The 55224-nt window shown below is 62.5% G+C and carries 57 protein-coding genes (2 of these 57 cut by a window edge); 26 read left to right on the top strand and 31 right to left on the bottom strand.

Going from position 1 to position 55224, the window contains the following annotated elements; all coding sequences use genetic code 11:
• From ACF8FB_RS02195 to ACF8FB_RS02145, 11 genes are all read right to left on the bottom strand, one after another.
• On the bottom strand, window positions 1-970 hold the start of the coding sequence (locus ACF8FB_RS02195; RefSeq protein WP_350298266.1) for a multidrug efflux RND transporter permease subunit. Its footprint begins 2075 nt before the window's first position; 970 of the gene's 3045 nt are visible here — the first part of the coding sequence; it begins with the start codon at window positions 968-970; its stop codon lies off the left edge, out of view.
• Between the two features lies 1 nt (window position 971).
• Window positions 972-2129: an efflux RND transporter periplasmic adaptor subunit gene (locus ACF8FB_RS02190; RefSeq protein WP_392510964.1), complete on the bottom strand. Its 1158-nt coding sequence runs from the start codon at window positions 2127-2129 to the stop codon at window positions 972-974.
• 218 nt (window positions 2130-2347) lie between these two features.
• The gene (locus tag ACF8FB_RS02185; protein ID WP_392510963.1) at window positions 2348-3445 is read right to left on the bottom strand and encodes a DUF1513 domain-containing protein; all 1098 of its coding nucleotides are present in this window, start codon (window positions 3443-3445) and stop codon (window positions 2348-2350) included.
• A gap of 2 nt (window positions 3446-3447) precedes the next feature.
• Window positions 3448-4512, bottom strand: coding sequence for an imelysin family protein (locus ACF8FB_RS02180; RefSeq protein WP_143999585.1), 1065 nt, complete (start codon window positions 4510-4512; stop codon window positions 3448-3450).
• A 19-nt stretch (window positions 4513-4531) separates the two neighbouring features.
• Window positions 4532-5959 carry a di-heme oxidoredictase family protein gene (locus ACF8FB_RS02175; protein ID WP_392510962.1) on the bottom strand — a complete coding sequence of 476 codons (1428 nt, stop codon included), beginning with the start codon at window positions 5957-5959 and terminating at the stop codon, window positions 4532-4534.
• Window positions 5960-6068: 109 nt separating this feature from the next.
• Window positions 6069-6455, bottom strand: a complete 387-nt coding sequence (locus ACF8FB_RS02170) for a hypothetical protein (RefSeq protein WP_010952115.1) — start codon at window positions 6453-6455, stop codon at window positions 6069-6071.
• Window positions 6456-6469: 14 nt separating this feature from the next.
• The gene (locus ACF8FB_RS02165) at window positions 6470-6952 is read right to left on the bottom strand and encodes a hypothetical protein (RefSeq protein ID WP_392509182.1); all 483 of its coding nucleotides are present in this window, start codon (window positions 6950-6952) and stop codon (window positions 6470-6472) included.
• A 141-nt stretch (window positions 6953-7093) separates the two neighbouring features.
• Entirely contained in the window at window positions 7094-8428 is a 1335-nt protein-coding gene (locus ACF8FB_RS02160) for an imelysin family protein (RefSeq protein ID WP_003255194.1), read from the bottom strand.
• 159 nt (window positions 8429-8587) lie between these two features.
• Window positions 8588-10639 (bottom strand): bifunctional diguanylate cyclase/phosphodiesterase, encoded by a 2052-nt coding sequence (locus ACF8FB_RS02155; RefSeq protein ID WP_003255193.1) that lies wholly within the window; start codon window positions 10637-10639, stop codon window positions 8588-8590.
• 249 nt (window positions 10640-10888) lie between these two features.
• Window positions 10889-11485: a superoxide dismutase gene (locus ACF8FB_RS02150; RefSeq protein ID WP_003255187.1), complete on the bottom strand. Its 597-nt coding sequence runs from the start codon at window positions 11483-11485 to the stop codon at window positions 10889-10891.
• Between the two features lie 271 nt (window positions 11486-11756).
• Entirely contained in the window at window positions 11757-12356 is a 600-nt protein-coding gene (locus ACF8FB_RS02145) for a LysE/ArgO family amino acid transporter (RefSeq protein ID WP_003255185.1), read from the bottom strand.
• A 101-nt stretch (window positions 12357-12457) separates the two neighbouring features.
• Between ACF8FB_RS02145 and ACF8FB_RS02140 the strand changes: the two genes are divergently transcribed.
• The 3 genes from ACF8FB_RS02140 to ACF8FB_RS02130 all read left to right on the top strand — a co-directional run bounded on the left by ACF8FB_RS02140 (window position 12458) and on the right by ACF8FB_RS02130 (window position 15333).
• The gene (locus tag ACF8FB_RS02140) at window positions 12458-13348 is read left to right on the top strand and encodes a LysR family transcriptional regulator ArgP (RefSeq protein ID WP_003255184.1); all 891 of its coding nucleotides are present in this window, start codon (window positions 12458-12460) and stop codon (window positions 13346-13348) included.
• A 49-nt stretch (window positions 13349-13397) separates the two neighbouring features.
• On the top strand, window positions 13398-14390 hold the full coding sequence (locus ACF8FB_RS02135) for an NAD(P)-dependent oxidoreductase (protein ID WP_003255182.1): 993 nt from the start codon (window positions 13398-13400) through the stop codon (window positions 14388-14390).
• A 73-nt stretch (window positions 14391-14463) separates the two neighbouring features.
• Window positions 14464-15333: an ATPase gene (locus ACF8FB_RS02130; protein WP_161774069.1), complete on the top strand. Its 870-nt coding sequence runs from the start codon at window positions 14464-14466 to the stop codon at window positions 15331-15333.
• A 109-nt stretch (window positions 15334-15442) separates the two neighbouring features.
• Here the strand turns inward: ACF8FB_RS02130 and ACF8FB_RS02125 are convergent, their stop codons facing one another.
• Window positions 15443-16492 carry an alkene reductase gene (locus ACF8FB_RS02125; protein ID WP_121782901.1) on the bottom strand — a complete coding sequence of 350 codons (1050 nt, stop codon included), beginning with the start codon at window positions 16490-16492 and terminating at the stop codon, window positions 15443-15445.
• A 17-nt stretch (window positions 16493-16509) separates the two neighbouring features.
• A complete protein-coding gene (locus tag ACF8FB_RS02120) occupies window positions 16510-16812 on the bottom strand; it encodes a helix-turn-helix transcriptional regulator (protein ID WP_003255178.1) in 303 nt (100 codons plus the stop codon).
• A gap of 150 nt (window positions 16813-16962) precedes the next feature.
• On the opposite strand from ACF8FB_RS02120, the gene ACF8FB_RS02115 reads away from it, so the two are divergent.
• On the top strand, window positions 16963-17547 hold the full coding sequence (locus ACF8FB_RS02115) for an ACP phosphodiesterase (RefSeq protein ID WP_010952124.1): 585 nt from the start codon (window positions 16963-16965) through the stop codon (window positions 17545-17547).
• A 112-nt stretch (window positions 17548-17659) separates the two neighbouring features.
• Here ACF8FB_RS02115 and ACF8FB_RS02110 read toward each other — a convergent pair whose 3' ends face one another.
• Window positions 17660-18448: a lysophospholipid acyltransferase family protein gene (locus tag ACF8FB_RS02110; RefSeq protein ID WP_392510961.1), complete on the bottom strand. Its 789-nt coding sequence runs from the start codon at window positions 18446-18448 to the stop codon at window positions 17660-17662.
• Entirely contained in the window at window positions 18448-19203 is a 756-nt protein-coding gene (gene olsB / locus ACF8FB_RS02105) for an L-ornithine N(alpha)-acyltransferase (protein WP_003255175.1), read from the bottom strand. The genes ACF8FB_RS02110 and olsB overlap by 1 nt, the downstream gene beginning before the upstream one ends.
• 160 nt (window positions 19204-19363) lie before the next feature.
• Between olsB and ACF8FB_RS02100 the strand changes: the two genes are divergently transcribed.
• The 3 genes from ACF8FB_RS02100 (at window position 19364) to ACF8FB_RS02090 (ending at window position 22804) form a co-directional block, all read left to right on the top strand.
• On the top strand, window positions 19364-20251 hold the full coding sequence (locus ACF8FB_RS02100; protein ID WP_010952126.1) for a hypothetical protein: 888 nt from the start codon (window positions 19364-19366) through the stop codon (window positions 20249-20251).
• 193 nt (window positions 20252-20444) lie between these two features.
• Window positions 20445-21386: an AEC family transporter gene (locus ACF8FB_RS02095; RefSeq protein ID WP_049586457.1), complete on the top strand. Its 942-nt coding sequence runs from the start codon at window positions 20445-20447 to the stop codon at window positions 21384-21386.
• A gap of 56 nt (window positions 21387-21442) precedes the next feature.
• A complete protein-coding gene (locus ACF8FB_RS02090) occupies window positions 21443-22804 on the top strand; it encodes an amino acid permease (RefSeq protein WP_003255172.1) in 1362 nt (453 codons plus the stop codon).
• A gap of 143 nt (window positions 22805-22947) precedes the next feature.
• Here the strand turns inward: ACF8FB_RS02090 and ACF8FB_RS02085 are convergent, their stop codons facing one another.
• The 5 genes from ACF8FB_RS02085 to gatC form a co-directional block, all read right to left on the bottom strand.
• Entirely contained in the window at window positions 22948-23991 is a 1044-nt protein-coding gene (locus ACF8FB_RS02085; RefSeq protein ID WP_392510960.1) for a calcium/sodium antiporter, read from the bottom strand.
• 60 nt (window positions 23992-24051) lie between these two features.
• Entirely contained in the window at window positions 24052-24426 is a 375-nt protein-coding gene (locus tag ACF8FB_RS02080; RefSeq protein WP_010952129.1) for a septal ring lytic transglycosylase RlpA family protein, read from the bottom strand.
• A 126-nt stretch (window positions 24427-24552) separates the two neighbouring features.
• Window positions 24553-25998 carry an Asp-tRNA(Asn)/Glu-tRNA(Gln) amidotransferase subunit GatB gene (gene gatB, locus ACF8FB_RS02075; RefSeq protein WP_010952130.1) on the bottom strand — a complete coding sequence of 482 codons (1446 nt, stop codon included), beginning with the start codon at window positions 25996-25998 and terminating at the stop codon, window positions 24553-24555.
• A gap of 11 nt (window positions 25999-26009) precedes the next feature.
• Entirely contained in the window at window positions 26010-27461 is a 1452-nt protein-coding gene (gene gatA, locus ACF8FB_RS02070; protein WP_392510959.1) for an Asp-tRNA(Asn)/Glu-tRNA(Gln) amidotransferase subunit GatA, read from the bottom strand.
• Window positions 27462-27476: 15 nt separating this feature from the next.
• Complete coding sequence (gene gatC, locus ACF8FB_RS02065; protein ID WP_003255165.1) at window positions 27477-27764, bottom strand: Asp-tRNA(Asn)/Glu-tRNA(Gln) amidotransferase subunit GatC; 288 nt, start codon at window positions 27762-27764, stop codon at window positions 27477-27479.
• A gap of 205 nt (window positions 27765-27969) precedes the next feature.
• Here gatC and mreB point away from each other — a divergent pair, with 205 nt between their 5' ends.
• From mreB to tldD, 8 genes are all read left to right on the top strand, one after another.
• Window positions 27970-29007, top strand: coding sequence for a rod shape-determining protein MreB (mreB, locus tag ACF8FB_RS02060; protein WP_003255163.1), 1038 nt, complete (start codon window positions 27970-27972; stop codon window positions 29005-29007).
• Between the two features lie 166 nt (window positions 29008-29173).
• Window positions 29174-30226, top strand: a complete 1053-nt coding sequence (gene mreC, locus ACF8FB_RS02055; RefSeq protein WP_079732573.1) for a rod shape-determining protein MreC — start codon at window positions 29174-29176, stop codon at window positions 30224-30226.
• Window positions 30226-30714 carry a rod shape-determining protein MreD gene (mreD, locus tag ACF8FB_RS02050; RefSeq protein ID WP_003255161.1) on the top strand — a complete coding sequence of 163 codons (489 nt, stop codon included), beginning with the start codon at window positions 30226-30228 and terminating at the stop codon, window positions 30712-30714. Before mreC ends, mreD begins: the two co-directional genes overlap by 1 nt.
• Before the next feature lie 32 nt (window positions 30715-30746).
• On the top strand, window positions 30747-31358 hold the full coding sequence (locus tag ACF8FB_RS02045; protein WP_010952134.1) for a nucleoside triphosphate pyrophosphatase: 612 nt from the start codon (window positions 30747-30749) through the stop codon (window positions 31356-31358).
• 53 nt (window positions 31359-31411) lie between these two features.
• Window positions 31412-32869: a ribonuclease G gene (rng, locus tag ACF8FB_RS02040; protein ID WP_010952135.1), complete on the top strand. Its 1458-nt coding sequence runs from the start codon at window positions 31412-31414 to the stop codon at window positions 32867-32869.
• A gap of 82 nt (window positions 32870-32951) precedes the next feature.
• On the top strand, window positions 32952-36773 hold the full coding sequence (locus ACF8FB_RS02035; RefSeq protein ID WP_392509180.1) for a YhdP family protein: 3822 nt from the start codon (window positions 32952-32954) through the stop codon (window positions 36771-36773).
• 8 nt (window positions 36774-36781) lie between these two features.
• On the top strand, window positions 36782-37633 hold the full coding sequence (locus ACF8FB_RS02030; protein WP_010952137.1) for a carbon-nitrogen hydrolase family protein: 852 nt from the start codon (window positions 36782-36784) through the stop codon (window positions 37631-37633).
• A 2-nt stretch (window positions 37634-37635) separates the two neighbouring features.
• Window positions 37636-39075 carry a metalloprotease TldD gene (tldD, locus tag ACF8FB_RS02025; protein ID WP_010952138.1) on the top strand — a complete coding sequence of 480 codons (1440 nt, stop codon included), beginning with the start codon at window positions 37636-37638 and terminating at the stop codon, window positions 39073-39075.
• A 57-nt stretch (window positions 39076-39132) separates the two neighbouring features.
• Here the strand turns inward: tldD and yjgA are convergent, their stop codons facing one another.
• Complete coding sequence (gene yjgA / locus ACF8FB_RS02020) at window positions 39133-39654, bottom strand: ribosome biogenesis factor YjgA (RefSeq protein WP_003255152.1); 522 nt, start codon at window positions 39652-39654, stop codon at window positions 39133-39135.
• Window positions 39655-39763: 109 nt separating this feature from the next.
• Between yjgA and pmbA the strand changes: the two genes are divergently transcribed.
• From pmbA to ACF8FB_RS01990, 6 genes are all read left to right on the top strand, one after another.
• Entirely contained in the window at window positions 39764-41110 is a 1347-nt protein-coding gene (gene pmbA, locus ACF8FB_RS02015) for a metalloprotease PmbA (protein WP_014861686.1), read from the top strand.
• A gap of 244 nt (window positions 41111-41354) precedes the next feature.
• The gene (locus ACF8FB_RS02010; RefSeq protein WP_012051310.1) at window positions 41355-41756 is read left to right on the top strand and encodes a hypothetical protein; all 402 of its coding nucleotides are present in this window, start codon (window positions 41355-41357) and stop codon (window positions 41754-41756) included.
• The gene (locus ACF8FB_RS02005) at window positions 41749-43125 is read left to right on the top strand and encodes a class II fumarate hydratase (protein WP_392510957.1); all 1377 of its coding nucleotides are present in this window, start codon (window positions 41749-41751) and stop codon (window positions 43123-43125) included. Before ACF8FB_RS02010 ends, ACF8FB_RS02005 begins: the two co-directional genes overlap by 8 nt.
• A gap of 27 nt (window positions 43126-43152) precedes the next feature.
• Window positions 43153-43614 (top strand): hypothetical protein, encoded by a 462-nt coding sequence (locus ACF8FB_RS02000; RefSeq protein ID WP_010952141.1) that lies wholly within the window; start codon window positions 43153-43155, stop codon window positions 43612-43614.
• A gap of 1 nt (window position 43615) precedes the next feature.
• A complete protein-coding gene (locus ACF8FB_RS01995; protein WP_014589823.1) occupies window positions 43616-44227 on the top strand; it encodes a superoxide dismutase in 612 nt (203 codons plus the stop codon).
• 11 nt (window positions 44228-44238) lie between these two features.
• Window positions 44239-45132, top strand: a complete 894-nt coding sequence (locus tag ACF8FB_RS01990; RefSeq protein WP_392510970.1) for a ZIP family metal transporter — start codon at window positions 44239-44241, stop codon at window positions 45130-45132.
• Between the two features lie 27 nt (window positions 45133-45159).
• Here the strand turns inward: ACF8FB_RS01990 and ACF8FB_RS01985 are convergent, their stop codons facing one another.
• The 10 genes from ACF8FB_RS01985 to ACF8FB_RS01940 form a co-directional block, all read right to left on the bottom strand.
• Window positions 45160-45432, bottom strand: a complete 273-nt coding sequence (locus tag ACF8FB_RS01985) for an HPr family phosphocarrier protein (protein WP_010952144.1) — start codon at window positions 45430-45432, stop codon at window positions 45160-45162.
• An 18-nt stretch (window positions 45433-45450) separates the two neighbouring features.
• A complete protein-coding gene (rapZ, locus tag ACF8FB_RS01980; RefSeq protein WP_003255139.1) occupies window positions 45451-46305 on the bottom strand; it encodes an RNase adapter RapZ in 855 nt (284 codons plus the stop codon).
• 2 nt (window positions 46306-46307) lie between these two features.
• Window positions 46308-46772, bottom strand: coding sequence for a PTS IIA-like nitrogen regulatory protein PtsN (ptsN, locus tag ACF8FB_RS01975; protein WP_003255137.1), 465 nt, complete (start codon window positions 46770-46772; stop codon window positions 46308-46310).
• 12 nt (window positions 46773-46784) lie between these two features.
• Complete coding sequence (gene hpf / locus ACF8FB_RS01970; RefSeq protein WP_003255135.1) at window positions 46785-47093, bottom strand: ribosome hibernation-promoting factor, HPF/YfiA family; 309 nt, start codon at window positions 47091-47093, stop codon at window positions 46785-46787.
• Window positions 47094-47172: 79 nt separating this feature from the next.
• Window positions 47173-48666 (bottom strand): RNA polymerase factor sigma-54, encoded by a 1494-nt coding sequence (locus ACF8FB_RS01965; RefSeq protein WP_003255133.1) that lies wholly within the window; start codon window positions 48664-48666, stop codon window positions 47173-47175.
• A 175-nt stretch (window positions 48667-48841) separates the two neighbouring features.
• The gene (gene lptB / locus ACF8FB_RS01960) at window positions 48842-49567 is read right to left on the bottom strand and encodes an LPS export ABC transporter ATP-binding protein (protein WP_010952146.1); all 726 of its coding nucleotides are present in this window, start codon (window positions 49565-49567) and stop codon (window positions 48842-48844) included.
• Window positions 49568-50092: a lipopolysaccharide transport periplasmic protein LptA gene (lptA, locus tag ACF8FB_RS01955; RefSeq protein ID WP_003255131.1), complete on the bottom strand. Its 525-nt coding sequence runs from the start codon at window positions 50090-50092 to the stop codon at window positions 49568-49570.
• Entirely contained in the window at window positions 50079-50651 is a 573-nt protein-coding gene (gene lptC / locus ACF8FB_RS01950) for an LPS export ABC transporter periplasmic protein LptC (protein WP_392510955.1), read from the bottom strand. The genes lptA and lptC overlap by 14 nt, the downstream gene beginning before the upstream one ends.
• 8 nt (window positions 50652-50659) lie before the next feature.
• Window positions 50660-51184 carry an HAD family hydrolase gene (locus tag ACF8FB_RS01945; RefSeq protein WP_014589828.1) on the bottom strand — a complete coding sequence of 175 codons (525 nt, stop codon included), beginning with the start codon at window positions 51182-51184 and terminating at the stop codon, window positions 50660-50662.
• A gap of 12 nt (window positions 51185-51196) precedes the next feature.
• A complete protein-coding gene (locus ACF8FB_RS01940) occupies window positions 51197-52171 on the bottom strand; it encodes an SIS domain-containing protein (RefSeq protein ID WP_010952149.1) in 975 nt (324 codons plus the stop codon).
• Between the two features lie 248 nt (window positions 52172-52419).
• Here ACF8FB_RS01940 and ACF8FB_RS01935 point away from each other — a divergent pair, with 248 nt between their 5' ends.
• The 5 genes in view from ACF8FB_RS01935 to ACF8FB_RS01915 are tightly spaced (at most 9 nt apart) and all read left to right on the top strand, a layout consistent with a single transcriptional unit that may run on beyond the window.
• The gene (locus ACF8FB_RS01935; protein WP_010952150.1) at window positions 52420-53229 is read left to right on the top strand and encodes an ATP-binding cassette domain-containing protein; all 810 of its coding nucleotides are present in this window, start codon (window positions 52420-52422) and stop codon (window positions 53227-53229) included.
• Window positions 53229-54026: a lipid asymmetry maintenance ABC transporter permease subunit MlaE gene (gene mlaE / locus ACF8FB_RS01930; protein ID WP_020192840.1), complete on the top strand. Its 798-nt coding sequence runs from the start codon at window positions 53229-53231 to the stop codon at window positions 54024-54026. The genes ACF8FB_RS01935 and mlaE overlap by 1 nt, the downstream gene beginning before the upstream one ends.
• The gene (mlaD, locus tag ACF8FB_RS01925; RefSeq protein ID WP_010952152.1) at window positions 54026-54511 is read left to right on the top strand and encodes an outer membrane lipid asymmetry maintenance protein MlaD; all 486 of its coding nucleotides are present in this window, start codon (window positions 54026-54028) and stop codon (window positions 54509-54511) included. The genes mlaE and mlaD overlap by 1 nt, the downstream gene beginning before the upstream one ends.
• A gap of 9 nt (window positions 54512-54520) precedes the next feature.
• Window positions 54521-55168, top strand: coding sequence for a phospholipid-binding protein MlaC (locus tag ACF8FB_RS01920; RefSeq protein WP_010952153.1), 648 nt, complete (start codon window positions 54521-54523; stop codon window positions 55166-55168).
• Window positions 55165-55224: the beginning of a lipid asymmetry maintenance protein MlaB gene (locus tag ACF8FB_RS01915; RefSeq protein WP_010952154.1), read on the top strand. It continues 243 nt past the right edge of the window; the window shows 60 of its 303 coding nt (coding positions 1-60); it begins with the start codon at window positions 55165-55167; its stop codon lies beyond the right edge, outside the window. The genes ACF8FB_RS01920 and ACF8FB_RS01915 overlap by 4 nt, the downstream gene beginning before the upstream one ends.

Raw genomic sequence — 55224 nt, 5'->3', positions numbered from 1 at the left:
GCGTGGCGTCGTAGGCAATCGATACGTTCAGTGCCGAGGGCAGCTGGCTTTCCAGCTCAGGCATGATGCGCCGCACTTCCTTGATGACATCCAGCGGGTTGGCGGCCGGGGTGGCCTTGATGCCGATATAGACCGACGGGGTGCCGTCGAACGAGCTGACCGTGTCGTAGTTTTCTGCGCCCATCTCGACCCGCGCCACATCGCCCAGCAGCACGCGGCTGTCACCGCTGGTCTTGAGCGGCAGGGCGGCGAACGCCTCGGCCGACTTCAGCTCGGTGCTGGCGTTGACGCTGGTGACCACGTATTCGCCTTTCACCTCGCCAGCGGCGGAAAGGAAGTTGTAGCGGCGTACGGCATTGGTCACGTCGGTAGCCGAAAGGCCGAAACCGGCCAGCTTCACCGGGTCCAGCCACAGGCGCATGGCGAACACCTGGTTGCCGAGGATCTCCGCCTCGGCCATGCCCGGCAGAGTGGCCAGCTTGGGCTGGATAACCCGTGACAGGTAGTCGGTGATCTGCGGGTTGCTCATTTCCTTGCTGTAGAAGCTGACGTACATCAGCGCCGAGGCGTCGGCAGCTTCCTTGCTCAGTACCGGGTCTTCGGAGTCCTGGGGTAGCTTGTTTCGCACCTCATTGGCCTTGGCCAGCAGCTCGGTGAACAGCCGGTCGCTGTCGGCGCCAATGCGCGCGTAAATGGAAATGATCGAGAAATTCTGCCGGCTCACCGAGGTCATGTAGTCGATGCCTTCGGCGCTGGCCAGGCTTTGCTGCAATGGCTGGGTGATATAGCCCTGAATGGTTTCGGCGTTGGCCCCGGGGTAGGCGGTGGTGACCGTGATCAGGGCGTTTTCCATTTGCGGGTACTGGCGGATCTGCAGCTTGTTCCAGGCCTGGAAGCCGAGCAGCAGAATCAGCAGGCTGACCACGCTGGCCAGCACCGGGCGGCGGATGAACGGGTCGGTGAACGCCATGTCAGCCTCCTGAGTCCTTGGCCGCTGCGCCCGGTTCGGGCTTGAGGGCGTTGTCCTGGCCTATGCGTATTGCGGCACCGGGTGTGAGTTTCAGCTGCCCGGCGGTGACCACCTGTTCCCCGGCCTGCAGGCCTTCGCTGACTACAACCACGCCGTCTCGGCGCTCGCCAGTCTTTACCGTGCGCTGTTCGGCGACCAGCTGGGGTTGGCCCTTGTCGTCGTACACCGGTTTGCCATCCTTGTCCTTTTTCGGTGAGGCGACATACACCGAGTTGCCATACAGGGTGTAGGTAATGGCGCTTTCCGGCACCACCACTTGCGGCTGCGGGTTGGGCAGCAGAATCAACAGGCTGGCGAACATGCCTGGCAGCAGTTTGCCGTCGGGGTTGGCCATGGTGGCGCGTACCAGCAGGTTGCGCGTGGTTTCCTCGACCTTGGGGTTGATGGCGCTGAGGCTGCCGGGGAAGCGCTGACCCGGGTAGGCGGCCACTTGCACCAGCACCTGCTGGCCCAGGCTCAGGTGTGGCAGTGCCTGTTCCGGCACGTTGAAGTCTACGTACAGGCTGGAGGTGTCTTGCAGGGTGGCGATCACAGTGCCGGCGGCCAGGTACTGGCCGATGTCCACCTGGCGGATGCCGATGGTGCCGCTGAAAGGTGCATTGATGCGTTTCTTGATCTTCTGCGCCTTAAGCTGCTCGACCACCGCCTGGTTGCGCCGGTACTGGGAGGAAAGGCGGTCGAACTCGCCGCGGGAGATGGCCGAATCGCCCACCAGCTGGCTGCCACGGCCGAAGTCGACCTTGGCCAGGCCCAGGTCGGCCAGGGCGGTACCGAGCAGGGCTGTTTCCTGATCGTCGTTGAGCTGCAAGAGCAGTTGCCCGGCCTTGACCTGTTGGCCTGAGTCGAAGTGAAGGGATTTGACGATGCCTTCCACCTCCAGGCTCAGATCAACGCCCTGCAGCGCCTTGAGGCTGCCGACAGCGGGCAGGCGCTCTTGCCACGGGCGCTGTTCGGCCATGGCAGCCGCCACGGTGATGGGGGGCTTGGGGGCAGTGAACATCTGGATCTGCTGGTAGATCGAGAAGGCTTTGTAACCCCCCAGGGCCAGCACGATCAGCAGAACCACGGCCAACATGATGAGCATGCGGCGGCGCAGCATAGGTCCGGTTCCTTGGATGCAGTTGTTATTCGCTTCTACACGACAACGGGCGATCCTGCCCACGTGCGGATGGGGGAAGTATTGACTGTTTTTCCGGAGGTGGGGCGTGAAATGCCTGTGCCGGCCTTTTCGCGGCTAAAGCCGCTCCTACAGGGACTGTTTAGAACCCTGTGGGATCGGCTTTAGCTGGGAGAAGGCCAGTGAATGCAACAGAAAAATCAGACGAGATGCAGGTGGTTGTCCCAGAAGCCGGACGGCAGGTTCATCGGCTGCCCGACCAGTTCGGCCTTGCGGCAATCGTAGAACCGGCAGCGGCCCTGCCCGGAGGTGACGACAAAACCGTCCTTCACCGCGCCAACGCCTGCGCAGTCGGGCATCGGGGCATCCAGCCGCACCGCGCCGCTGTCCAGGTCCCAGACGAACAAGCGGTTGGCCCGCGGTGCCGTCAGCGCCACCAGCCGCAGCTCGCTGTGGATGGCAACGCTTGCGGTGTATTGGGCCATGGCTTGCAGTTGCCGCTCCGGTACCGGGAAGGCCTTGAATGGCTCGCCCGGGCGCTTGATCGCCAGCAGCTCGGCAGTTTCATCGGCATCGCCCATGAACTGCTGGCAGGCGGCGATGGTGCCATCGCTGGCCACTGCCAGGTGTCGCACGCTGTTCATCTGCTGGGCCAGGGTTTCCTTGCTCAGCAGGGTGCCGTCGCGCTGCATCAGCACCAGGCTCGGTTGCATGGCGTCGAGGTTCATCTCGACACGGCTTTCGGCCTCGGTACGGATACCGCCGTTGGCCACGACCAGCGTTTCACCGTCAGGCAGCCAGGCAACCTCGTGCGGGCCGATACCGTGGGTCGGAATTTCACCGGTGTGCACCAGGCGTTCGCCTTCGAAACGGTACACGCCAAGCACGCCGCGCCCTGGGTCGGTGGTGTCGTTCTCGGTGGCATACAGCCATTCGCCGCCTTTGTGCACGACGGCGTGGCCATAGAAGTGCCGGTTCGGCTGCGAGGCTACCGTTTGCAGCAGGCGCCCGTCACGCAGGTCGATCAGGTAGCTTTCGGTGCCTGGGCGCCGGGCGACGAACAGGGCGATGGGCAGCTCGGGGTGGTGGATGATGGCATGGCAACGCTGAGCGACCTGGGTGCTGAACACCTGTGTGCCGTCCAGGCGAAAACCTACGGCATAGTGCTGGCCGTTGCCGTTGTCACGCGCCGAGAGCAGCAAGGGTTCGCTGCCTTTGTTGCGGAACAGGCTCCAGCCGCCCAAGGTGAGGGCACTGAGCAATACGCTACCGAGTTTGAGTGCCTGGCGTCGCAGCATGATCAGTCACCGTCGTTGGCATTGAAGCCCAGCTGGATGTTCAGCGCCTTGGCCAGATCGCCTTCGTGCAGGCGGTGGACGACGTTCAAGCTGTCGTAGATCTGGTTGAGGGTTTGCTGACCGGCGTCGTCGGCCAGCAGCTCGCCGAGCGTTTTCTGGTTGTCGGCCAGCAACTTGAGCGAAGTAGCGTAGGCGGCGTCGATCTTGTCCACCAGCGCTTTCTGATCGCTGGGCAACAGGCCGCGCAGGCCCTGGTTGTCTACCCCGACCCAGACAGCTTCGGCGGCCTTGAGGCTGGCCTGCAGGCTGTTCATCGAGTTGTGGCTGCGCCAGGCCTCGGCCTGCAGCGGCTGCGGGATGCCCTTGCTCTGACGGCCCATCGGTGCGCCGAGCTTCTTCTTCAGGGTGTCCAGGGCGGTCACCTGGGCGCGCAACAGATCGGCGATAGCCTCATGGGAGTCGGCATAGCGCTGGTTGGGGAACTTGGTCATCTGCGAAAGCATGCCGTCGGTGCTGTTCCAGCCTTTGAGAATCTCCTCTGCCAAGGCCTTCTGGTGCGCGCCGATGGCCACCAGCAGCGGGCAGTAGCGGGCTTTCTGTTCGGCAGTGGCGATGTCCGGCTTGCTGTCGAACAGGATGTACTCATAGGCCGACAAGCCACGTACCACTACGCTGGACTTGCCCAACGCCTCAGCATCAACCGGCTTGTCGCCGTTGACCAGTTGCTCGACCTGACGCCCGACCAGGTTTTTCTTGTCAGGCCAGAATTGTACCTGCCAGGCGCGGTTGCCTTCAGCCAACGGGCCGACCAGTAGCGGTTGCAGCTCGGCCCAGGCTTTTTGTGCATTGAGGAAGTCGGCGCGGGCTTTGTCCAGGCTTTCCTTGCCTTCGCAATAGGCCAGGGCACTGGCAGCCAGCGTACGGTCGGCTTCGACCCAGCGGCTGTAGGTAGGCAGGATCACCTGGTTGGCGATGGCGGCGGAGGTCACTGCTTGCGGGTCTTGTGGCGAGCAGGCACCGAGGGCGAGTGCGGCGAGGCTGGTGAACAACAGTTTGGGTCGGAACATGCCCGGCTCCTTTGCGCGTTTAAAGTGAGTTCAGGAACGCGAGCAACGCAGCGCGCTGCTCGGCATCGAAAGTGAGTACGAAATTGCGTGCCGCCTCGGCTTCGCCACCGTGCCACAGCACGGCCTCAAGCAGGTTGCGGGCGCGGCCGTCATGCAGGAACTGGCTATGGCCACTGACCGTTTCGCTCAGGCCGATGCCCCACAGTGGCGGCGTACGCCAGTCCTGGCCGTTGGCGGCGAATTCGGTGCGCTCGTCGGCCAGCCCCGGGCCCATGTCATGCAGCAGCAGGTCGCTGTAGGGGCGGATAACCTGATTGGCCAACGCGGGTTCGGTGGCGTCGGCGGCGGTGGTGAACTGCGGTGTGTGGCAACCTTGGCAACCCGCCTGGTAGAACAGGTTCTTGCCCGCCAGTACCTGTGGCGAGCCCACGTCGCGGCGGGCCGGCACAGCCAGGTTGCGGGTGTAGAACGTGACCAGGCGCAGGATGTTGTCGCTGACTTCTTTCTCGCCATCGGCCCCGTCGCCGTTGGGCGCAGCCAGGCAGCCGGTTTGTGCCGGGGTGCAATCGTCGTTGGGCAGCAGGGTGCTGGTCAGGCCCATGTCGCCGGCAAAGGCGTGCACGTTCTGCTGGTTGACGTTGGGCTGCCCGGCTTTCCAGCCGAAGCGGCCGATCACTGTTTTGCCCTGGGCGTCGTCCCACACACGGTTGGCCCGCCCGCGGATGCCATCGCGGTTGCGGTCGTCCGGGTCTTCGTTGGCCAGCAGGTCGGCTTCGGGGATCGCTTCAAGCAGGCCCAGGCCGATCATTGGTGGTGCCACCCGCGCAGAAAAACGCGTGTCGGGGTGCATCACTCCATAGCCGAGCTGGGTGATTTGCAGGGCTGGCTTGCGCAGCTCGACCTGATGGCCGTCCTTGAATGACAGGGTTTCGCGGGTGTAGCTCACCCGCACCTTGCCTTCGGGCGCCACGCCGGGTATGGCCATGTCCTGCAACTGGGTACCGTAGACGGGCTCTGGCACCACGCCGAGGCGCTCGATCACTTTGGCCAGGTAGGGTTGGTCGGGGATCGACAGGCGTACCAGCATACCCACCGCGTTGCTGTCGCCCGGCTCTGGTGGGTGGCCACGGCCGTCGCGCACGTGGCAGTTCTGACAGGCGTTGGTATTGAACAACGGGCCCAGACCATCACGCGCGGTGGTGGTTGACGGCGCAATCACCCAAGGGTTGCGAAAGAAGCTGTTACCCACGGCGAAGTCCAGGCGTAGCTCTGGCGAGAGGTTGGCCGAGGGCAGGGAATAGGCATTGCGGTCGCTGCGCTGCACGGTCGCCTGGCCACCCGACAACGCTTCGCCGGGCTCGGCGTGGGTGAAGCGCGGGGCGTCGTCACAGGCGGCCAAGGCCAAGGCCAGCAGCAGAGGGGGGAGTCGGGACAGCGACAAGGACATCGAGAATCCTGGGCGTGAGCGAAAAACCGGCGTGCAGCTTAGCAGGCCCAGGATCATTGAATAAGAGCAATTTGCGTTTGCTTGATGAAATCGCTGCCAGCGCGGTTGCTCAGGCCATATAGAGCATGAAGTGTCGGTTGACCAGGTTGACGATCAGGTTCTTGTTGCCGCCACCGCGATTATCGCCGGTGACTTCGATGACTTCTTCGCTGGTGTATTCCATGGAGGAGGCGGTAATGCACTTGACCGCGTCCATGTGCGCAGGTTGCCAGTAATCCTGGAATAACCAGATGTTGGTGTCGGCAGACGGGCCGAGGATCAGGCGCAAGGCCTTGTGGTTCTCAGTCGATCTGCCGATCCACGGGATGGCCAGCGAGCCATTCCAGACGTGCTGGGCGCCGACTGCCAGGCTGTTGCTACGGTTTTCACCGTCGATCAGGGTCAGGGTATAAGGCGTGTTATTGGCGATGGAGCGCAAGTAGGTGACGTTGGCCATGTAGTGTTTTCCTTTCAATGTTCAGTTTTCGGGCGTGGCAACGGGCTGGTCGGGGCGCGATAGACATAGGCCGCGAGCAAGGTGATTTCGTTGAACGGAGGGTCGAGCTCGGCGGGATGAAAGCGTCCGAGCAGCTGCATCCCTTGGTCAATGGCGACTGCCTCGAACATCCGGCGGTCGGTTTCGTTGGGGTCGTAGAGGTAGATCTTGCCGGGGCGGGCAACTACCCGGCACATTTCCTCGGCCACACGGTGGGTGATCGGAGCGCCCATCAGCGTCACGTGAGGGACTGCATGGTCGTCGAGGGGAAAGTCCGGAGCATCGTATTCGTATACGAGGATGAGGTTGGGAATGTGCCCGCCAGCGAACGGCCCGTTGGAGATGAGCTGGCCAGCCTTGTTCAGATTGTACGCATCGTTGAATCCGGTGATGAGGTCTTCCCCATTCATGCGCTGGACGATTCGGCCTTCGCCCCAGACATCAAGAATCTGCAGCACTGTGCCTCCTGTTAGGTTTGATCGAAGGCCTACAGGATGAGCATCTGCGTGCACGCCAGGCAGCGGGAAGCGTTTTACCCGGCAGCAAACGAAAACGCCCGGCACAAGGCCGGGCGTTTGCGGTGAAGCGCTACAGCAGGATCAGAACTCGTGATCCGCAGTGTCCGGGTTCAGGTTGGCAATGCCCAGCTTGCCCGCGGCCTGCTCGATCGAGCCGGTCTGCTTGACCAGGGCGGCGATGGCGTCACGCACGATCTGGTTGCCGGCAGCGTTGTCGGCGGCGATCAGCTGGTCGTAGTGCTCGCCTTTGAGGGCGTGGTCGACGATCACCTGAAGCTTGGCCTCGGTGGCCTCCAGATCGGCCTTGAGGGCTGCATCGGCGGCCGGGTCAACCTTGGCGACCAGCGACGACAGGCTAGGGCCGGTCAGCTTGGTGCCGTCCGGGCGGGTATACTCGCCCAGGTAGACGTTGCGGATGCCCTTGGCGTCGTAGAAGTGCGAATAGTGAGTGTTGTCGCTGAAGCAGTCTTGCTCGTCTTCTGGCGAGTTGGCTTCCAGCGAAACTTTCATGCGCTCGCCAGCCAGTTCGCCCAGCGACAGGCTGCCCATGCCGAACAGCATCTTGCGCAGGCCGTCGTTGACAGGCTCGGCTTCCAGCTTGGCGCGGTAGTTGTCGGCGACGTTCGGTGCCCAGTTGCCGACCATCTCTTCGAGGTCGGTGACCAGCAGGTCGGTAACCGCTTTGAGGTAGGCGCGGCGGCGGTCGTTGTGGCCGCCGGTAGCGCCCTGGCCTTCCAGGTAGTCGGATGCCGGGCGGTTGCCAGCGCCAGGGCCGGTGCCGTTCAGGTCCTGGCCCCAGAGCAGGAATTCGATGGCGTGATAGCCCGTGGCAACGTTGGCCTCGGAGCCAGCCAGCTCGTTCAGGCTAGCCAGTTTTTCGGGGGTAATGTCCTTGACGTCGACCTTCTCTTCGCCCACCTGGATCTCGGTGTTGGCGATGATGTTGGCGCTGGCCCCCGGGTTGCCCAAGGCGTGCTCGTAGCTCTTGTCGACGTAGTCGATCAGGCCTTCGTCCAGGGGCCAGGCGTTCACCTGACCTTCCCAGTCGTCGATGATGGTGTTGCCAAAGCGGAAGGTTTCGCTCTGCAGGTACGGTACGCGCGCGGCGAACCAGGCTTCCTTGGCGGCTTTCAGGGTTTCGTCGTTGGGCTTGGCCAGGAACGCGTCGACTGCGCTCTGCAGCGTCTTGGCAGTGCTCAGCGAGTCGCTGTACACGGCGTAGACCATGTCGGTGTAATGCTTGACCACGGCTTTGCCGGCGGCTTCGTCGACAGCCCCTGGCGCAACAGCGGTGGTGGCGGCAGCAGGTGCCTGGGCTTGCGGCGCGGCGGCTTTTTCGTCCTTGCCTTCACCGCAACCGGCGAGGGCGATGGCAATGGCCAGCAGACTGGCGGAGGCCAGAGGCATTCGAATCATTATTGGTTTTCCTGCATCGTGTGGTTGGACCAAAGGGGTGGACCGTGCGCCGTGGCACGCGAAACTACAACATCATGCGAAAGATTTGCATTTGCTGTAAAGGGGCGGGCGCGCAATTCATGTAAATCAGGGGCACGGCCTGTAACCGGGCAGGTGGCCTCAGGACACCGAAACCCGGTTGCGTTGCGCTTGTTTGAGGAAGTGGGTCAGTTCACGGGCCGAAAGGGGCTTGCTGTAGTGGTAGCCCTGGCCCTCGTGGCAACCCTGGGCAACGATGTAGGTTTCCTGCTCGGCAGTCTCCACGCCCTCGGCGATGACCTGCATTCCCAGGCTCTTGCCCAGCTGGATGATGGCGCGAACGATGGTGGCGTCGTCATCATCGTCGAGCAGGTCCTGAACGAAGCTCTTGTCGATCTTGATCTTGTCCAGGGGCAGCGACTTCAGGTAGCTGAGGGACGAGTAGCCGGTGCCGAAGTCGTCGATGGCAATCAGCGCCCCGGAGCGGCGCAGGCTCAACAGGTGCTGGGCGGCGGTGCTGATGTCTTCCATCAGGCCGGTTTCGGTGACTTCCAGTTCCAGGCTGCGCGGTGGTAGGCGATAGGCTTGCAGCAGGTTGTTGACTACCCGTGGCAGCTCGCTGTGGTGCAGTTGCACGGTAGACAGGTTGACCGCCATGCGCAGGTCGCTGAAACCTTGGTCGTGCCATTCGCGCAGTTGCCGGCAGGCCTGGTCAAGCACCCATTCGCCGATGCTGATGATGCTGCCGTTCTGCTCGGCCAGGGGGATGAACTGGTCGGGTGGCACCATGCCCAGTTCCGGGTGCTGCCAGCGCAGCAGGGCCTCTACGCCAACCACCCGGTGGTCGCGGTAGCTGATCTGTGGCTGATACACCAGGTAAAGCTGGTTGCGGGGCAGGGCTTCCCGCAGGTCCTTTTCCAGTTCGCGACGGCGACGCATCTCGCTGTCGACGCTGGCGATATAGAACTGGTAGCGGTTGCGCGAGCGGGCCTTGGCCAGGGTCATGGTCTGTTCGGCTTTCTGCAGCAGTTTTTCGGTGCTGTCACCGTCTTCGGGGAACAGGGTGATGCCGATGGTCGCACGCAGGCGGATTTGCTCGTGGTCGAGGTCGAACGGTACTTCCAGGTCATCAAGGATGCTTTGCGCCAGTTCGGCAGCCTCGTAGGGCTGCTCGATATTGGCCTGTACCAGGGCGAACTGGTCGCCGCCCAGCCGCGCCAGAGCGCCCAGGCGGCCGCTGTGGGCGCGTAGTCGATCGGCCAGGGCCAGCAGCAACTGGTCACCGACCTGGTAGCTGAACTGTTCGTTGATACCCTTGAAGTCGTCCAGGCCAACGCACAGCACTGCCACACGGTGCTGCAGACGGCCGCCGTCGACGAGGATCTTGTCCAGTTGCTGCTGCAGTTGCTGGCGGTTGGGCAGGCCGGTGAGGAAGTCGTACTGGGCCATGCGCTGCAGGCTGTTCTCCGCCTCGTGGCGCAGATGGGTGTTGCGCTCGATCGAGGCCAGCAACTGGTTGGCGGTGTTCACCCACAGGCCCAGTTCGTTTTTCTCGTGGCCCTTGAGCAGCGGTATCTGGTGCTGGCTGGGGCGGTCAGGGTTGATCTGGGTGAGGTGCTCGATGATCTTCGACAGCGGTTTGGTCAGCAGCCAGTGGTAGACCAGGTAAAGCACCAGGCCCATGGCCATGGCCCGCAGCACGCCGGATATGAAGATGATCACCGCGTTGATCAGGAAATCTTTGCCGTAGGAGGAGGTATCGAGGGTAATGCTGAGGTCGCCGTAGTATTCGCTGTAAGGGCCACGGCCGACCAGTTGTGTGGTGTAGGTGCGCTCCTGGCCGAGGATGAGGTCGGTGAGCCAGCGCATGGACATGTCCTGCAGCGGGCGGGACTTTTCTGCCAGCATGGTTTCGTTGGGGTGGCCAATGGAGGCCATGCGCACTGATTCGTCCTGGAACAGGCCTTCCATGACCTGCATGCCCATTTCACGGTCGAGGCTGTAAACCGCCTGGGTCGAGGGATCGCGGAACATGTCGAGGATGCGCTGGGCATCGTTGTCCACGGCCTGGCGGGTCTTGTAGGTGTCATAGACGATTTGCGCACAGCTGAGCACGACGCCAACCGCCAACGCCGACAGCAGCACGACCCTGAGCAACTTGACCGACAAGCTGTTCCGCAATTCCAGCTTCAATGGGGTTTCCTTAATCCATGCGCATGGCATCATTTTGCCATCAACGATGACGATACACTACCGGCCGATCATGAGCAGTGTATCGGTTGCCCGACCCCGCAACTTGAATGCGCTGTATCAATCTTCCAGAGGTTTGATGTTAGCGTGGTATGCGGTCTGAGCAAGCAAAACCGTGCCAGCCTGTTTGCGGCAATACAGGCACAAAAAAACCCGGCACATGGCCGGGTTTCTCGTTCAAGGCCGAGGGACTCAGGCCTTGAAGGTCTTGCCTTCGAACTGCTCGGCAACGAAGGCCCAGTTGACCAGGTTCCAGAACGCCTCGACGTACTTCGGACGCAGGTTGCGGTAGTCGATGTAGTAGGCGTGTTCCCAGACGTCGCAGGTCAGCAGCGGGGTGTCGCCGCTGGTCAGTGGGCAGCCGGCGCCGATGGTGCTGGCCAGGGCCAGGGAACCGTCAGCTTTCTTCACCAGCCAGCCCCAGCCGGAACCGAAGGTGCCAACCGAAGTCTTGGTGAACTCTTCCTTGAACTTGTCGAAGGAACCGAAAGCGGCGTTGATGGCGTCAGCCAGTGCACCGGTAGGCTGGCCGCCGCCGTTTGGCGACAGGCAGTTCCAGTAGAAGGTGTGGTTCCAGACTTGAGCGGCGTTGTTGAAGATGCCGCCCGAAGAGCTCTTGACGATCTCTTCCAGGGTCTTGCCTTCGAATTCGGTGCCTGGGACCAGGTTGTTCAGGTTCACGACATAGGTGTTGTGGTGCTTGTCGTGGTGATACTCCAGGGTTTCCTTGGAGATGTGCGGCTGCAGGGCATCATGGGCGTACGGCAGCGGCGGCAATTCAAAAGCCATGGTGGATCTCCTGATTCAGGTCTGTTTGCGGTTTGCGCAAGGCCGATCACGGGCGGCCCGATAAGCGTCGGCGAGTCTGTACTCTTTGCGACGCAAGGGCTGGATCATAGCACCGGGCCCGGCGCATAACCACGCAACAAACATAGGGAATAGAGGTTCCGGAGGGGTTGGGCTGTGCCGACCAGTGGCTCGCCGTTGCGTTGGTGTTGCCAGTGAGGGCGAGCGTCGCTCGATCTGGCAGGCGATGAATATGCCGCACCAAGCCACGAGGTCAGTTGAAGATCAATTGTGCCGCCACCGCGAACATCATCACCGCCACCATCAGGTCGAGCATGCGCCAGGTCGCAGGCCGCGCCAGCCACGGTGCCAGCCACGCCGCGCCAATGGCCAGGGTCGAGAACCACAGCAGCGAAGCGCTGGCCGCACCGGCCACGTAGGCGCCAGGGGCGGACTGTTGGGCGCCCAGCGAGCCGATCAGCAATACCGTATCGAGGTACACGTGCGGGTTCAGCAGGGTCACCGCCAGGGCGCTGAGCAGTACGGCGCGACGTGAGCGAACGCCCTGGCCTTGCTGGTGCTGCAGGCTCTGCTTGGAGCAGGCACTGCGCAGCGCCTTGGCGCCGTACCAGATCAGGAACACTGCGCCGCCCCAGCGGGCGATTGCCAGCAAGGTCGGGTTGTGTGCCAGCACGGTGGCCAGGCCGAATACCCCGGCGGCCACGAGGATGGCGTCACAGACGATGCACAGCGCTGCCACCGGCAGGTGATGCTCACGGCGCAGGCTCTGGGCGAGGACGAAGGCGTTCTGGGCGCCGATGGCCATGATCAGGCCGAAGGCCACCAGCATGCCATTGAGATAGCTTTGCCACATGGCAGGGCTCTCCAAAAAGGGTCACGGAAGATGCTGGCCATTGTGATGTTCGGCGCTGTATAAGAAAAACAAATAAAGCTGATCACCCATTAGGAAAATCGATGTTCGACTACAAACTGCTGGCTGCCCTCGCGGCCGTGATCGAACAAGGCGGTTTCGAGCGTGCGGCGCAGGTGCTGGGCTTGTCGCAATCGGCCATTTCCCAGCGCATCAAGTTGCTTGAGGCGCGGGTCGGCCAGCCGGTGTTGGTACGTGCCTCGCCGCCCGGCACGACCGAAGTCGGTCGGCAGCTACTCAACCATGTGCAGCAGGTGCGCCTGCTTGAACGCGACCTGCAGCGCCAGGTACCGGCGCTGGATGAAGAGGGCATGCCGGAGCGCCTGCGTATCGCCCTCAACGCCGATAGCCTGGCCACCTGGTGGGCCGGCGCGGTGGGCAACTTCTGCGCACAACAGAACGTGCTGACCGACCTGGTGGTTGAGGACCAGGAAGTGGGCCTGAAACGCATGCGTGCCGGCGAAGTGGCGGCCTGCCTGTGTGGGAGTGAGCGGCCGGTAGCCGGCGCACGCAGTTTGCCACTGGGGGCCATGCGCTACCGGGCATTGGCCAGTCCCGTGTTCATGGCGCGGCACTTCCCCCAAGGTTTTGTCGCCAGCCGCCTGGCCCGTACGCCAGCGATCGTGTACGGCCCGGACGATTTCCTGCAGCATCGTTACCTGGCATCGCTGGGCATAGAGGGTGGTTTCCTGCACCACCTGTGCCCTTCGTCCGAAGGCTTCCTGCGCATGACCGAGGCCGGGTTGGGATGGGGCCTGGTGCCCGAACTGCAGGCCCGGGAGCAACTGGCCAGTGGGCAATTGGTGGAAATCTGCCGCGATACCCCTATCGATGTGCCGCTGTACTGGCATCATTGGCGCAATGGCGGGCAATTGCTCGCGCAACTGACCGACCACCTGCGGCACACCGCACAGCATTGGCTGGTGCCCTTGTAGCCGTGGCTGGCGTCAGTTGCATCTGAAATCTGGCAAGACGGAGTGTTACATGCGAATTCTGGTCACCGGCGCGAGTGGCTTCATTGGCGGGCGTTTTGCGCGTTTCGCCCTGGAGCAAGGCCTGGACGTGCGCGTCAGCGGCCGCCGTGCCGAAGGGGTCGAGCATCTGGTCAAGCGTGGCGCACAGTTCATCCCGGGTGATCTGGGTGACGCCGAGCTGGCCCGGCGTTTGTGCCAAGGTGTCGAAGCCGTGGTGCATTGCGCTGGCGCGGTGGGTAACTGGGGGCGCTATCAGGATTTCTACCAAGGCAACGTGGTGGTGACCGAGAACGTGGTCGAGGGCTGCCTGAAAGAGCACGTACGGCGCCTGGTGCATCTGTCTTCGCCGTCGATTTACTTCAATGGCCGTTCGCGTCTGGACGTCCGTGAAGACCAGGTACCGCGTCGCTTCCACGATCACTATGGGCAAACCAAGTACCTGGCCGAGCAGAAAGTGTTCGGTGCCCAGGAGTTCGGCCTGGAAGTGCTGGCGCTGCGTCCGCGTTTCGTTACCGGCGCGGGCGATGCCAGTATCTTCCCGCGGCTGATGCAGATGCAGCGCAAAGGGCGTGTGGCGATCATCGGCAACGGCCTGAACAAGGTCGATTTCACCAGTGTGCACAACCTCAACGAGGCGCTGCTAAGTGCATTGTTCGCTGATGACCGGGCGCTGGGCCAGGCCTACAACATAAGCAACGGCCAGCCACTGCCGCTGTGGGACGTGGTCAACTACGTGATGCGCCAGATGCAGCTTCCCCAGGTGACCCGCTACCGTTCCTATGGCCTTGCCTACAGCCTGGCCGCGCTCAACGAGGCGGCCTGCATGTTATGGCCAGGGCGCCCGCAACCGACCTTGTCGCGCCTGGGGATGCAGGTGATGAGCCGTGATTTCACCCTGGATATCAGCCGTGCCCGGCAGTACCTGGACTACCAACCCAAGGTCAGCCTGTGGACGGCGCTGGATGAATTCTGCGGCTGGTGGAAGCATTTGCCGCCCGGCTGACAATGGTCATCAATGCGCCGCGCTGGCGGTTTATACTCGTGCCTCTTTGTGACTACCGCGGTTGAATGTATCCATGCGTAACCATGCTCACGATGACTTTGATGACGTGCCTGCCTTGCGGGCGGGCACCGTTGATGATGACGAACTGATGCCGGCGCATGTGATGCGCAGCCGCCAGAAAGCCGCCCGCGGGGCCAGCACGGCGCCGTTGTGGGCGTTGATCGGTGCCGCGTTCATCGCGTTGGCGGGCCTGGGTTGGTGGAGCTTTCAGCAGATCTCGCTGATGGAGCAGCAACTGGTGGCGACCCAGGAAAGCTTTGCCCGCATCAGTGAAGAGGCGGCTGGCCGCCTTCAGGCGATCAGTGGCAAGGTGGCGGCCAGTGAGTCGGGCGCCACTACCAGCAGTGAGGCATTGAAGCTACAGCTGCGCCAGTTGCAGCAGGGTGTTGCCGGACAGACCGGCGACCTGGGCAAACGTCTGGAGCAGGTGCTGGCCGATACCCGAGAACAGCAGAAGGCTGTGACCGAGCTGCAAAGCCAGTTGCAGGCGCAACTCAAGCTGGTGAATGGCGAGTTGGCGGCGCTGCGTTCGGGCCAGGTCGATGGTGGCAAGCTGGATGCCCAGTTGAAGAGCCTGAGCGAGCAGGTTGCCGCGTTGAAAGCCTCACAGGTGGATGGCGGCCAGCTGGACGGCCAGCTCAAGAGTTTGGGTAGCGAGGTGGCGGCCTTGAAGAAACAGGGCAACCCGAGCGCTGAGATTCAGAGCCTGCAGCAGGACATGCTGGTGTTGAAGAGCCAGGTCGACAACCGCCCGGCCGCCGCGTCATCCAGTGGTGCTTCGGTGCAGGAGTTCGATGCCTTCCGTGCGCAGATGACGCGTAACCTGAATACGCTGCAGAGCCAGATTCAGAACCTGCAGCAACAGATCAACGCTCGTCCGTAACATCAGCTGAGCCTTGTTCGCGGGCACGCCCGCTCCCACAGGATCAAGCGCAGCTTTCAAGCCTGTCGCTATACCGGTGGGAGCGGGCATGGCCGCGAATGGCCCTCAATCACAACCGCGGGTAATCGATGTACCCCACCGGCCCCTTGCCATAGAACGTCTCAGGCCGCGCCTCATTCAACGGCGCATCCGCTGCCAGCCGTGCCGGCAGGTCGGGGTTGGCGATGAACGGCACACCAAACGCCACGGCATCCGCTTTGCCACTGGCCAGGGCCGCATTGGCACTGGCCTTGTCGAACCGCTCGTTGACGATGTACGGGCCACCGAATGCCTCTTTGATCAGCGGCCCGATGCTGTCGTCGGCCTCCCGCTCCCGCGAGCAGATGAAGGCGATGCCGCGCTTGCCCAGCTCTCGGGCCACATAGGTGAAGGTCTCGGCGCGGTCGGCGTCGCCCATGTCGTGGGCGTCGGCTCGCGGTGCCAGGTGCACACCTACGCGCTGCGCGCCCCACACTTCAATGGCCGCATCGGTCACCTCCAGCAACAGGCGCGCGCGGTTTTCCAGCGAGCCACCGTAACGGTCGGTGCGCTGGTTGGTGCTGCTTTGCAGGAACTGGTCGAGCAGGTAACCGTTGGCGCCATGGATCTCCACACCATCGAAACCGGCAGCCTTGGCATTTTCGGCACCACTGCGGTAGGCCTCGACGATGTCGTTGATTTCTTCGGTTTCCAGCGCCCGCGGGGTAGGGTAGTCACTCAGGGGGCGCACCAGGCTCACATGGCCCTTGGGCTGGATCGCGCTGGGGGCCACAGGCAGTTCGCCATTCAGATAGCTGGGGTGGGAGATACGACCCACGTGCCACAGCTGCAGGAAGATGCGACCGCCCGCAGCATGCACGGCCTTTGTCACGTTGTTCCAGCCACGTACCTGTTCATCGTTCCAGATGCCGGGGGTATCTGGGTAGCCGACGCCCATGGGGCTGACCGAAGTCGCCTCGCTGAGGATCAGCCCGGCGCTGGCACGTTGTACGTAGTATTCGGCCATCAGCGCATTGGGCACGCGGCCTTCATCGGCGCGGCAGCGGGTGAGCGGGGCCATGATGATACGGTTGGGCAGTTGCAGGTCGCCCAGTTTGATCGGATCGAAAAGCGTGGTCATAGCGGTTACCTGCCTTGTCAAAGTGCTTGGCGCAGTTGTTCGAGGAACGCCTGTATGGTGGCTTCGTCGCGTTTGAAGAAGTGCCATTGGCCAATCTTCTGGCTGCTGATCAGCCCGGCGCGCTGCAACGTGGCCAGGTGGGCAGAGACGGTCGACTGCGACAGGCCGCAGCGTTGGTCGATTTGCCCGGCACACACACCGTTTTCGGTGCTGTGGTACTGGTCCGGAAACTGGGTTGCCGGGTCTTTCAGCCAACTGAGAATTTCTCGCCTGACCGGGTGGGCCAGTGCTTTTATGATTTCGTCGAGATCGAGTGGCATGGTTTGAGGCTCGTTGTAGCGGTATATCGCGATAGGGCGAAATATAATTCGCTGAATTCCGATATACAAATACGAAGGTGTTCTGAGCTGAGCACGAATCGATATATCGCGTTATAACGATATGTTCGGTGACGATGCTAGACTGCGCTCATGAACTACCTCGCACACTTGCACCTGGGCGGCCCGGCGCCGCAACAACTGCTTGGCAGCCTGTATGGCGACTTTGTCAAAGGCTCGTTGGAAGGGCGCTTTGCGCCTGCGCTGGAGGCGGCCATCCGGCTGCACCGGCAAATCGACAGTTACACTGACCGGCACCCAGTGGTGCTGGCGGCTCTGGCACGTTTTCCGCGCGAGCGGCGGCGTTTTGCCGGCATCGTTCTGGATGTGTTTTTCGACCATTGCCTGGCACGGCACTGGGGCAACTACGCCGATCAGCCGCTGGAGCAGTTCACTGGCGCGTTCTATCGGGTATTGCTGGCAGAGCCTGAGTTGCCTGGGCGACTGGCGCGGATTGCGCCGTTCATGGCAGCGGATGACTGGCTAGGGGCGTATGGCGATTTCGACACGCTGGAACAGGTGTTCAACGGCATTGCCCGGCGCTTGTCGCGGCCTGAGGGGATGGCCGGGGTGATGGTGGAACTGGAGCGGCTGTATGAGCCGCTGCTGGCGGATTTTCGCGAGTTCTACCCGCAGCTGCAGGCGTTTGCGGCGGTAGGGCGGATGTCTGACAGTTAGAGGTGTGTGGGTGATACTGGCCTCTTCGCGGGTAAACCCGCTCCTACGGGCAATGCGCTCGGTGTAGGAGCGGGTTCACCCGCGAAAGGGCCAGAACAGGCAGTGCAGGCATTCAGGCAGCCCGCGCCTGCCGACGTGGCGCCATCTCCACGTCTTCAACCCCGAACAGCGCCAGGTGAATCGCCTGTTGCGCCTGCAACGCCAGCACCGCACGTTCCTTGCCCACGCTACCTATTGGCTGCAGCAGGTGGATGCACACCTCGCCCCGCGGCAGGGCGAACAGGCGCATAAGGTGGGACATCAGGTCGTCCTCACCAATGAACGGCGCTACCGGGTCGATCTGGCCATCACGCAGGTACTGAACAGCGACTGGCTGCACTGCCACGCCACGGTCGATGGCTCCTGCAAGCAGGCGGCCATGAAAGGTGCGCAACGTGCGGCCGCTGGTAGTGGTGCCTTCGGGGAAGATCAACAGCGGACGAGCCAGCCCCAGTTGCCCGGCGATCTGTTCGCGCAGGCGCTGACTGTCGCCACCACCACGGCGAATGAACAGCGTGCCGGCCTTTTCCGCCAGCCAGCCGGCCACCGGCCAGTGGCGCACTTCGGCCTTGGACAGGAAAGACAGCGGCGTGAGCATGCCAAGCAGGGGGATGTCGGTCCAGGAAACATGGTTGCTGACCCACAACATCGGCCGTTGCGGAAGTTCGCCGACTACCTTGACGTCGAAGGGCAGGGCAGCGACCAGGCGCTTCATGAACAGGCAGGTCCAGCGCTGGCGCCGTTCGATCGGCGCCTTGAAGCCCAAGCGTTCGCCCAAGGCGATAATGCTGGCCATCAGCATGCCCTGCGCCAGCACCAGCAGCAGTCGGATGAGGCGGGCCAGTACCCGCAACTTCGGCATCAGACCGCCGCCTTGAAGTGGCGGGCGTAGCGTGGGCACAGCTCGTCGCGTTTGAGCAGGATGAACACGTCTGCCACCTGGAAATCCTCGTCCCAGCATGGCTCGCCGCAAATCTTCGCGCCCAGGCGCATATAGGCCTTGAGCAGCGGGGGCATTTCGGCAATGACGTTATTGGGCAGGGCCAGTTTCGGCAGCGGGTTCTTCGGCTCGGCACGCAGGTGTTCGGTGCACAGGTAACGTTCACGCAGGCGCTGCATCACTGCATGGGCCTGAACGCCGCCGTCCTGCATGGGGATACTGGCGCAGCCCATCAGATAGCTGTAGCGGCCCTCGTTGAGCACCTCGGCCAGTTCGCCCCAAAGCACGGCGATGGTACCGCCGTTGCGGTAGTCGGGGGCGACGCAGGTACGGCCCAGTTCGAGGATCGGGCCTTGCAGCTGCAACAGGCCGTGCAGGCTGAATTCTTCTTCGCTGTAGAAACGGCCCAGGCTGCTGGCGGCCTGGTGATCGAGCAGGCGGGTGGTGGCAACCAGTTCGCCGGTGCTCAGGTCGCGTACACCAATGTGGCGGCAGTGCACGTCGTAGTCGTCCATGTCCAGGCCCTGCTCGGCACCTTTGAGCTTGGCCTTGAATTCTGCGCTGAATACGGTGTAGCGCAGAGCCTGGGCTTCTTGCAACGCCGCGGCGCCAACCAGGCGTTCGGCTTGCAGACGGCGTTCGGTGCTGTAGTCGCCAGCGGTAGCGATCCGAGTCATTACGAGTCTCCATAAGCCAGCCAAGAAGGGTTGCGGCCGGTCGGCTTTGTTGTGCAAAGTCAGCCTAGGTAGACCCAGTGTCACCCCTGTGAATGTTTGGTGATGCTTGCGTGACACACCCTGAGCCTTAACTGAAAGCCCTCCAGCAAGGAGCTGTTCCATGGCCTGGTTGCAACGACTCAACGATCCGCTTCGCCTCGCGCCGACAGGCACCCTGGGCGAAACCTACGCCGCGCTGCTTGAGCGCCTCGGCCCGGTTGCCCCGTTCGAACTGGCGGTACTGGGTGGGCGTGCAATGGCCACCCCGGGCCTGGCCTTCCTGGTGGGTTACCAGGCCGCCCTTCGCGTGCTGTGGCCCAGTGCGCCGCACAGCCTTGGCGCCTTGTGTGCCACCGAGCGGCGCAGCGTGAGGCCTGCAGACATGCGCACACGGCTGGACGCTCTGCGGCTGTCGGGCTGCAAAGACTTCGTTACCGCAGGCCTGGAGGCGGAGTGGTTGCTGGTGGCGGCGCGTAGCGAAGCGGCTGGCGCGGCACCGCAACTGAGCCTGGCGGTGGTCTATCCCGGGGAGCCGGGGGTGACACTGGAGCCATTGCCGACCCTGCCGCTGATGCCGGAAGTCGGGCACGGCCGGCTGCTGCTGGAGCAGGCATCGTGCGAGTTGCTGGCCGGTGACGGCTGGGATGCCTACGTGAAGCCTTTCCGTTCGCTGGAGGATTTGTATGTGCTCGCGGCGCTGACCGCCTGGTTGTATGGCGTTGGGCAGGAGTGCGCCTGGCCGCAGGGGCTGCGCCTGCAGTTGCTTGGGCTGTTGGCCGGCTGCGCCGAGGGTAGCCGCCAGTGTGCCGATAGCATGGGTTGTCACTTGTTGCTTGGCGGGTTGTTTGCGCAGTTCCAGGCCTTGCGGGGGGAGATCGATGCGGCGTTGGCGACAGGGCCGGTGCAGTGGGCGCAAGTCTGGCAGCGTGACCAAGGGGTGATGGCGCTGGCGGCGTCGGCGCGGGAGAAGCGGCTGAACAAGGCTTGGGCTGCTGCGGGCTTTTCATGAATGGCTCACAGGTTTGTGTGAACCGATGAATCGCGGCGTGGTACCTGTGGGGGCGGGGTTCGGTGCAAAGCGGCCGGTACTGGCAGCAGAAAACCTGAAAGACATTTCCTTTTATCGCGCTTGATCCCCGCAAATCCCAGCCGTTGACGTATCATTGGCCGCCTGACGGCAACCCCTCCAGGATCGCTTGCGCATGCTCGCCCTTCTTATCCAGACCCTGAACATCACGGCGCCGGTTTTCGCCATGCTGTTCATGGGCGTCCTGCTCAAACGCATTCACTTGATCGACGACAACTTCAACCGCGTCGCCTCGCAGCTGGTATTCAACGTCTGCATGCCGGCGCTGCTCTTCCTCGGCATCTACCACGCCGACCTGGCCGCAGCGGTCAAGCCCGGTGTCATCCTGTATTTCATCGTCGCCACCCTGGTCGGTTTCGCCATTGCCTGGGGCATGGCCATCTGGCGCAGCCCGATGGCCGACCGGGGCATCTATACCCAGGGCGCCTTCCGCGGCAACAACGGTGTGATCGGCCTGGCCCTGGCCGCCAGCCTGTACGGTGACTATGGCATTTCCCTGGGGGCGGTACTCGCAGGCCTGGTCATCCTCATGTACAACTCGCTGTCAGCGGTGGTACTGGCGGTGTACAGCCCGGACCTCAAGTCCGATCCGTGGAGCATCTGCAAGAGCATTTTCAGCAACCCGCTGATCATCAGCGTGCTGGTGGCCGCGCCCATGGCTTACGGCCAGGTGCCGCTGCCCAACTGGCTACTGACCTCGGGCGACTACCTGGCACAGATGACCCTGCCGCTGGCGCTGATCTGTATCGGCGGCACGCTGTCGCTGGCAGCGCTGCGTAACTGTGGTCGGCTGGCCATCGATGCCAGCTTCGTGAAAATGCTCTGGCTGCCGCTGCTCGGCACCCTTGGGGCCTGGTTGTGCGGGTTTCGCGGGGCGGAGCTGGGCATCCTGTTCCTGTACATAGGCAGCCCGACCGCTGCGGCCAGCTACGTGATGGCGCGGGCAGCCAACGGCAATCATGAACTGGCTGCGTCGATCATCGTGATTACCACGCTAATGGCGGCGATCACCACCAACATTGGTATTTTCATCTTGCAGTGGGGCGGATGGATCTAGATCCTTGACTGCAAATAACAGCAACAACACTGCCTCACTGAGCTAAAGGACACTTCATGCAAGACCAGAGCACGCCCGAGCGGTTACAGCGCGGGCTGAAGAATCGCCATATCCAGCTGATCGCGCTGGGCGGGGCCATCGGTACCGGGTTGTTCCTGGGCATTGCCCAGACCATCCAGTTGGCCGGCCCCTCCGTGTTGCTGGGCTACGCCATCGCCGGCCTGATGGCCTTCCTGATCATGCGCCAGCTGGGCGAAATGGTGGTGGAAGAGCCGGTCGCCGGCAGCTTCAGCCACTTCGCCCACCAATACTGGAGCGAGTTTGCCGGCTTTGTCTCAGGCTGGAATTACTGGGTGGTGTACGTGCTGGTCGGCATGGCCGAGCTGACGGCGGTCGGTATCTACGTGCAGTACTGGTGGCCGGACTTCCCCACCTGGGCCACGGCGGCGATCTTCTTCGTGGTGATCAACCTGATCAACCTGACTCAGGTAAAGGTCTATGGCGAGATGGAGTTCTGGTTCGCCCTGGTCAAGGTGGTAGCCATCGTCAGCATGATCGGCTTTGGTGCCTGGTTGCTGGGTAGCGGTCATGGTGGCCCGGATGCCAGCGTGGCCAACCTGTGGCAGTACGGCGGCTTCTTCCCTAACGGCGTCACGGGTCTGGTAATGGCCCTGGCGGTGATCATGTTCTCGTTCGGTGGCCTGGAGTTGGTCGGCATCACGGCTGCCGAGGCTGACAACCCGCGCGAGAGCATCCCCAAGGCCACCAACCAGGTGGTGTACCGTATCCTGATTTTCTACATCGGTGCCTTGGCAGTGCTGTTGTCGCTGTACCCTTGGCAGAAGGTGGTGCAGGGCGGCAGCCCGTTCGTGATGATCTTCCACGAACTGGACAGCGACCTGGTGGCGACCATCCTCAATATCGTGGTGCTGACGGCTGCGCTGTCGGTGTACAACAGCTGTGTGTACGCCAATAGCCGTATGCTGTTTGGCCTGGCCAGCCAGGGCGATGCGCCGCGTCAGTTGCTGAAGGTGAGCCGTAGCGGCGTGCCGCTGACCGCGCTGGCCGTGTCGGCCTTTGCGACCGGCCTGTGCGTGCTGATCAATTACCTGATGCCGGGCGGGGCCTTTGGCTTGCTGATGGCGTTGGCAGTGTCCGCGTTGGTGATCAACTGGGCGAGCATCAGCATTACCCACCTCAAATTCCGCAAGGCCAAGCTGGCCGCCGGGATCACCCCCTTCTACAAAAGCCTGGGGCACCCGCTGACCAACTACCTGTGCCTGGCGTTCATCGTGCTGATCCTGGTGGTGATGTACCTGACGCCGCCGATTCGCATCTCGGTAATGCTGATCCCGGCGTGGATCGCTGTGCTGTGGGTGGCTTTCAAGCTGAAGAAGGCTCGCCAGGCCAAGGGCTGATCGGGTTTGTTCGTAAGGGGTATGCCGTTAGGTTTTTGGCGCCTGTGAGATCGAGCGCCGCGCGGGCGGCGCTCGATCTCACAGGCGATGAAAGCCTAAAGGCATGCGTCTGGCGGCCCTGACGCGTGCCCCTTCCATGCCCCTCAATGCTGCCTCCGCCAGGCACGCACGGTGGTGTACAGCAACACCGTAGCGAGCACCGGCAGTACATAGAACAGCATCAATCGCTCCAGGCGGCCAGCCAACGGCATACCCATGGTAAAAGCCGCCACATGAAGGCCGTAGGCCAGGTACAGGCAAAGAAACACCAGGCCTTCTGCGCGAGTGATGCGGTAACCGGAATAGAACACTGGCAGGCTCAGGACAGCAACGCCGAGCATTACAGGCAGATCGAAAGACAGCGCGTTAGGCGAGATCGACAGGGGTTCCGGGGTGATCAGTGCGGTCAGGCCAAGTACGGCCAGCAGGTTGAACAGGTTGCTGCCGATCACCGTGCCCACCGCGATCTCCCGTTCGCCACGCAAGGCGGCGATCAGCGCAGCGGCCAGTTCCGGCAGGGAGGTGCAGATGGCGACGACCGTCAGGCCGATAATACGCTCGGACAGGCCCAGGTCGGTGGCCACCTCGATGGCAGCTTCCAGTAGCAAGTGGCCCGCCAGGCTCAGCAGGCCAAGGCCGACTAGTATCTGCAGCAGCGTACCTGACCAGAAGCGCCCGGCCCCGGACCTGGCGGCGTCCGGGGCAGGGTAGGTGCGTGCGTAATGGCGCGACTGATGCCAGAGCATTGCCAGGTAACCGGCCAGCCCCAGCAATAGCAGTGCCCCTTCAATCCTGCCCAGGTGGGCATTGGCGGACAGCGCATACACCAGCCCGCTGGCAAGGATCATCAGGGGAATGTCCAGCCGCACCAGCTGGCGTGAAACCCGCAGCGGGATGATCAGCGCGGCCAGGCCGAGAATGACCAGTACGTTGAAGATGTTGCTGCCGATCACGCTGCCTACTGCCACATCCGGCGCACCCTGGTAGGCGGCCTGCAGGCTTACAGTCAATTGTGGCGCGGTACTGCCGAAGGCCACCAGGCTCAGGCCTATGATCAGCGGGCGCACGTGCAGGCGCTGCGCCAGGCGCAAGGCGGAGCGCACCAGTAGCTCGGCGCCGCCGACCAGCAACAGCAGGGCGACGCCCATTTGCAGCAGGCTAAAAGTGGGAAGGGTGGCCAGGTCGAAAATGGTCGGACTCCTGTCGCGTCAGTCGCTAAGCCCTTGTACTCGCACGCGCGCTGTTCCGCTACGGAGCATGCCGATTTTTTCCGCTGCTGCGCGAGACAGGTCGATCAGGCGGCCGCGGGTGTGCGGGCCACGGTCGTTTATGCGTACCACCACACTGCGCTGGTTGGCCATGTTGGTCACCCGTACACGTGTGCCGAAGGGCAGGCTGCGGTGGGCGGCGGTAAGGGCGTGCTGGTTGAACGGTTCGCCACTGGCGGTGCGTTTGCCATGGTGGCGCGAGCCGTAGTAGGAAGCGGTGCCCGTCTGGTCGTAGCCGCGCGGGTCGATGTCATGGCTGGCGCAGCCGGCCAGGAAAGAAAACAGGGCGAGGGTGCCGAGGGAACGTTTTAGCAAGTCAGGTGCTCTCCGGTGCGACCATTCGCGGGTAAATCCGCTCCTACAGGGAACGCTGGCTTGTGTAGGAGCGGCTTCAGCCGCGAACGAGGGCGAAGCCCTCGCAGCATTACAGGGGTAAAACCATCACCCTTCGAGCTTGGCTTTGAGCAATTGGTTCACCTGCCCCGGGTTGGCCTTGCCTTTGGAGGCTTTCATGGCCTGGCCGACGAAGAAGCCGAACATCTTGCCGCGCTTGGCCTCATCGGCTGCGCGATACTGTTCGACCTGCTCGGCATTGGCTGCCAGCATTTCGTCGAGCATCTTGTCGATCGCACCCGTGTCGGTAACCTGTTTCAGGCCTTTGCTTTCGATGATGCTGTCGGCATCGCCTTCACCGGCGGCCATGGCCTCGAACACGGTCTTGGCAATCTTGCCGCTGATGGTGTTGTCACGAATGCGCAGCAGCATGCCGCCCAGTTGCGCGGCGCTGACCGGCGCCTGATCGATTTCGACACCCAGCTTGTTCAGCAGGCTACCCAGTTCGACCATGACCCAGTTGGCTGCTAGCTTGGCATCACCACCGATCTTCACCACTTCTTCGAAGTAGTCTGCCTGTTCGCGGCTGGAGGCCAACACGTTGGCGTCGTAGGCCGACAGGCCGTACTGAGTCTGGAAGCGCTCGACCTTCTGTGGCGGTAGCTCCGGCAGGCCGGCGCGAATGGTTTCGAGGAAGCTGTCCTCGATGACCACCGGCAGCAGGTCGGGGTCGGGGAAGTAACGGTAGTCGTTGGCTTCCTCTTTGCTGCGCATGGAGCGGGTTTCGTCCTTGTTCGGGTCGTACAGGCGGGTTTCCTGCACCACTTTGCCACCGTCTTCGATCAGGTCGATCTGGCGCTGGATTTCGCTGTTGATCGCGCGCTCGATGAAGCGGAACGAGTTGACGTTCTTGATTTCACAGCGAGTGCCGAACTCGGTCTGGCCTTTCGGGCGGATCGATACGTTGCAGTCGCAGCGCAGCGAACCTTCGGCCATGTTGCCGTCGCAGATGCCCAGGTAGCGCACCAGCGCGTGGATCGCCTTGACGTAAGCCACGGCTTCCTTGGCGCTGCGCATGTCAGGCTCGGAGACGATTTCCAGCAGCGGGGTGCCGGCACGGTTCAGGTCGATGCCGGTGGAACCGCTGAAGTCTTCGTGCAGGCTCTTGCCGGCGTCTTCTTCCAGGTGTGCGCGGGTTACACCGATGCGCTTGATGGTGCCGTCTTCCAGCGCGATGTCCAGGTGACCCTTGCCGACGATCGGCAGGTCCATCTGGCTGATCTGGTAGCCCTTGGGCAGGTCGGGGTAGAAGTAGTTCTTGCGTGCGAACACGTTGCGCTTGCCGATCTCGGCATCGATGGCCAGGCCGAACATGCACGCCATGCGCACGGCTTGCTCGTTCAGCACCGGCAGTACGCCGGGCATGCCCAGGTCAACCAGGCTGGCCTGAGTATTCGGCTCGGAGCCAAAGGTGGTAGCGCTGCCGGAGAAGATCTTCGACTGGGTGGCGAGCTGAGTGTGGATTTCCAGCCCGATCACAACTTCCCATTGCATGTGTGAATTCCTCAGAAGCCGTTGGGGGCGCGGGTATGCCAGTCGGTCACCTGTTGGTAGCGGTGCGCGACGTTGAGCAGGCGGCCTTCCTGGAAGTACGGCGCCAGCAGTTGCACGCCGACCGGCAGGCCGTCGACGAAGCCCGCAGGCATCGACAGGCCTGGCAGGCCCGCCAGGTTGGCGGTGATGGTGTAGACGTCTTCGAGATAGGCGGCAACCGGGTCGCTGCTCTTGGCGCCAAGCTTCCAGGCCGGGTTTGGCGTGGTCGGGCCGAGAATCAGGTCGACATCGTTGAAGGCGGCCATGAAGTCGTTCTTGATCAGGCGGCGGATTTGCTGCGCCTTCACGTAATAGGCGTCGTAGTAGCCGGCCGACAGGGCGTAGGTACCGACCATGATGCGCCGCTGTACTTCAACGCCGAACCCTTCGCCGCGGGAGCGCTTGTACAGGTCGGTGAGGTCTTTGGGCTCTTCACAGCGGTAGCCGAAGCGTACGCCGTCGAAACGCGACAGGTTGGAAGAGGCTTCAGCCGGAGCGATCACGTAGTAGGCCGGAATGGCATGCTGCATGTTCGGCAGGCTGATTTCCTTGACCACTGCGCCGAGCTTTTCCAGCTCTTTGACGCTGGCCTGGACCAGGTCGGCGATGCGTGGGTCGAGGCCGGCACCGAAGTACTCTTTCGGCAGGCCGATGCGCAGGCCCTGCAGTGAAGCGTTCAGGCTGGCGCTGTAGTCCGGCACCGGTTCTTCGATGCTGGTGGAGTCCTTGGCGTCGAAACCGGCCATACCTTGCAGCAGCAGCGCGCAGTCCTCGGCGGTGCGGGCCAGTGGGCCGCCCTGGTCGAGGCTGGAGGCGTAGGCGATCATGCCCCAGCGCGACACACGACCGTACGTCGGCTTGAGGCCGGTGAGGTTGGTCAGTGCCGCTGGCTGGCGGATCGAGCCGCCGGTGTCGGTGCCCGTGGTGGCGGGCAGCAGACGCGCGGCCACGGCAGCGGCCGAACCACCGGACGACCCGCCCGGAACGTGCTCAAGGTTCCACGGGTTCTTCACCGCGCCGTAATGGCTGGATTCGTTGGCCGAACCCATGGCGAATTCGTCCATGTTGGTCTTGCCTAGGGTGACCATGCCGGCTTCGGCCAGCTTGGCGACCACGGTGGCGTCATAGGGCGCCTTGAAGTTGTCGAGCATCTTCGAGCCGCAGCTGGTGCGTACGCCGTTGGTGCAGAACAGGTCTTTGTGGGCGATCGGTGCACCCAGCAGCGCGCTGGTTTCGCCCGCGGCGCGACGGGCATCGGCGGCACGCGCCTGGCCCAGGGCCAGGTCTTCGGTGACGCTGATGAAGCTGTTGATCTGTGGGTCGAGCTGCTTGATGCGCGCCAGCAGCGTGCCGGTCAGCTCTTCGGAAGAAAACGATTTGTCGGCGAGTCCGCGGGCGATCTCGGCCAGGGTCAATTGATGCATGGCAGGCTCTATCCCTTACTCGATGACTTTGGGAACCAGGTACAGACCGCTTTCGGTCGACGGCGCGATGGCCTGGTAGGCATCGCGCTGGTTGCTTTCGGTGACTTGGTCAGGACGCAGGCGCTGGCTGGCCTCCAGCGGGTGGGCCAGGGGCTCGATGCCAGTGGTATCGACCGCTTGCATCTGGTCGACCAGGCCGAGAATGCTGTTCAGGGCGTCGGTAATGCGTGGCAGTTCGCCATCATTCAGGCCCAGGCGGGCCAGATGGGCGATCTTTTCCACGTCGCAGCGTTCAAGCGCCATGAGGATCTCCAAGGGAAACAAAGAACGGAATTTGGGTCCGCGGTGAGGAACATGTCAGCTTTCTGGCGGTCTAACGGCCGCGAAATTCTGCTGGCGTGCTCGGAAAAACAGCCAATTTAACATATTGGCTCCTTGCCCAAAATCCCTGCCATTGTTAGAGTTTGCCGCACTTTTTTACCCACGCTTTCCCCAGGGTCACTTTCCCATGTTCAAGAAACTGCGTGGCATGTTTTCCAGCGATCTTTCTATCGACCTGGGTACTGCCAACACCCTTATTTACGTGCGTGAGCGCGGTATCGTCCTGAATGAGCCCTCGGTTGTTGCCATCCGTACCCATGGCAACCAGAAAAGCGTCGTCGCCGTCGGTACCGAAGCCAAACGCATGCTGGGCCGTACGCCCGGCAACATTGCAGCCATTCGTCCGATGAAGGACGGCGTCATTGCCGACTTCAGCGTCTGCGAAAAAATGTTGCAATATTTTATCAACAAGGTTCACGAGAACAGCTTCCTGCAGCCGAGCCCGCGCGTGCTGATCTGCGTGCCGTGCAAGTCGACCCAGGTCGAGCGCCGCGCCATCCGCGAGTCGGCCCTCGGTGCGGGTGCCCGTGAAGTGTTCCTGATCGAAGAGCCAATGGCCGCTGCCATCGGTGCCGGCCTGCCGGTTGAAGAGGCCCGCGGTTCGATGGTCGTCGATATCGGTGGCGGTACCACTGAAATCGCCCTGATTTCGCTGAACGGCGTGGTCTATGCCGAGTCCGTCCGCGTTGGCGGTGACCGCTTCGACGAAGCCATCGTGACCTACGTGCGCCGCAACTACGGCAGCTTGATCGGCGAATCCACCGCCGAACGTATCAAGCAGGAAATCGGCACTGCCTACCCAGGTGGCGAGGTACGTGAAGTCGACGTGCGTGGTCGTAACCTGGCCGAAGGTGTACCGCGTGCCTTCACCCTGAACTCCAACGAAGTGCTCGAAGCGCTGCAGGAATCGCTGGCGACCATCGTCCAGGCGGTCAAGAGCGCCCTCGAGCAATCGCCGCCGGAACTCGCCTCGGACATCGCCGAGCGCGGCCTGGTGCTGACCGGTGGTGGTGCGCTGCTGCGTGACCTCGACAAACTGCTGGCCCAGGAAACCGGCCTGCCGGTGATCGTCGCCGAGGACCCGCTGACCTGCGTCGCCCGTGGCGGCGGTCGCGCCCTGGAGATGATGGACAAGCACGCGATGGACCTGCTCTCCAGCGAGTGATCCCGCTCGCTGTTCACGAGCGCCCGGTTTACAGGTAGTACGTACAGTGCTACCTGTATGCGCTGGGCTGGCGCCCGTTTGGGGCGCCGTATCCGTCAACCCGCAACCAGGCTGGTGCGTTGTTCCATGTCCAATGACCTCCTGAGTCGTCCACGAGGAACGGCCCATTAAACCGCTTTTCTCCAAGGGCCCTTCGCTGGGCGTTCGCCTGCTCGTTCTGGTGGTGATGTCGGTCGCGTTGATGGTTGTCGACGCGCGCTTTGACGTGCTCAAACCCGTGCGCAGCCAGATGGGCCTGGTGCTGATGGAGTCGTACTGGATCACCGATTTGCCACAGCGTGCCTGGCAAGGTGTTGCCGGCCAGTTCGGTAGCCGCACCGAGCTGATTGCCGAAAACGAGAAGCTCAAGACCGAAGCCCTGCTGCTGCAGGGGCGCCTGCAGAAGCTGGCGGCCCTGACCGAGCAGAACGTGCGGCTGCGCGAGTTGCTCAACTCTTCGGCGCTGGTCAACGAAAAGGTTGAAGTGGCCGAGCTGATCGGTGTCGACCCCAACCCGTTTACCCACCGCATTCTGATCAACAAGGGTGAGCGTGATGGTGTGTTCCTGGGCCAGCCGGTGCTCGATGCCCGCGGCCTGATGGGCCAGGTCGTAGAGTTGATGCCCTATACCGCGCGGGTGCTGTTGCTGACCGATACCACCCACAGCATTCCGGTGCAGGTCAACCGCAACGGTCTGCGTGCCATCGCCAGCGGCACTGGCAACCCGGAGCGCCTGGAGTTGCGGCATGTGGCCGACACTGCCGACATCAAGGAAGGCGACCTGCTGGTCAGTTCCGGCATGGGGCAGCGCTTTCCTGCCGGCTACCCGGTGGCCACGGTCAACGAAGTGATCCACGATTCCGGCCAACCCTTTGCCATCGTCCGTGCCATCCCCACCGCCGCGCTCAACCGCAGCCGCTATATGTTGCTGGTGTTCAGTGACCGGCGTAGCCCGGAGCAGCGCGCCACCGATGCCGCCATTGCCCAGGAAGAGGCTGACCGCAAGGGCGCTGCACCTGCTGGCCAGCCGGCCGCTACCCGTGATCAGGTCGCACCCGCCGCTGGCACGCCTGCTGCGTCGGTCACACCGGCAGCACCGGCCACTCCGGTCGCGCAGCCAGCAGCCCCGTCTGCTGCACCTGCCACGCCGGCCGCACCCGCTCAACCCCGGAGGCAATGATGGCTGCATCACGCCGCAATAACGGCTGGGTCATCTGGCTTACGTTCGCCATCGGCCTGCTGCTCAGCGTTTCCCCCATGCCGCAGTTCATGGAAGTGTTCCGGCCCATGTGGCTGGCCTTGCTGGTGTCGTTCTGGACCCTTGCCGTGCCGAACAAGGTCGGCATGACCACGGCATTCGTGCTGGGCCTTGCCGAGGACGTGCTGTATGGCACGCTGCTGGGGCAGAATGCGCTGGTCCTTACCCTCATCACCTTCTTGGTGCTGTCCCTGCAGCAGCGTCTGCGCATGTTCCCCATGTGGCAGCAAAGCCTGGTCATTCTGGTGATCTTCGGTATCGCCCAGTTGATCCAGCTGTGGCTCAGTGCACTGACCGGCAACCGACTGCCCACCCTGGCGCTGGTCTGGTCGGCGGTGATCAGCGCCTTGCTCTGGCCTTGGATCAGCTTTGCCTTGCGCGACCTGCGTCGACGCTTGCACATCAACTGACGGCAACGCGCCACTGACAGGGAGATGTCTGCATGACCCCGCTATACCTGGCTTCAGGCTCGCCCCGTCGTCGTGAACTGCTGACGCAGATCGGCGTGCCGTTCATTGTCATCAGTGCCCCGGTCGATGAATCTCCGCTACCCAGCGAAAGCGCCCCTGCCTACGTCGAGCGCCTGGCCCGGGCAAAGGCCGCCGCCGGCCTGGTCAGTGTCGACGGCCCGGCTGTAGTGCTCGGCGCAGACACTGCCGTGGTGCTCGATGGTCGTATTCTCGGCAAACCGGAAAACCGTGAAGATGCCTTGGCCATGCTGGCTGACCTGTCAGGCCGTGAGCATCAGGTGCTGACCGCTGTCGCCCTGGACGATGGCCAGCGTGTGCACAGTTTTTGCGTGACCAGCACGGTGCGCTTTCGCGCCATCAGCACTGATGAAGCGCAACGCTATTGGGCCAGCGGCGAGCCATCTGACAAGGCTGGCGGCTATGCCATCCAAGGGCTGGGTGCGGTCTTCGTCAGCGGCCTTTCCGGCAGCTATTCGGCGGTGGTCGGCTTGCCACTCTGTGAAACGGCCGATTTGCTTGGCCAGTTCGGCATCGCCTGCTGGCAGTCGCTCGCGCATACGCCAGAGGTAACAAACCCGCAGTAGCCAGCAGTGCATACGCCATCCATCATTAGAAGAACCTTTGACGAGAGCCTGCCATGAGTGAAGAGATCCTGATCAACATCACCCCGATGGAGTCACGTGTGGCGGTGGTGGAAAACGGGGTGCTGCAGGAGGTGCACGTCGAGCGCACCCAGCGCCGTGGCATCGTCGGCAATATCTACAAGGGCAAGGTGGTGCGTGTGCTGCCAGGCATGCAGGCGGCCTTCGTCGACATTGGCCTCGAACGCGCAGCGTTTATCCATGCCTCGGAAATCTCCCAGCGCGAAGGCTCGGCGGTAGAGAACATCACCGCACTGGTACATGAAGGCCAGGCCCTGGTGGTGCAGGTGACCAAGGACCCGATCGGCACCAAGGGTGCACGCCTGACCACCCAGCTATCGATTCCGTCGCGTTACCTGGTGTACATGCCACGCAGCAGCCATGTCGGTATTTCGCTGAAAATCGAGGACGAAGCCGAGCGTGAGCGCCTCAAGCAAGTGGTCAGCGACTGCATGGATGGCGAAAACATCAAGGATGCCGGCGGCTTCATCTTGCGCACCGCCGCCGAAGGCGCGCGTGCCGAGGAGATCTTGCAGGACATCCGTTACCTGCGCCGCCTGTGGGAGCAGATTGGCACCCAGATCAAGACCTGCGGCGCGCCCACGGTCATTTACGAAGACCTTGGCCTGGCCCTGCGTACCCTGCGCGACCTGGTCAACCCGAAGATCGAGAAGATCCGCATCGACTCGCGGGAAACCTTCCAGAAGACCACGCAGTTCGTCGGCGAGTTGATGCCGGAAATTGCCGACCGCCTCGAACACTACCCGGGCGAGCGCCCAATCTTTGACCTGTACGGCGTCGAAGACGAGATCCAGCGGGCTCTGGAGCGCAAGGTGCCGTTGAAGTCCGGCGGTTACCTGGTGGTCGACCCGGCCGAAGCGATGACCACCATCGATGTCAATACCGGGGCTTTCGTCGGCCATCGCAACCTCGAAGAAACCATCTTCAAGACCAACCTCGAGGCTGCTACCGCCATCGCCCGACAACTGCGCCTGCGCAACATTGGCGGCATCATCATCATCGACTTCATCGACATGGAAGACGAAGATCACCAGCGCCAGGTACTGCGTACCCTGGAAAAACAGCTGGAGCGCGATCACGCCAAGACCAACATCATCGGCATCACCGAGCTGGGCCTGGTGCAGATGACCCGCAAGCGCACGCGGGAAAGCCTGGAACAGGTGCTTTGCGAGCCGTGCCTGGCCTGTCAGGGCCGCGGCAAGCTGAAAACGCCCGAGACCATCTGTTACGAAATATTCCGCGAGATCCTGCGTGAGGCCCGTGCCTATCAGGCTGAAGGCTACCGTGTGCTGGCCAACCAGAAGGTGGTCGACCGCCTGCTGGATGAAGAGTCAGGCAACGTGGCGGAACTGGAAGCTTTCATCGGTCGAACCATTCGCTTCCAGGTCGAGTCGATGTATTCGCAGGAACAATACGACGTGGTGCTGCTCTGAGGTCTTCTGAAACACGCCACTGCATCGTCGCGCTGGCAAAACCGGCACGACGGGCCATCATGGATAAACGACTTGGAGGGCCATGGCCATGGGACGTCTGAACCGCGTTCTTGTTGCTCTGACCCGCTGGGGGTTGGGCATATGTGCCCTGCTGGCCGTATTGGTGGCGCTGTATGTCAGCCTTGGTCGTGAACTGGTGCCGCTGGTAGCCGAGTACCGTGCTGACGTAGAAAGCAAGGCCGAGCAGGCGCTGGGCCTGCCCGTGCATGTCGGTGCCCTGGAAGGGCACTGGAGCGGACTGGCCCCTGTGCTGCGGGTGCGCGACTTGCAATTGGGCGAAGGCACCAAGGCGCTCCGGCTGGATGACGTCATGGTGGTGCCCGACATCTGGGCCAGCCTCACCGCCCGCGAAGTGCGCCTGGCGCGCATCCAGCTGGGCGGGCTGCAACTGATCCTTCGCGAGAACGAGCAGGGCGCCTGGAACCTGGAAGGCCTGCCGAAGAAGGACGACGCGCCGCTGGACCCTGCCGACTTGCTGCAGCGCCTGCGCCAGCTGGGGCGCATCGATGTGTTCGACAGTCTGGTCACCCTGCACCCCTGGCAGCGCGACCCGCTGACCCTGACATATGTGAGTGCCGGCCTGCAGGCCGGTGCTAAACGCCAGGCCCTGGATTTGCGTGCGACCCTGCCTGACGGCCAGCCCCTGGCGTTGAGCCTGAACAGCCGTATGTCGGCCGAGGCCTGGCGTGATGGCGAGGTAGAAGCCTATGTGAGCCTGCCGCAAAGTGACTGGGCACATTGGTTGCCGCCCAGGGTGTTGGGGCAGTGGCATGCTGACACCCTGCGGGCGGGCGGTGAGTTCTGGATCGGCTGGGGCAAGGGGCAGTTGCAACGGGCCGTCGTAAGGCTCAATGCACCCAGGCTGGAGGGGGCCTATGCCGGGCGCAAGGCTGCCAACCTGAATAATCTGGCTTTGGGCGCCTGGTTCCAGCGCCGGGAGCAAGGCTTCGATGTGGTCGTCGACTCGTTGGCCATGGACCTCGGCAAGGCCCGCTGGGAGTCTCACCTGCAGTTGCAGCAGCGCCCTGGCCAGAATGCAGCCGATGAAAGCTGGCAGTTACAGGCCGACCGCCTCGACCTCACCCCGCTGACTCCGCTGATCGATGCCCTCGCCCCCCTGTCGGACAAGGTCAAGGATGTGGTCGATGGCTTGAAGGTGACCGGTGCGTTGCGCAATGTGCGCCTCGAGGCCAGGCCCAAGGCCGAGGGTGACCAGCGGCTGCAGTTCGCAGCCAACCTGGAGAAGGTAGGCTTCGATGCTTATCACAACGCCCCGGCGGCCGGTAACGTCAGTGGCAGCATCAGTGGTGACCTGGGCCACGGCGAACTGCGCCTGGATACCGATGCGTTCATGCTGCATCTGTACCCGATCTTCGCCAAGCCCTGGCATTACCAGAAGGCGAATGCGCGCTTGACCTGGACCTTGGACAAAGACGGTTTCACCCTGATTGCGCCCTACCTCAAGGTGCTGGGCGAGGAGGGCAAGATCGCCGGTGACTTCCTGATTCGCCTGTTGTTCGAGGAAGGCCGCGAGGACTACATGGACCTGCGCGTCGGCCTGACCGAAGGCGATGGCCGCTATACTGCCAAGTATCTGCCCGAGGTGCTCAGCCCGGCCCTCGACGAGTGGCTGCGCAGCGCTATCGTCAAAGGCGCTGTGGATGAAGGCTACTTCCAGTATCAGGGCTCGCTGAACCATGGCGCATCCCCGCAAGCGCGCAGCATCAGCCTGTTCTTCAAGGTGCATGACGCCGCGCTGGACTTCCAGCCCGGTTGGCCACAGGTGCAGCATGTCGATGGCGATGTGTTCATCGAGGACAGTGGTGTGCGCATCAAGGCTCAGCAGGGCGTGCTGCTCGACACCAAGGTCAGCGATGTGAATGTCGATATCCCGCATGTCGACGGCGACCAGCACAGCCATCTCTACCTGGATGGCGACTTCGACGGTAGCCTGGGTGATGGCCTGAAGATTCTCAAGGAAGCGCCAATCGGCACCGGGGAGATTTTCGCCGGCTGGGAAGGTGAGGGGCCGCTGAAGGGCAAGGTCAAGCTCGATATCCCGCTGGCCCATGGGCAGCGCCCAAAGGTGCAGGTGGACTTCGCCACCCACGATGCGCGCCTGAAAGTTGCCCCGCCAAGCCTGGAGTTGAATCGCCTGAAGGGCGACTTCAGCTTCGACTTCGACAAGGGCCTGAGTGGCAAGGGCATCAGCCTGCAGGCCTTTGGCAAGCCGGTAACGGCGCAAATAACCGCTGAAGGTCAGGCTGGGCAGATGCAGACCCGCATCAATGCCAATGGCCAGGTATCGCTCAAGACGCTGACTGACTGGCTGCAGTTCAAGCAGGCCTTGCCGGCCTCCGGTGACCTGCCCTATCAGTTGCAGCTCAGTCTGGGGAGCCGGGACAACCGCCTGAGTGTCACTTCCAGCCTCAAGGGGCTGGCCATCGACCTGCCGGCTCCGTTCGGCAAAGCGGCAGCTGATACCCGTGACAGCCGTTTCAGCATGAGCCTTCAGGGCCCGGAGCGGCAATTCGATGCTGCCTACGCCGACCTTGCCCGCTTTGCCTATGCTGCACCGGCTGAAAACTTGACCCAGGGCCGCGGCGAGCTAGTGCTGGGCACAGGCGACGCCCGGGTACCTGCCAGCCAGGGGCTGAGGGTGCGCGGGCGCCTGGAGACCCTGGACCTGGCCCCTTGGCAAGAGCAGGCGGGCCGGCTGGCTGGGGACGACCCCGGTGGCAGCGCGCGGCAGAACCTGCAAAGCGTCGACCTGAGCATCGGCCAGTTGAAAGCCTTCGGCATGGACCTGAACCAGGCCGTGGTCCGCCTGGCCCGGGGCGGCCCGGCCTGGGATTTGCGCCTCGACAGCAAGGAAGTCATTGGTAATGCGCGCGTACCGGATGCCAAGGGCGCGCCCGTGGTCGTGCGCATGCAGACCTTGCGGCTGCCTGCCGCCAGCGCCGCTGAACAGCAGGCTGAAGACGGCCCCGACCCGCTGGCCTCGTTCGATCCGCGCAAAGTCCCGGCACTGGACCTGAGCATCGACAAGCTCTATCGCGGTGACGATCTTTACGGTAGTGCCGCGATCAAGCTGCGGCCGACCCCACGTGGCGTTACAGCCAGTGATATCGACCTCGACCTCAAGGGGTTGCGCATCGATGGCGGTGGTGGCTGGGAGGGGGAAACGGGTAAAACCAGCAGTTGGTACAAAGGGCGCCTTGACGGCAAGAACCTGGCGGATGTGCTCAGCGCCTGGGGCTTTGCCCCGACGGTGACCAGCCGCGACTTCCGCCTGGACGTGGATGGCCGCTGGCCGGGTTCGCCGGCCGCAGTGGGCCTGAAGCGCTTCTCGGGCAGCATGGATGCGGCGCTGCGCACCGGCCAGTTCGTCGAGGTCGAAGGCAGCGCACAGGCACTGCGGGTGTTCGGCCTGCTCAACTTCAACTCGATTGGCCGGCGCCTGCGTCTGGACTTTTCCGACCTGTTTGACAAGGGCCTGGCCTATGACCGGGTCAAGGGCTTGCTGGTGGCCAGCAGTGGCGTGTACGTGACCCGCGAACCGATTACTGTGACCGGCCCGTCGAGCAACTTCGAGCTCGACGGCACGCTGGACATGGTCAGCGACCGGGTCGATGCTGACTTGCAGGTGAGCCTGCCGGTGACCAACAACCTGCCGCTGGCGGCGTTGATCGTCGGCGCGCCGGCGGTGGGCGGTGCGCTGTTCCTGGTCGATCGGCTGATCGGTGACCGCGTGTCACGCTTTGCCAGCGTGCACTACCGTGTCGAAGGGCCGTGGAAAGAGCCTAGAATCACATTTGTGAAACCTTTCGAGAAATCCCGCTAGGAGTACCCATGAAGGCAGCGGTAATCCAGATGGTCAGCCAGGACGACGTGCAGACCAACCTGCAGCGTGCCGGTGCCCTGTTGGAGCAGGCCGCATTGGGCGGCGCACGGTTGGCGGTGCTGCCGGAAAACTTTGCCGCCATGGGGCGCAAGGACGCTGCTGCCATCGGCCGCGCCGAAGCCTTGGGGGAAGGGCCCATCCTGCCGTGGTTGAAACGCACCGCCCGCGACCTCAAGTTATGGATTGTTGCCGGTACTTTGCCCTTGCCGCCGTTCGGCCATCCCGATGCCAAGGCCCATGCGTGCTCGCTGCTGGTCGATGAACACGGCGAGGTGGCGGCAAGGTATGACAAGCTGCACTTGTTTGATGTGGACGTGGCCGACAACCGGGGCCGTTACCGCGAGTCGGATGACTACGCACAGGGTGCTCAGGTGGTGGTGGCTGATACGCCGGTCGGTCGGCTGGGGCTGAGCGTGTGTTACGACCTGCGCTTTCCCGAACTGTACAGCGCGCTGCGCGCGGCCGGCGCGGAGCTGATCACCGCACCGGCAGCTTTTACCGCAGTGACCGGCGCAGCACATTGGGAGGTGCTGGTGCGTGCCCGGGCCATCGAAACCCAGTGTTACCTGCTGGCTGCGGCACAGGGCGGTGCCCACCCTGGCCCACGGGAAACCCATGGCCATGCGGCGATCGTCGACCCTTGGGGGCGCATTCTCGCAGAACAGGCGCAAGGTGAAGCGGTACTGCTTGCCGAGCGCGACATTGAAGAACAAGCGTCCATTCGGACGCGCATGCCGGTGGTATCGCACCGGCGCTTTTTTTCGCAGGGCGCGTTGCGGCCTGCGCATACCTCGGAGTGACTATGAGCCAGATGTTATCCACCGTCAGTGAGCAGCTCCTGGCCCCAGGCGGCTTGACCCTGGACAGCCTGCAGAGCGTGCTGGGTGAGTTGGCTGGCCCCGGCATCGATGCCGCCGACCTGTATTTCCAGGGCCAGATCTCGGAAACCTGGGCGCTGGAAGACGGCATCGTCAAAGAGGGCAGCTTCAACCTCGACCAGGGCGTGGGCGTGCGTGCCCAGTCCGGCGAAAAAACCGGCTTCGCCTACAGCAACGCGATCAACCTCGAAGCGTTGACCTCGGCAGCCCGTGCCGCCCGTTCGATTTCCCGTGCCGGGCAAAACGGCACGGTGCAAGCCTTCCGCAGCCAGGAAGTGGCCGCCCTGTATACCGCGGACAATCCGCTGGACGTGCTCAGCCGTGCCGAAAAGGTCGAGCTGCTTAAGCGTGTCGATGCCGCCACCCGTGCCCTGGACCCGCGCATTCAGCAAGTCAGCGTGAGCATGGCCGGGGTCTGGGAACGCATTCTGATTGCCGCGGCCGATGGCAGCCTGGCCGCCGACGTACGCCCGCTGGTGCGCTTCAATGTCAGTGTCATCGTCGAGCAGAATGGCCGTCGCGAACGTGGCGGACAGGGCGGTGGCGGCCGTACCGACTACCGTTTCTTTACCGAAGAGCGGGTGATGGGCTATGCGCGCGAGGCCCTGCGCCAGGCCCTGGTGAATCTTGAAGCGATCCCGGCACCGGCCGGTACCTTGCCGGTGGTGCTGGGCTCGGGCTGGTCGGGCGTGCTGTTGCACGAAGCGGTCGGCCATGGCCTGGAAGGCGACTTCAACCGCAAGGGCAGTTCGGCGTTCAGTGGCCGCATTGGCGAGAAGGTGGCGTCGAGCCTGTGCACCATCGTCGACGATGGCACCCTCGAAGGCCGCCGCGGCTCGTTGAGCGTGGATGACGAAGGCACCCCGACCGAATGCACCACGCTGATCGAGAATGGCGTGCTCAAGGGGTACATGCAGGACAAGCTGAACGCGCGCCTGATGGGCATGGCTGTGACCGGCAACGGCCGCCGTGAATCCTACGCGCACCTGCCGATGCCACGCATGACCAACACCTACATGCGAGCCGGCGAAAGCGACCCACAGGAGATCATCGCGTCGGTGAAGAAGGGTATCTACTGCGCCAACCTCGGTGGTGGACAGGTGGATATCACCAGCGGCAAGTTCGTGTTCTCCACCAGTGAGGCCTACCTGATCGAAGACGGCAAGATTACCGCGCCAGTGAAGGGCGCAACCCTGATCGGCAATGGTCCCGAGGCGATGAGCCGGGTTTCGATGGTCGGTAACGACCTGGCACTGGACAGCGGGGTAGGAACGTGCGGAAAGGACGGGCAGTCGGTGCCGGTCGGGGTGGGGCAGCCTACCTTGAAACTGGATGCGATTACCGTGGGCGGTACCGGGGCTTGATGGCTTCGGGGACCCTTGCAGGAGCGGGCACGTCCGCTCCCACAGGGCCCCAGTCCGTCAGCGCAACCCGCGCTGCAACTCGTCGAGGTCGCGGATGTACTTGAACACCTTGCGCGCGGCGGCAGGCGGCTTGTTCCGCGCCTTCTCGTGCTGGGCATGGCGCACCAGCGAGCGTAGCTGCTGGCGGTCGGTGTCGGGGTACTCGTTGACGAAGCGCTCGAGGTCTTCGTCGTTACCGTCGATCAACCGGTCACGCCAGCGCTCCAGGCTGTGGAAACGTTCGTTGTACTGGCGAGTCGAGCTGTCCATCTGTTCGAGCAAGGCATGGATGGCATCGAGGTCTTGCACGCGCATGAGCTTGCCGACGAACGACATGTGGCGTTTACGGGCGCCATGAGCGGTGTGCTTGCTGGCCTCAGCCAGTGCCTTGCGCAGCTCGTCGGTCAAAGGCAGGCGCGCCAAGGTATCGGCCTTGAGCGTGGTAAGCCGCTCGCCGAGTTCGACCAGCGCATGCAGTTCGCGCTTGATCTGGGTTTTGCTTTTTTCGCCGTCGAAGGCGTCGTCGTTTGAATCAACCATGGTGGCAGTCCGCTAGAAATCGCCGCCATGATAACCAGTCGGGGGCCGCTTGTCCGGCCCGGTCGTAGAATGACCCCAAGCCGAACGCAGAATTTGAGTGGAGAGAACCATGAGTGCAGTCCAGAGCGTAGGTCCGAAAGACCTGCCAGCATTGCAGGAACAGGTCGAGGCGATCATCGCCGAGGCGCGTCGTCAGGGGGCCAGTGCCTGTGAAGTGGCGGTGTCGCTGGAGCAAGGGCTGTCCACCACCGTACGCCAGCGTGAGGTCGAAACGGTCGAGTTCAACCGCGACCAGGGCTTTGGTATCACCCTTTATGTTGGCCAGCGCAAAGGTTCGGCCAGCACCTCGGCCAGTGGACCGGAGGCGATTCGCGAGACCGTCGCCGCAGCGTTGGCAATTGCCAGGCATACCTCCGAGGATGAATGCTCGGGCTTGGCCGACGCAGCGCTGATGGCGCGTGAAATCCCGGACCTGGACCTGTACCACGACTGGGATATCGAGCCCGAGAAGGCCATCGAAATGGCCCTGGCCTGCGAGGCAGCGGCGTTCGACGCCGACCCGCGCATCCTCAACGCCGATGGCACCACCCTCAATACCCACCAAGGCTGCCGCGTGTATGGCAACAGCCATGGGTTCATCGGTGGTTACGCCTCGACCCGGCACAGCCTGAGCTGCGTGATGATTGCCGAAGGCGACGGGCAGATGCAGCGTGACTACTGGTACGACGTGAACCGCCAGGGCAACCTGCTGGCCGACCCGAGCAGCATCGGCGTGCGCGCTGCCCAGCGTGCCGCCAGCCGCCTTGGCGCCCGACCGGTGCCGACTTGCGAGGTACCGGTGCTGTTTTCGGCCGAATTGGCCGGTGGCCTGTTCGGCAGCTTCCTGTCGGCCATTTCCGGCGGCAACCTGTACCGCAAGTCGTCGTTCCTGGAGGGTACCATTGGCCAGCGCCTTTTCCCTTCCTGGCTGACCCTCGACGAACGCCCGCATATTCCGCGCGCGTTGGGCAGCGCCGCCTTCGACGGTGATGGCCTGGCCACCTATGCCAAACCGTTTGTCGACAAAGGCGAGCTGGTGTCGTACTTGCTGGGTACCTATTCGGGGCGCAAGCTGGGTTTGCCGAGTACGGCCAATTCCGGTGGCGTGCACAACCTGTTCGTCAGCCACGGTGTCGAAGATCAGGCCGCGCTGATTCGCCGTATGGGGCGCGGGCTGCTGGTGACCGAACTGATGGGGCATGGCTTGAACATGGTGACGGGGGACTATTCCCGTGGTGCGGCGGGGTTCTGGGTCGAGAATGGCGAGATTCAGCATGCCGTACAGGAAGTCACCATCGCCGGAAACATGAAGGACATGTTCCAGCAGATTGTCGCGATCGGTAGCGATCTTGAAACCCGTAGCAATATTCATACGGGCTCGGTGTTGATCGAGCGGATGACCGTTGCTGGTAGCTGATCTTTAGCCTGCGCCGGCCCTTTCGCGGGTAAACCCGCTCCTACACGGTGGTGGACGTACATCGGGGTTGGACACAGGCCGTTGTAGGAGCGGGTTCACCCGCGAAGAGGCCGGAACAGCACTACACCTTTCCCTGCAAATCCGAAGACCCGGCCCTCGCGCCGGGTTTTTATTTCATCACCTTTTTCTTGAAGTGATTCTATTTATCACTTAATAATGAATATCATTATCCAGTAACCCGGCGATGATGTTCATGAAATCCGTCCTCCGCGAACTGCCCTACCTGGAAAACTGGCGCTGGCTCAGCCGGCGCATTCGCTGTGCGCTCGACCCCGACGAGCCGCGCCTGATCGAGCATTACCTGGCCGAAGGCCGCTATCTGGTGTGCTGCACCGAAACCTCGCCATGGACGGTGGCGCTGACAGCGTTTCGCCTGCTGCTGGATACCGCCTGCGATCGCATGCTCCCCTGGCATTGGCGTTGTCTGTGCCTGGACCAGGCGTGGCGCCCTCTGCTGGACCTGCGCAACCTCGACCGCCAGGAACAGAACCAACGCTGGCAACCCTACGCCTTGCAGTTGGCCAATTGCCGCCTGCTGCCTTCGATTTCTCCCGATGAACTGATGCAAGGATTTGATGATGAGTGATACCCGTATCGAGCGTGACAGCATGGGTGAGCTGCAGGTGCCGGCCCAGGCCCTCTACGGCGCCCAGACCCAGCGCGCGGTCGACAACTTCCCGATCAGCGGCCAGCGTATGCCGGCCCAGTTCATTCGTGCCTTGTTGCTGGCCAAGGCCGCTGCGGCCAAGGCCAACGTCGAACTGGAGCAACTGTCTGCCGGGCAGGGCCAGGCTATCGTCAAGGCTGTCGAGCAATTGCTGGCCGAGGACTTCATCCAGCACTTCCCGGTGGATGTGTTCCAGACAGGCTCTGGCACCAGTTCGAACATGAACGCCAATGAGGTGATCGCCACCTTGGCTACCCATGTACTGGGTGAGGCGGTCAATGCCAATGACCACGTCAACTGTGGCCAGAGCAGCAATGACATCATTCCGACCACCATCCATGTCAGCGCCGCGTTGGCCCTGCACGAGCAGTTGCTGCCAGCCCTGGCGCACCTGGTACAGGTGATCGAGGTCAAGTCGGCACAAGTACATCAATTCGTGAAGACCGGTCGTACTCACCTGATGGACGCGATGCCCGTGCGCATGAGCCAGGTGCTGGATGGCTGGGCTGCGCAGATCAATGCTGCCAAGTCGCACATCGAAGGGGTACTGCCGCGCTTGCAGGCGCTGGCCCAGGGCGGAACCGCCGTGGGTACCGGCATCAACGCCCATCCGCAGTTCGCGGTCGGTTTCGCTCGCCAGCTCAGTGGCCTGACCAAGATCGAGTTCACGCCCGGCCAGAACCTGTTCGCACTGATCGGCTCGCAGGACACTGCCGTGGCTTTGTCTGGCCAGCTCAAGACCACTGCGGTGGCGTTGATGAAAATCGCCAACGATCTGCGCTGGATGAACTCCGGCCCGCTGGCCGGTCTGGGCGAAATCGAGCTGCAAGCTCTGCAGCCGGGCTCTTCGATCATGCCAGGCAAGGTCAACCCGGTGATCCCGGAGGCCACTGCCATGGTCGCCGCCCAAGTGATTGGCAACGACGCGACCATCGCCGTCGCAGGTCAAGCCGGTAACTTCGAGCTGAACGTGATGCTGCCGGTGATCGCCCGCAACCTGCTGGAAAGCATCGAGCTGATGGCCAATGTCAGCCGCTTGCTGGCCGACAAAGCCATCGCCAGCTTCAAGGTCAACGAAGACAAACTCAAGGAAGCCCTCGCGCGCAACCCGATTCTGGTCACGGCGTTGAATCCGATCATCGGCTACCTCAAGGCCGCCGAAATCGCCAAGACCGCCTACAAGCAGGGTCGTCCAATCATCGATGTGGCGCTGGAGCACACCGACCTGTCCCGCGACCAGCTTGAAGCGCTGCTGGACCCGGAAAAACTCACCGCCGGCGGAATCTGACACTGCGTCACCGCCCAGGAGACAACCATGCAGCACTGGAAACGCACCACGGAAACTGCCAACCGCCTATTCGAACAAGGCGAACTGGTGGACGCCCGGGAACACTACCTGCAAGCCTTGGCGTTGGCCCAGGTGCTGTTCGAGCGCTGGCATGACGTGGACGAAGCGGTGGCTGCATTCGTCATCGCCCACCACAACCTGGCTGACCTGCACCTGCGCCTTGACCAGCCGCATGAAAGCGCCGACTACCTGTGCGCTGCTCACCAGCGACTGCTGCAGGCCTGCCAGGAAGTGCGCCTGCCTCAGGGGCTGCGTGATGCAGCCTTGCGCCACAGTGCGCGCACTTACACCGAGCTGCTGAGTTTCATTGCCGAGTATGGCCAGTACCCGCGTACCGAGCGCTTGCTCAACCGCCACAGCGCCGGGGCCAGCGAGCTCGCTGCCAAGCCGGATGTAACACCTAGAACCCATGCCTACGGAATTCACTGACATGCCCCATACCTTGCCTGCATTGCCATACGCCTACGATGCGCTGGAACCACACATTGATGCCCAGACAATGGAAATCCACCACACCAAGCATCACCAGACTTACGTGAACGGCCTCAATGCCGCCCTCGAGGGTACCGAGTGGGCCGAATGGCCGGTGGAAAAACTGGTCGCTGCCGTCAAGCAACTGCCGGAAAACCTGCGTGGCGCCGTGACCAACCACGGCGGTGGTCACGCCAACCACAGCCTGTTCTGGACTGTCATGTCGCCTCAGGGCGGTGGCGAGCCTGTGGGCCAGCTGGCGCAAGCCGTCACTGCACAACTTGGCGGCTTCGAGGCTTTCAAGGAGGCTTTCACCAAAGCCGCGTTGACCCGCTTCGGCAGCGGTTGGGCCTGGCTCAGCGTGACGCCGCAAAAAACCTTGATGGTGGAGAGTAGCGGCAACCAGGACAGCCCGCTGATGCACGGCAATGCGCCGATCCTGGGCCTGGACGTGTGGGAGCACGCGTACTACCTCAAGTACCAGAACCGTCGTCCGGAATACATCGGTGCCTTCTACAACGTCATTGACTGGGTGGAAGTTGAACGTCGTTACCTTGAAGCCCTGAAGTGAGTCGGATCGGTATGCGCTCTGAGGTGATGTCTGTCAGCAGTGTGCGCCTGTTCCGCCTGGCGCTTGGGACTTTGCTTTTGCTGGCTGGCGCCACGTTACTGGTGGCGCGCGGCCTCGCCTGGTTAGACCTCGACCCGCGCATGCTGCGCGCCCTGGAGGGCGGTGCTTTATGCGCACTGGGTACGGCACTGGGCGCAGTACCGGTACTGGTCATTCGCAATATGCCCGTGGCGCTGGCGGATACGCTGTTGGGCTTCGGTGCTGGCGTGATGCTGGCGGCCACCGCGTTTTCCCTGATCATGCCGGGCCTGGCGGCGGCTCAGTCTATTGGCTTCAGCCCTTGGGGGGCAGGTGGCCTGGTCAGTTTTGGCCTGATGTTCGGGGCGTTGTGCCTGTTCCTGGTCGACCTCAAGGTATCCTGGGCTTCGCCGGAAGCGCTGGTGGGCACGGCAAACCAACCGGTGATTGCAGCGCGCATCTGGCTGTTCGTGATTGCCATCATTGCCCACAACATCCCCGAAGGTATGGCCATTGGTGTGTCGGCCGGGGGTGGCATGGCCGACGCCGACAGCCTGGCCATGGGCATTGCCTTGCAGGATGTGCCTGAGGGGCTGGTGATCGCGCTGGTGCTGGCAGGGGCGGGCATGCCGCGCTTCAAGGCCTTCCTGATCGGCGCAGCCTCAGGCTTGGTCGAGCCGCTGGCGGCGTTGATCTGTGCCTGGCTGGTGAATGTTGCCGAACTGCTGCTGCCGCTGGGGCTGGCCTGTGCAGCGGGGGCGATGTTGCTGGTGGTCACCCAGGAAATCATCCCCGAATCGCGCAGCAACGGCCATCATCGTCTGGCCAGCCTTGGGCTGTGTACAGGCTTCTGTCTGATGATGGTGATGGATACCGCGATGTCCTGACCTGGTGCAAGCGCAGGTTTGCGAGGCCTATTCGCCTTCGTCAAAGAAATTGTTTATCAGCTCGACCAGCGCGTCCATGGCGTCGCTGTCCTGCTCGCCCTCGGTATGCAGGTGCACCTGGGTGCCTTTGCCTGCGGCCAGCATCATCACCGCCATGATGCTCTTGCCATCCACCAGCTTGTCCGGGGCGCGACCCACCCGTACCTGGCAGGGGAAGCGGCCGGCCACACCGACGAACTTGGCTGCCGCCCGGGCATGCAGACCCAGCTTGTTGATGATGGTGATTTCGCGGGCGGGCATCTGGGGCGGATCCTTGGGCTAGAGGTCGCGATGGCGGACCTGGACGTTTTTCAGGGTTTGCTGCAGCTGTTGACCAAGGCGCTCGGTGATGTACACCGAACGGTGATGTCCGCCAGTGCAGCCGATGGCAATGGTTACGTAGGCGCGGTTGCTGGCAGCGAAGCGGGGCAACCATTTGAGCAGGTAGCTGGAGATGTCGTTGTACATGTCTTCGACATCCGGTTGTGCGGCCAGGTAGTCGATCACGGGTTGATCGAGGCCCGAGTGCTCACGCAGTTCCGGTTTCCAGTAGGGGTTGGGCAGGCAGCGCACGTCAAAAACCAGGTCGGCGTCGACCGGCATGCCCCGCTTGAAGCCGAACGACTCGACCAGAAACGCTGTGCCAGGCTCGGGCTGGTTGAGCAGGCGCAGTTTGATCGAGTCACGCAACTGGTACAGGTTCAGGTTGGTGGTGTCGATCTTCAGGTCGGCCAGGTCGGCAATGGGGCCCAACAAATCGCTTTCCACGCGGATCGCTTCCGCGAGCGAGCGGTTGGCGTTGGTCAGGGGGTGCCGCCTGCGGGTTTCCGAGAAACGCTTGAGAAGGACCTCTTCATCGGCATCCAGGTACAACACGTCGCACTGGATGTGCCGGGCGCGGGCTTCTTCAAGCAGCTCGGGAAAACGCATCAGGTGGCTGGGCAGGTTGCGCGCGTCGATCGAAACCGCCACCTTGGGCTGCAGCAATTCGGTGTTGATCAGTGCATTTTCCGCCAACTGCGGCAGTAGCCCGGCGGGCAGATTGTCGATGCAATAGAAACCGCTGTCTTCCAGGACATCGAGGGCGGTGCTCTTGCCGGAGCCGGACCGGCCGCTGACGATGATCAGGCGCATGTTCAGTGCTCGTTCTGTACGTCCAGGACAACCTGGAACAGGGCCTCGTTGCTGGTGGCCGCACGCAGTCGATCACGGACCTCCTTGCGATCGAGCATGCTTGCGATCTGACGCAGAAGTTCAAGGTGAGCATCGGTGGCCGCTTCGGGCACCAGCAGCACAAACAGCAGGTCCACTGGCGCGCCATCGATGGCGTCGTAATCGATAGGCGCTTCCAGGTGCAGCAGGGCGCTGACTGGCGCGGAGCATCCTTCAAGCCGGCAGTGCGGGATGGCGATGCCATTGCCAAAACCGGTAGAACCGAGCTTTTCCCGGGCTACCAGTTTTTCGAAGACGTCCTGCATCTCCAGTTCTGGCACTTGGTCGGCGATGACAGTGGCGACCTTTTCCAGGGCGCGCTTCTTGCTGCCGCCCGGCACGTTCACGAGGGAACGGCCGGGGGTCAGGATGGTTTCAAGTCGGATCATGGATGAGGGGGATCAGCGGGCAGCTGCACCTTGCAGCAGGCTTTGCTGTTTTTCCTTGTGTTTTTTCAGTTGGCGGTCGAGCTTGTCGGCCAGGGCGTCGATCGCTGCATACATGTCTTCGTGTTCGGCGTTGGCTACCACTTCGCCGCCGGGAATCTGCAGGGTCGCCTCGACCTTCTGCTGAAGCTTCTCGACTTTCATGATTACCTGCACGTTGGTGATCTTGTCGAAGTGACTCTCCACGCGGGCGAGCTTTTCAAGCACGTAATCGCGCAGTGGCTGGGTGACTTCTACATGCTGTCCACTGATATTGACTTGCATACAGCTTCTCCTTTGTTGCCCGTGCATAAAGAGGCAGGTCTTGCACCTGCCACGAAAACGCTGTGGCACATCTCAGGGGCTACATCAGTCGCTTGCGTTCGCTCGACGGTGCGATGCCGAGGGACTCGCGGTACTTGGCGACGGTGCGACGGGCTACCTGGATGCCTTGTGCCTCCAGTAAACCAGCGATCTTGCTGTCACTCAATGGCTTTTTCTGATTTTCCGCCGCAACCAGTTTCTTGATGATCGCGCGGATCGCCGTGGACGAGCATTCTCCGCCTTCGGAGGTGCTGACATGGCTGGAGAAAAAGTATTTCAGTTCGTAGATGCCACGCGGGGTGTGCATGTATTTCTGCGTGGTAACCCGCGAAATGGTCGATTCGTGCATGCCTACGGCTTCGGCAATGTCATGCAGTACCAACGGCTTCATCGCTTCGTCGCCGTGGTCGAGGAAGCCGCGCTGGTGCTCGACGATCTGCGTGGCAACCTTCATCAGGGTTTCGTTACGGCTTTGCAGGCTCTTGATGAACCAGCGCGCTTCCTGCAGCTGGTTGCGCATGAAGGTGTTGTCGGCGCTGGTGTCGGCACGGCGCACGAAGCCGGCGTATTGTGGGTTGACGCGCAGGCGTGGGATGGCTTCCTGGTTCAGTTCTACCAGCCAACGGTCGCTGTCCTTGCGCACGATGACGTCGGGCACCACGTACTCGGGCTCGCTGGACTCGATCTGCGAACCAGGGCGCGGGTTAAGGCTTTGCACCAGTTCGATGACCTGGCGCAGCTCGTCTTCCTTGATTTTCATCCGCCGCATTAGCTGGCTGTAGTCACGGCTGCCGAGCAGGTCGATGAAATCGGTGACCAGGCGCTTGGCTTCGGTCATCCACGGAGTTGTAGCGGGCAGCTGGCGCAGTTGCAGCAACAGGCATTCGCCGAGGTTGCGGGCGCCAACGCCAGCCGGCTCGAACTGCTGGATGCGGTGCAGTACCGCTTCGACCTCGTCCAGTTCGATATCCAGCTCGGGGTCGAAACCGGCGCAGATTTCTTCGAGTGTGTCTTCCAGGTAGCCCTGGCCGTTGATGCTGTCGATCAGGGTCACGGCAATCAAGCGGTCGGTGTCGGACATCGGTGCCAGGTTCAACTGCCACAGCAGGTGGCTTTGCAGGCTTTCGCCGGCCGATGTGCGCGTGGTGAAGTCCCATTCGTCGTCATCGTTGCTCGGCAGGCTGCTGGCGCTGGTCTGGTAGATGTCTTCCCAAGCGGTATCGACCGGGAGCTCGTTGGGGATGCGCTCGCTCCACTCACCGTCTTCCAGGTTGTCGGCGCTGACGGTGCTTTCCTGGAAACTGTTGTCCTGAACTTCGGCGGCCGGCTTGTTCTCGGCGTTGTCGGCCATCGGGTCGCTGTTGTCGAAGTCTTCGCCGTCTTCCTGACGTTCGAGCATCGGGTTCGACTCCAGCGCTTCCTGGATTTCCTGTTGGAGGTCCAGGGTAGAAAGCTGGAGCAGGCGGATGGCCTGTTGCAACTGAGGTGTCATCGTCAGTTGCTGGCCCATTTTTAGGACGAGCGATGGTTTCATGGCAGGGGCTTAATACCTTGTTCGCCGGCGCGCATGCGCCATCCACTACACGAGGGCGCCGAAGCGCCAGATCAAGCAAGTTTTATGCCTTAAATTGTAGCGTTTGCCTAGAGTACAGTAACAACTTTACCCGCAGTTTCAGGGCTGTTTGCCAGTACTTCAGGCGCGTGCCGGGTCAGAGGCGGAACTCGTGACCCAGGTAAACTTCTTTGACCAGTTCGTTTGCCAGGATGGTTTCAGCGTCACCTTCGGCGATCAGTCGGCCATCGTTGACGATATAAGCGGTTTCGCAGATATCCAGGGTTTCACGCACGTTGTGGTCGGTAATCAGTACGCCGATACCTTTGGCCTTGAGGTGGTGGATGATCTGCTTGATGTCGCCGACCGAAATCGGGTCGACACCGGCGAACGGTTCGTCCAGCAGGATGAACTTGGGTGCGGTCGCCAGGGCGCGCGCAATTTCGACGCGGCGGCGTTCACCACCAGACAGGCTCATGCCGAGGTTGTCCCGGATGTGGCTGATGTGGAACTCCTGCAGCAGGCTTTCCAGCTCTTTGCGGCGGCCGTCCCGATCGAGGTCCTTGCGGGTCTCGAGGATGGCCATGATGTTGTCGGCTACCGACAGCTTGCGGAAGATCGAGGCTTCCTGCGGCAGGTAGCCGATTCCGGCACGGGCGCGGCCGTGCATGGGCTGGTGGCTGACATCGAGGTTGTCGATCAGTACGCGGCCCTGTTCGGCCTGGACCAGCCCGACAATCATGTAGAAGCAGGTGGTCTTGCCGGCGCCGTTGGGGCCGAGCAGGCCGACGATCTGGCCGCTGTCGATAGACAGGCTGACATCACGTACTACCTGCCGCCCCTTGTAGCTCTTTGCCAGGTGCTGGGCTTTGAGGGTTGCCATTTACTCGGCCTTCTTCTTGGGCTGGATCACCATGTCGATGCGCTGACGGGGTGTTGTCACATTGCCACCACGGCCGGCGGTCGCCACCTGGGTCTGGGTGTTGTAGACGATCTTTTCGCCTTCGGTGGTATTGCCTTCGCTCTCGACCTTGGCGCGGTCGGTGAGAATGACCAAGTCCTTCTGCGACTGGTACTGGATGGTTACGCCCCAGCCTTTCATCTTGTCCGGCTTGGCTGCGCTCTGCTGCTGCTCGAAGTAGGCCAGGTTGCCCACCGAGGTCACTACGTCGATATCGCCAGAGGCGGAGCGGGTAATGGTCACGGTGTTGCCTTTGATCATCATCGAACCCTGAGTGATGATCACGTCGCCGGTGTAAGTGGCCACGCCTTGCTTGTCATCCAGGTGAGCGTTGTCGGCCTGGATGCGGATAGGCTGGTCACGGTCGTTCGGCAGGGCGAGGGCGCTCGCGCTTCCCAGTGCTGCGCTCAGGCTGAGCAAAAGGGGGAGGGTTTTAACGAGCCTCATACTGTCCTCTTACGTTAGAGAGCAAGTCCATCTTGCCTTCTTTCAAATACGCTTTCATGCCTTTGCCCGTAGTGGTGCCTCCGGCGCCGTCGATTCTAACGGCTTGCTCGGTCTGCGCATATTGCTTCTGCGGGAACACGGTCATGCGTGAGCTGGTAATGATGGTTTCACGCTGCTTTTCATCGGTGCGGGCAATCCGCACCTTGTCGATCAGCTCGACCTCGGTACCGTCAGGATTGACCTCGGCGCGCGTGCTCTGCACATGCCACGGGTACTCGGTGCCGCGGTACAGGTGCAGGTCCGGTGTGGTCACCTGGGTGACTTCGCTGGTCTTGAGGTGTTCGATCCTGTCGGCGGTCATTTCGTATTGCAGCTTGCCGTCGGGCAGGAACTGCACGCTGTGGGCGTTGATCGCGTAGTAATCGATGGCGCTTTCGTCGACCTGGGTCACGGGCTTGTCGAGGAAGCTCTCCGGGCTGACATTCCAGTAGCCAATGGCTACCAACAGGGCGGCTATCGCCCCCAGCAGCACAATGTTTCGGGCTTTCTTGCTGAGCATGGGCAGCCTTACAGGTAGTTGGCGTTGGCAGCGTCCAGGGTGCCCTGGGCCTGCATGATCATTTCGCAGAATTCACGGGCCGCGCCTTCGCCGCCACGTGCCTGGGTCACGCCGTGGGCGTGCTGGCGTACGAACGGTGCGGCGTTGGCTACGGCCATGCCCAGAGCCACCCGGCGAATCACCGGCAGGTCGGGCAGGTCGTCGCCCAGGTAAGCCACTTGATCATAGCTTAGGCCCAGTTCGGCGAGCAGGCCGTCAAGCACCACCAATTTGTCCTCCCGGCCTTGGTAGAGGTGCGGGATACCGAGGTTCCTGGCCCGGCGTTCGACCACTGGGGTCTTGCGCCCGCTGATGATCGCGGTGGTCACGCCCGAGGCCATGAGCATCTTGATGCCCTGGCCGTCGAGGGTATTGAACGTCTTGAATTCGCTGCCATCCTCGAGGAAGTACAGGCGCCCGTCGGTGAGCACGCCGTCCACGTCGAACACTGCCAGCTTGATGCCTTTGCCGCGTTGCATGAGGTCCTGGTTCATTCCATCGCTCCTTTACATTACGCCGGCGCGCAGCAGGTCATGCATGTTCAGGGCGCCGGTCGGGCGGTCTTCACGGTCCACCACCACCAGGGCGTTGATCTTGTGGTCTTCCATTATCTTCAGGGCTTCGGCGGCGAGCATGTCGGCACGCGCAGTCTTGCCATGAACGGTCATGACCTGGTCGATCAGGGTGGTGTGCACATCGATATTGCGGTCCAGGCTGCGGCGCAGGTCACCGTCGGTGAAGATCCCGGCCAGTTTGCCATCGGCTTCGACGATCACGGTCATGCCCAAACCTTTGTGGGACATTTCCAGCAGCGCGTCCTTGAGCAGGGTGCCGCGTGGTACTTGAGGCAGGTCGTCGCCGGCGTGCATCACGTTCTCGACCTTCAGCAGCAGGCGGCGGCCCAGCGCGCCTCCCGGGTGCGAGAAGGCGAAGTCCTCGGCGGTGAAGCCGCGGGCTTCGAGCAAGGCGATGGCCAAGGCGTCGCCCAGTACCAGCGCTGCCGTGGTGGAGGAGGTGGGGGCCAGGTTCAGCGGGCAGGCCTCTTGTTCGACACGTGCGTCAAGGTTGACCTCGGCGGCCTGGGCCAGCGGCGAGTCCGGGTTGCCGGTCAGGCTGATCAGCTTGATGCCAAGGCGCTTGATGAACGGCAGCAGGGTGACGATTTCGGCGGTGCTGCCGGAGTTCGACAGCGCAAGGATGACATCATCACGGGTGATCATGCCCATGTCGCCATGGCTGGCTTCGGCCGGATGCACGAAAAACGCCGGTGTGCCGGTGCTGGCCAGGGTCGCGGCGATCTTGTTGCCGATGTGCCCGGACTTGCCCATGCCGACCACGACGACCCGGCCCTTGCTGGCCAGAATCAGTTCGCAGGCTTTGACGAAATTGTCGTCGATGCGCGCCAAAAGGGCCTCTACGGCCTCGAGTTCCAGGCGCAGAGTGCGTTGGGCGGATTGGATCAGCTCGCTGGATTGGCTCATGTCGAAAAAGCAATGCCTGATGAAAGGGCGACGATTATACGCGCAATGATGAAAACCCTCACCTCCTCGATTGTTGCAGTGAATACCACCAAAGCCTGTCCCGGGGCTGAACGACTGCTTGTCCGGCCTTGGGGCGGGGCTGTCAGCGGTGCTATAGTTCGCCGCTATTCGGCCTGTCAGGGGTGCGTGTGCCTTCCAGATGGAGGCCGGCGTCCATTAGGACGAGGCTGCATTAGCAAGGAGTCTAGATGAGTGTGGATAGCGCCTACGCGGTCGAGTTGAAGGGAGTAACCTTCAAACGTGGTTCGCGCAGCATTTTCAGCAACGTGGACATCAGCATCCCGCGCGGCAAGGTCACCGGCATCATGGGGCCATCGGGGTGCGGCAAGACCACGTTGCTCCGCCTGATGGGCGCACAGTTGCGCCCCTCGAGCGGTGAGGTATGGGTTGCCGGGCAGAACCTGCCGACGCTGTCGCGCAGCGACCTGTTCGACGCCCGAAAGCAGATGGGTGTGCTGTTTCAGAGCGGCGCGTTGTTCACCGACCTCGATGTGTTCGAGAACGTCGCGTTCCCGTTGCGCGTGCATACTCAGCTGTCGGACGAAATGATCCGTGACATCGTGTTGATGAAGCTGCAGGCCGTGGGCCTGCGCGGTGCCATCGACCTGATGCCCGACGAGCTGTCCGGTGGCATGAAGCGCCGTGTGGCGCTGGCCCGGGCGATTGCCCTGGACCCGCAGATCCTCATGTACGACGAACCGTTCGTCGGCCAGGACCCGATCGCCATGGGGGTACTGGTGCGCCTGATTCGCCTGCTCAACGATGCCCTGGGCATCACCAGCATCGTGGTTTCCCATGACCTGGCAGAAACTGCCAGCATCGCCGACTACATCTACGTTGTAGGTGACGGCCAGGTGCTGGGCCAGGGGACGCCTGATGAGCTGATGGGGTCGGACAATCCACGGATCCGCCAATTCATGAAAGGCGACCCGGATGGCCCGGTTCCCTTCCACTTTCCCGCGCCTGACTACCGCGCCGACCTGCTGGGGGCGCGTTGATGCGCAGAAAATCCTTACTCGAGCGTGTCCGCCTGCTGGGCCGCTCGGCAATCGACGTGCTGGCCGTGCTCGGGCGTTCGTGCCTGTTCCTGTTCCATGCGCTGGTCGGTCGCGGTGGTATTGGCGGCGGCTTCCAGCTGCTGACCAAGCAGTTGTACTCGGTGGGTGTGCTGTCGCTGGCGATCGTCGTCGTGTCCGGTGTGTTCATCGGCATGGTGCTGGCGCTGCAGGGCTACAGCATCCTGACCAAGTACGGCTCGGAGCAGGCGGTAGGGCAGATGGTCGCCCTGACCCTGCTGCGTGAACTTGGCCCGGTGGTAACGGCGTTGCTGTTCGCCGGGCGTGCCGGTTCCGCGCTGACCGCCGAAATCGGCAACATGAAGTCCACCGAGCAGTTGTCGAGCCTGGAAATGATCGGTGTCGACCCGCTCAAGTACATCGTTGCGCCACGCCTGTGGGCCGGTTTCATCTCGCTGCCGCTGCTGGCGCTGATCTTCAGCGTGGTCGGTATCTGGGGTGGCTCGTGGGTGGCGGTGGACTGGCTGGGTGTCTACGAGGGCTCGTTCTGGGCCAACATGCAGAACAGTGTTTCTTTCACTGACGACGTGCTCAACGGGCTGGTCAAGAGCGTGGTGTTTGCTTTCGTCTCGACCTGGATCGCCGTATTCCAGGGGTACGACTGTGAGCCCACCTCAGAAGGGATCAGCCGTGCAACCACCAAGACCGTGGTCTATGCCTCGTTGGCAGTGCTGGGTCTGGACTTTATTCTGACCGCCTTGATGTTTGGAGATTTCTGATGCAAAACCGCACCCTGGAAATCGGTGTCGGCCTGTTCCTCCTGGCCGGGATCCTGGCGCTGCTGCTGCTGGCCCTGCGTGTCAGCGGGCTGTCGGCCAGCCCGAGCAGCGATACCTATAAAGTTTATGCTTACTTCGACAATATCGCCGGTTTGACGGTCAGAGCTAAAGTGACCATGGCCGGTGTGACCATCGGCAAGGTTACCGCCATCGATCTGGACCGTGATTCCTACACCGGTCGGGTGACGTTGCAGCTGGACAAGTCGGTCGATAACCTGCCGACCGACTCCACTGCCTCGATCCTGACCGCCGGTTTGCTTGGTGAGAAGTACATCGGCATCAGCGTTGGCGGTGAAGACGAAGTGCTCAAGGATGGTGCAACCATCCATGACACACAGTCGGCACTGGTGCTGGAGGATCTGATTGGCAAGTTCCTGCTCAACTCTGTTGGCAAGGAACCGAAAGAAGCGCAACCGGCTAATTAAGGAGTACCCATGATTTCGATCCTGCGACGTGGCCTGCTGGTGCTGCTGGCGGCCTTCCCCCTGCTGGCCCTGGCTGTGCAGACACCGCACGAAGTGGTTCAAAGCACCACCAATGAACTGCTCGGCGACCTCAAGGCCAACAAGGAGCAGTACAAGTCCAACCCCAACGCCTTCTATGACTCGCTCAACCGCATTCTCGGCCCGGTGGTGGATGCCGACGGTATCTCGCGCAGCATCATGACCGTGAAGTACTCGCGCAAGGCGACCCCGGAGCAGATGCAGCGCTTCCAGGAAAACTTCAAGCGCAGCCTGATGCAGTTCTATGGCAATGCCTTGCTCGAATACAATAACCAGGGCATCACTGTCGACCCGGCTAAAGCCGATGACGGCAAGCGCGCCAGTGTCGGCATGAAGGTTACCGGCAACAACGGTGCCGTGTACCCCGTGCAGTACACCCTGGAGAACATTGGCGGCGAGTGGAAGGTGCGTAACGTGATCGTCAACGGCATCAACATCGGCAAGCTGTTCCGTGACCAGTTCGCCGATGCCATGCAGCGCAACGGCAATGACCTGGACAAGACCATCGACGGCTGGGCCGGCGAAGTGGCCAAGGCCAAGCAGGCTGCCGACAACTCGCCAGAGAAGAGCGTCAAATGAGTGAGGCCGCTGTAAGCATGGCAGAGCCAGGCGTGCTGCGTCTGACTGGCGTGCTG

This window comes from Pseudomonas sp. yb_2 (assembly GCF_043103905.1).
GTDB classification, from domain to species: Bacteria; Pseudomonadota; Gammaproteobacteria; order Pseudomonadales; family Pseudomonadaceae; genus Aquipseudomonas; species Aquipseudomonas alloputida.
Note: the sequence above shows the minus strand (reverse complement) of the source record. Positions and strands in the feature narration are given on the sequence as shown.

Bases quoted from the DNA above. Each gene is read 5' to 3' on its own strand.
- ACF8FB_RS01965 (WP_003255133.1), bottom strand. From the start codon at position 48,666: ATGAAACCATCGCTCGTCCTAAAAATGGGCCAGCAACTGACGATGACA.
- mlaD (WP_010952152.1), top strand. From the start codon at position 54,026: ATGCAAAACCGCACCCTGGAAATCGGTGTCGGCCTGTTCCTCCTGGCC.
- yjgA (WP_003255152.1), bottom strand. From the start codon at position 39,654: ATGGTTGATTCAAACGACGACGCCTTCGACGGCGAAAAAAGCAAAACC.
- lptA (WP_003255131.1), bottom strand. From the start codon at position 50,092: ATGAGGCTCGTTAAAACCCTCCCCCTTTTGCTCAGCCTGAGCGCAGCA.
- tldD (WP_010952138.1), top strand. From the start codon at position 37,636: ATGAGCCAGATGTTATCCACCGTCAGTGAGCAGCTCCTGGCCCCAGGC.
- rapZ (WP_003255139.1), bottom strand. From the start codon at position 46,305: ATGCGCCTGATCATCGTCAGCGGCCGGTCCGGCTCCGGCAAGAGCACC.
- ACF8FB_RS02005 (WP_392510957.1), top strand. From the start codon at position 41,749: ATGAGTGATACCCGTATCGAGCGTGACAGCATGGGTGAGCTGCAGGTG.
- ACF8FB_RS02045 (WP_010952134.1), top strand. From the start codon at position 30,747: ATGACCCCGCTATACCTGGCTTCAGGCTCGCCCCGTCGTCGTGAACTG.
- ACF8FB_RS02100 (WP_010952126.1), top strand. From the start codon at position 19,364: ATGGCCTGGTTGCAACGACTCAACGATCCGCTTCGCCTCGCGCCGACA.
- ACF8FB_RS02160 (WP_003255194.1), bottom strand. From the start codon at position 8,428: ATGATTCGAATGCCTCTGGCCTCCGCCAGTCTGCTGGCCATTGCCATC.
- ACF8FB_RS02085 (WP_392510960.1), bottom strand. From the start codon at position 23,991: ATGGGCGTCGCCCTGCTGTTGCTGGTCGGCGGCGCCGAGCTACTGGTG.
- ACF8FB_RS02130 (WP_161774069.1), top strand. From the start codon at position 14,464: ATGCGTAACCATGCTCACGATGACTTTGATGACGTGCCTGCCTTGCGG.
- ACF8FB_RS01990 (WP_392510970.1), top strand. From the start codon at position 44,239: ATGCGCTCTGAGGTGATGTCTGTCAGCAGTGTGCGCCTGTTCCGCCTG.
- ACF8FB_RS02185 (WP_392510963.1), bottom strand. From the start codon at position 3,445: ATGCTGCGACGCCAGGCACTCAAACTCGGTAGCGTATTGCTCAGTGCC.
- ACF8FB_RS02145 (WP_003255185.1), bottom strand. From the start codon at position 12,356: ATGTGGCAAAGCTATCTCAATGGCATGCTGGTGGCCTTCGGCCTGATC.
- ACF8FB_RS01945 (WP_014589828.1), bottom strand. From the start codon at position 51,184: ATGAACCAGGACCTCATGCAACGCGGCAAAGGCATCAAGCTGGCAGTG.
- ACF8FB_RS02030 (WP_010952137.1), top strand. From the start codon at position 36,782: ATGAAGGCAGCGGTAATCCAGATGGTCAGCCAGGACGACGTGCAGACC.
- ACF8FB_RS01985 (WP_010952144.1), bottom strand. From the start codon at position 45,432: ATGCCCGCCCGCGAAATCACCATCATCAACAAGCTGGGTCTGCATGCC.
- ACF8FB_RS02190 (WP_392510964.1), bottom strand. From the start codon at position 2,129: ATGCTGCGCCGCCGCATGCTCATCATGTTGGCCGTGGTTCTGCTGATC.
- gatA (WP_392510959.1), bottom strand. From the start codon at position 27,461: ATGCATCAATTGACCCTGGCCGAGATCGCCCGCGGACTCGCCGACAAA.
- pmbA (WP_014861686.1), top strand. From the start codon at position 39,764: ATGAGTGCAGTCCAGAGCGTAGGTCCGAAAGACCTGCCAGCATTGCAG.
- lptC (WP_392510955.1), bottom strand. From the start codon at position 50,651: ATGCTCAGCAAGAAAGCCCGAAACATTGTGCTGCTGGGGGCGATAGCC.
- lptB (WP_010952146.1), bottom strand. From the start codon at position 49,567: ATGGCAACCCTCAAAGCCCAGCACCTGGCAAAGAGCTACAAGGGGCGG.
- ACF8FB_RS01920 (WP_010952153.1), top strand. From the start codon at position 54,521: ATGATTTCGATCCTGCGACGTGGCCTGCTGGTGCTGCTGGCGGCCTTC.
- ACF8FB_RS02095 (WP_049586457.1), top strand. From the start codon at position 20,445: ATGCTCGCCCTTCTTATCCAGACCCTGAACATCACGGCGCCGGTTTTC.
- ACF8FB_RS02125 (WP_121782901.1), bottom strand. From the start codon at position 16,492: ATGACCACGCTTTTCGATCCGATCAAACTGGGCGACCTGCAACTGCCC.
- ACF8FB_RS02135 (WP_003255182.1), top strand. From the start codon at position 13,398: ATGCGAATTCTGGTCACCGGCGCGAGTGGCTTCATTGGCGGGCGTTTT.
- ACF8FB_RS02120 (WP_003255178.1), bottom strand. From the start codon at position 16,812: ATGCCACTCGATCTCGACGAAATCATAAAAGCACTGGCCCACCCGGTC.
- mlaE (WP_020192840.1), top strand. From the start codon at position 53,229: ATGCGCAGAAAATCCTTACTCGAGCGTGTCCGCCTGCTGGGCCGCTCG.
- ACF8FB_RS02175 (WP_392510962.1), bottom strand. From the start codon at position 5,959: ATGTCCTTGTCGCTGTCCCGACTCCCCCCTCTGCTGCTGGCCTTGGCC.
- mreB (WP_003255163.1), top strand. From the start codon at position 27,970: ATGTTCAAGAAACTGCGTGGCATGTTTTCCAGCGATCTTTCTATCGAC.
- ACF8FB_RS02010 (WP_012051310.1), top strand. From the start codon at position 41,355: ATGATGTTCATGAAATCCGTCCTCCGCGAACTGCCCTACCTGGAAAAC.
- ACF8FB_RS01995 (WP_014589823.1), top strand. From the start codon at position 43,616: ATGCCCCATACCTTGCCTGCATTGCCATACGCCTACGATGCGCTGGAA.
- ACF8FB_RS02110 (WP_392510961.1), bottom strand. From the start codon at position 18,448: ATGCCGAAGTTGCGGGTACTGGCCCGCCTCATCCGACTGCTGCTGGTG.
- ACF8FB_RS02090 (WP_003255172.1), top strand. From the start codon at position 21,443: ATGCAAGACCAGAGCACGCCCGAGCGGTTACAGCGCGGGCTGAAGAAT.
- ACF8FB_RS02150 (WP_003255187.1), bottom strand. From the start codon at position 11,485: ATGGCTTTTGAATTGCCGCCGCTGCCGTACGCCCATGATGCCCTGCAG.
- ACF8FB_RS01940 (WP_010952149.1), bottom strand. From the start codon at position 52,171: ATGAGCCAATCCAGCGAGCTGATCCAATCCGCCCAACGCACTCTGCGC.
- ACF8FB_RS02115 (WP_010952124.1), top strand. From the start codon at position 16,963: ATGAACTACCTCGCACACTTGCACCTGGGCGGCCCGGCGCCGCAACAA.
- gatC (WP_003255165.1), bottom strand. From the start codon at position 27,764: ATGGCGCTTGAACGCTGCGACGTGGAAAAGATCGCCCATCTGGCCCGC.
- gatB (WP_010952130.1), bottom strand. From the start codon at position 25,998: ATGCAATGGGAAGTTGTGATCGGGCTGGAAATCCACACTCAGCTCGCC.
- ACF8FB_RS02000 (WP_010952141.1), top strand. From the start codon at position 43,153: ATGCAGCACTGGAAACGCACCACGGAAACTGCCAACCGCCTATTCGAA.
- mreD (WP_003255161.1), top strand. From the start codon at position 30,226: ATGGCTGCATCACGCCGCAATAACGGCTGGGTCATCTGGCTTACGTTC.
- olsB (WP_003255175.1), bottom strand. From the start codon at position 19,203: ATGACTCGGATCGCTACCGCTGGCGACTACAGCACCGAACGCCGTCTG.
- ACF8FB_RS01935 (WP_010952150.1), top strand. From the start codon at position 52,420: ATGAGTGTGGATAGCGCCTACGCGGTCGAGTTGAAGGGAGTAACCTTC.
- ACF8FB_RS02170 (WP_010952115.1), bottom strand. From the start codon at position 6,455: ATGGCCAACGTCACCTACTTGCGCTCCATCGCCAATAACACGCCTTAT.
- hpf (WP_003255135.1), bottom strand. From the start codon at position 47,093: ATGCAAGTCAATATCAGTGGACAGCATGTAGAAGTCACCCAGCCACTG.
- ptsN (WP_003255137.1), bottom strand. From the start codon at position 46,772: ATGATCCGACTTGAAACCATCCTGACCCCCGGCCGTTCCCTCGTGAAC.
- ACF8FB_RS02035 (WP_392509180.1), top strand. From the start codon at position 32,952: ATGGCCATGGGACGTCTGAACCGCGTTCTTGTTGCTCTGACCCGCTGG.
- rng (WP_010952135.1), top strand. From the start codon at position 31,412: ATGAGTGAAGAGATCCTGATCAACATCACCCCGATGGAGTCACGTGTG.
- ACF8FB_RS02140 (WP_003255184.1), top strand. From the start codon at position 12,458: ATGTTCGACTACAAACTGCTGGCTGCCCTCGCGGCCGTGATCGAACAA.
- ACF8FB_RS02180 (WP_143999585.1), bottom strand. From the start codon at position 4,512: ATGTTCCGACCCAAACTGTTGTTCACCAGCCTCGCCGCACTCGCCCTC.